Source organism: Mycoplasmopsis gallinarum DSM 19816 (assembly GCF_000621085.1).
Taxonomy (GTDB): domain Bacteria; phylum Bacillota_I; class Bacilli_A; order Mycoplasmatales; family Metamycoplasmataceae; genus Mycoplasmopsis; species Mycoplasmopsis gallinarum.
Window position 1 is genome coordinate 1 of record NZ_JHZE01000009.1, and the last position, 57,671, is coordinate 57,671.

A 57,671-nucleotide genomic window follows, 5' to 3' on the forward strand; every position below is an offset into this window, starting at 1 on the left:
CTTTAATAAGCATTTTGATTTTTTCAATTGAATTTTTTTGATATTTTTCAAAGTCATGTTCATAACCAATGCCAAATCTTACTTCGTAGCCTGTACCTTTAGGTTTTCTATAACCAACTTGTATATATTTACCTGATTTTTGATTTGAAACACATAATATTCATTTTCTTTTATCTTCTTTTTTAGTTTTCATAACTTTATTATACCACACTTTACCTAGTAAATTACTAGTTTTTTTACATATTTATTTATAAATATGTATGTGTAAAAAAAAGCATAAAAAAACCCGCAAGTGGGAAATGCAGGTTCAGCACCATATGAAAACTTGATTAAAAAATCAAGTTTTCTTTTTTTTAACGATTTCGCAGAACAAAATTATTTTTTTATCTTCAATATTTTAATAAAATAGCAAAAATATTTAATCTCTTAAAAGGAAAAAATGAAAGAAAAAATATTAAATTTTGTAAAAAAAGTTACTTTTACAGAACTTTTTTATGATCTTGTTTTCGTTTTAGCAATTAGTAAATTCGCTAATGTTTTTCACGGGCCAGAAGATCATGACTTATCTTTTATAGATTTTAGTAAATTTATTGTTGTCATAGTTATTCTGTTAAATTTATGAATGACTAAAACAATTTTTGTCAATAAATTCGGCAAAGATAAACTAATTGAAAAATTATTTACATTAATTGATATGGGACTTGTAATGTATTTAGCTTTTTCAATTAATAGTGATTGATCAGCAACATTTTTTAGATTTAATGTAATTTTTAGTATGTTGAACTTTAATATGGCTTTGCAATATTTTTATGTATATTTCTTGGATAAAGATGCAATAGAATGAAAAAAATCAATATTAATTAATGCAATTACTTTTGCAGTATTGGGTTCTTCAATTTTAGGTGCTGCTTTTATTGGATATGAAATAGGATTGTATTTTATTCTATCGCTTGCTGCCATTTTTATAGTCCTACCTACAGTTTATAGATACACAATTAAACAAAAAAATGTTAATTTACCACATTTAATTGAAAGATTAAATTTATTAGTAATTATCTTCTTTGGTGAGTTATTAATTACATTAGGCAAATTCTTCAAAGACTTTGATTGAAAAGGAATGTCTGGAATTTTTTATACAGGCAGCTTATTTCTTTATTACATTCTACATTTTGAAAAAATGGCCGATCACCACAAAGAAACGAAAAAATGAAATGTATTAATTTTTACTCATTATTTTATTTTTATTTCCCTAAGTTTAAAAACTTTATCATTAGAATTCATTTTAGAAAATGAAATTTCATATTTAATGAATTGAATTATTCAATATATTACACTTGTAATGATTATTGGAATGTTATTTATAAATATAATAGTGATTGGAAAAAATAAATATAAATATGAAATATGATTTTTCCTTTTAGAAATAGCAATTGCTTCACCAGGATTTGGATTAGGATTTTTGAATATTAATAGTATCAATCAAAACTTTTTAATTGCATCAATTCAAATTACAGCATTACTTTCATCATTATTGATCTACTTAAAAATTAAAGATAAAAAAGCGGAATAATCCGCTTTTATTTTTCATTTTTGATTTCTTCCAAAATCTTATCGATTTTCATAGCCGAATTAGTTAATTCGTCTAATTCAAAATGAACTTCAGGAATTTTTCTTCAATCCAAAGATTTAGCCAATTTAGTTCTAATAAACCCTTTAGCATTTTCTAACGCTTCTAAACCTTTAGTTGACTTTTCAGTAAAAGTTACAAACACTTTCACATGAGATAAATCACTTGATAATTTAGCATCTATTACAGTTGGATTAATCACATTTGTATTGTGAATTTCCATTGCTAAAATTTCAGCAATTAAATTTTTAATTTGTTCTTCTCTTCTGAGAGTGTTAATGTTTGAATTCATATTACCTCTATTCCTGAGAAGTATACCTATTGCAAACTTCTCATAATAATTTTAAAATATTTTTAAAATGTTTACTTAGCAACTAATCAGAAAGAATGGAAAAATAAGAAAAAAAGCGAAAATCGCTTTTATTCATATTTTTCAGGATGTTTTTGTTTCATCAATTCAATGAAATCATCTTTAGGCATTTGCCCGTATTCTTTCATCAATTCAATGCACTCATCAAGCTCATTAAGAGCTCAATCAAGATTTTCAAAACCAGTTACTTTAGTTAAACCTGGTTTTTTTCAATTTTTATAATTATTAAAGAAAGTTTCTAAATTTAATAAAAATGGTTCTGGTAAATCTTTTAATTCTTTAATTTGATCTAAACGGTAATCATCAGCGTGTACTGCAATCAATTTAGTATCAGTTTCGCCCGAATCAATCATTTTCATAGCACCAATAATTCTTGCTTGCAACATCACACCAGGTTGAAATACTTCTTGACTATAAAGTAAAACATCAAGTTCATCACCATCTCAATCTAATGAATTAGGGATAAAACCATAATTTGATGGATAAACAAAATCTCCTCTTAAAATTCTATCAACATGAATTTGTCCATCAACACGTGAATATTCATATTTAATTTTTGACCCATTTGGGATTTCAATTTTTACATCAATAATATTATTTTTTTGCATAAAAACATTATAAAGAAAATTATAAAATTGCACTATTTTATTAATTAAATGTTATGCTAAAATAAACATATTAAAGAAAGGAATAAGCATGTTATTTAAAGAAATATTAAAAGAAAAAAATGGTGATATGCTTCTTAAAGCTTTTTACAAAGGCGATGAAGCAAAACCACATTTAATTGAAAAAAACAATGCAATTACAGAATATGTAGATGAAAATGTTGCTTATATTTACTTAGGAGAAAAAAGTAAATTTACTTGAGATAGTTTAGTTTCAACATTTAAATCAGTAGTAGCTTCTCAAAAAAGATCATATCTTGTTGATTTAAAATCTTTTGCTGCTGGCCAAGATAACTTTTGTAATGGTGGAGCAATTAAAGCTTTAACAAGAGCAGTTTATTTTGCTAAAGCAGAATTATTCAATGAAAAAACTAATAAAAAAGAAGAAGAATTTACATTATTACCATACATGGAAAATGTAGAAGCTTGAATTCAAGATAGATTCGAAAAAGAATTAGTTTTATCAGAAGCTCAAAATTTTGTAAGAAATTTACAAATTATGCCACCAAACGTATGTAATTCTGAATTTTTAGCTGATTATGTAGCTAAAGATTTAGCACAATATAATAATTTAAAAGTTACAGTTTTAGACAAAAAAGCAATTGAAGAATTAAAAATGGGACTTTTACTTTCTGTTAACCGTGGAAGTATGTATGAACCAAGAGTGGTTGTAATTGAATACAATGGTAATCCAGAAAGCAAAGAAAAAACAGTTTTAGTTGGTAAAGGAATCACATTTGACTCAGGTGGATATTCATTAAAAGGCGCAAGACATATGCTTGGTATGAAATTTGATATGTCAGGTTCAGCAATTGTTGCTGGTGCATTAAAAGCAATTGCTCAATTAAAACCTAAATCAAATTTTGCGGCTGTAATGTGTATTACAGACAACCGTGTAAATGGTGACGCTTCATTACCTGATGCAGTTTGAAAATCAATGAACGGAAAAACTGTTGAAATCAACAACACTGATGCAGAAGGTCGTTTAGTAATGGCTGATGGATTAACATACGCAGTAAGAAAATTAAACGCAACCCGTTTAGTTGATGTTGCAACTTTAACTGGCGCAATGATTTCAGCATTAGGTACAACTTATACTGGAATTTGAGCAACTTCAGATAAAGCATGAGAAAATTTAAGTAATGCAGCCAAAGAAGCGCATGAATTAGTATGAAGAATGCCATTTGACGAAGCCTTTGCTAAAAACATTAGAAATTCAAAAGTAGCAGATTTAAAAAACACTGATTTATCAGGAAATGCTGGTTCTTCATCAGCCGCAATGTTCTTAAAAGAATTCACAGAAGATGTTGAATATATTCACTGTGATGTGGCCGGAACAGCAGAAATCAATGAAGAACCTCAAGGAATTCTTGTAAGAACTTTAACCGAATTAGCTTTACAAGGATAAAAGCAAAAAGTCTTAAATTATATATTTAAGACTTTTTATTTCAAATGTATTTAAATAGAGCAAAAAATGGTTTTTTAGAAGTTATTACTGGGCCAATGTTTTCCGGTAAAAGCGAAGAACTATTAAAAAGAATAAAAATATTAGAAATTGCAGGAATTAAAACTTTAGTAATTAAACCCAAATTTGACAATAGATTTTCTGCGACTGAAATTGTCAGTCGGACAGGAGCTAAACACAAAGCAATAAATGTTTCAGAAGCAAAAGAAATTTTAAGTCACTGAAAATCAAATTACAAAGCAGTTGCGATTGATGAAGTGAATTTTTTGGATGAAACATTATTTGAAGTAATTGATTTTTTAATTATGAATGGAGTAAGAGTAATTTGTTCTGGATTGGATATGGACTTTTTAAGAAGGCCATTTGGGATTATGCCGAACATAATTGCGATTGCTGATCATGTTGATAAATTAAAAGCAGTTTGTTGAATTTGTAAAAAAGATGCAGGCTTTTCATTTAGGCAAACTTCAAATCAAGAATTAAATTTCCTTGGAGACAGCGAATATCAAGCAAGATGCAGAATTTGTCACATTAAGGGAGAAAAAGAAAAATCACAAAACTAAGTTTTGTGATTTTTTCTTAAAAAGTCAACTTTTCGCCTTCTTTAGTAAAAGGGATAATGTGAATATGAGTGTGAAAAATAGTTTGTCCTGCTTTTTTGCCTGTATTGATAATTAATCTAAAACCTTTATCTTTGTCTTTACAAAATTGTTTTCCTAATTTACGAGCAACATTAAAAAGATAAGCACTTTCTTCATCATCCATTTCAGTTATATCAGTCTTTTTAATTTTTGGTACAACTAGAAAATGTCCTTCTTTGGCAGGAAATTTATCATAAAAAGCGATACATTTTTCATCTTCATAAATAATATCAGCGGGTAATTCACGATTAATAATTTTTACAAAAATATCATCCATTTTATTCAACCACTATAAAGTTTTTCTCTTTCATTTTATCAGCTAAAGATTGATTAACCGCTTTATTTATAGTTATTTTATATCCTAATTTTGCAAAAGCACTTTGCGCATTTGAATATAAAGATGAATCATTATTGAAGAAAATAAAAGATAATTTAGCAATATTGGTTTCAGTTCCATAAGGAGTATTTTTAAAAGTTAAAAGAGGTACTTTTTTAGTTTCAGAAGAATCTTCAGAAATAGGTAAATCAGTTCCCTCTCCTGCTTCAGAAATTGGCGCAATTTGATTTAAATAAACTACAATCGCCTTGTCTGAAGTAGAAGCATTATCAGTATATGGACTATAACTATTATTTTCATCTAAAGAAGCTAATAATTTATTGGTAGTTGGATCATAAAATCCTGTTAGTGAATATGAAGTAGTCTCTGGTTTAACTTTTGATAAACTATCATAATCTCAAAAAAGACCATAATCATTAACATTGCTTGTGAAACCAGCATAACCTTTTAATTCTAAATCATAATTATTATTAGTTAATTTTTGAATATTAGGTAAGGTTTTGGTAAATTCAGTTGTATTTTCTAAAAAGGCATTAAAATCAGCCACATTTTTAATAAAACCATAACCCTTGATAAAGAAATCATCTTTTGAAATTGCACTAGAAGTTTCTTTTTTTCAAATTTGTACCATTCTTTTTTCTAAAGCATATTTAATTAAATTGTAATTTTCAAGTGAATATTTTAAATTAGAATCATATTTAAAATTATCAATAGTAGTTTTTAATTGTTCTTTGTCTGAAATTGTGAAATATTTAAGCACTAATAGCATTTTATTAATTTCATTTCTTATTCCAGTTTCAGTTTTGCTTCAGTAAATTTTAAAAGCTTCTTCATTTGGAACAACAGAAGCCAAAATATTGGTGTTCAATTGACTATTTTCCTGAGCATTTAAAATACCATTTTTTAATCATGTATTATTTTGAGTAAAAAAGTAATAACCATCACTATTTAATTTAGTTTGTGCATACATTTCAAAAGCTAATTTAGCATTTTCATATAATGTAGCATTTAAATTTTGCAAATCATTTAAGTAGCTATTTTTAGTTTCAGCATTATTTAAATCAATATTATAAAGAGCAGCTACTGTATTTTCTAATCAATCTTTTTCGATATTTGTTATTAATTGATCTGAAGATAATAAATTATCTTGTTCAATTAATTCTGAACTTTTAACTTCTCTACCACAAGAAACAGCAACTAAAGGAAAAGCAATTAAAGGAGAAATAAAACTTAATTTTTTAAACATTTTAATTTTCATTATTGCCTCCTTTTCATAAATCTAATCTTGTTTTTAATACTTTAGACATAATGGTGTTAGCGTTTTCATCACTGTTATTTTTAAAGTAAACTATATTATTTTTCAATGTAAATAATTGATCAGCGCCATTATCGGCTCTGGTTTTCATTCAAGTTTCCACATTTTTTAATACATTTAAAGCATCTTGAGATTTATTTACAAAAATAATTTGATTGTTTTGAGATTTTAAGTCCTCAATTACTTGAGTTGTAAATTTAGCATCTTTAATTAAATTATTTTGTTCATCAGTGGCAAAAGGATTATTTTGTTCTAATAAATAAGAAGTAAAATCTTGATCATTCAACATAGTGGCTAAAACAAAACTTGAATCAGTTAATGATTTATTCAAGACATTTAAAGCATTGTATTTAACGCCTGTTAATTGTTTAAATTTGTTGCTTAAAATAAAATCATTTTTAATCATTTCAATCATTTTATTTACTTGATTTTTTAATTTAATTTCTGCTGTATTTCCGTCGACATTTGCTAAATTGTTAATATCAATTAATGAAATTCCAGTTGTATCAAGCAAAATATAAGTTGTTTCTGAACCTTTTAATTTGTAAATTCCTTGTAATTGTTTATTTCCATTAACTTCTTGTCCAATTTCAAATAATTCAGAAATTTTGTTAGTCACTAATTTTTGGAATTTACTATCATATAAACCTTTTTCTTTTGATTCATCCGCTTCATCAAAGGCCTTTTTAATTGCTTCATTAAAATCAGTGATTAGTTTTTGTTTTTTCTCTAAAGTATCGGCATTGCTAAAATCAGGTTTTGTAATTGATTGATCTGCAATAATTGAGTCTTGAATTTCTTTTAATTTTGCAAATAAGTCAATTTCTTGAATCTGTGTAGTACCAAATAAAACTTCTGGCATAGTAGCAAAAGCTTTAAGCATAGTTTGATTGTCTTTAAATAAGTCTTTTAAAGAAAGAATTCCTTGAGTACCGAAGTTTGCTTTTAAGGTGTCGCTATCTACAGATAATTTGTTAATAACATCATTATAAACTCTGGCTTGAGTTGGTAAATTTGAATTAGATTCTTCATTTAATAATTGAATATATGAACTAAAAGGTTTAAAGTTATTTTTAACCATATCATAACTATTTGAAGGTGTTTCATTAGAATTAATTGGTCATAAATACATTAAATATTTAAAGTTCTCTTTACTTAAATTTCATTTACCATCATTTTTTTCTTTGGCAACTCCTGGAAGAGTAAATTGAGTAAATAAATAAGGATTTTCATTAGTTAAATAATATTCGATAAATGATCTTGCAGATTTTTGACTTGTTACAAAACTTTCGGTCATTAGGCCCATATATTTACCATCATATTCAATATAATTACCATCTGGATTTTCACTAGTAATTGGTTTTAATCAAGTAAATACTTTTTCACCTTTAGCAACTAATAATTTTTCACTATTTGGTTTACCGTTTTCATCTAATTCAAAAATATCAACATTTGCAACTCTATCAAGTAAATCTTTAACATCAGAAGTGTTCAATTTAAAACGACGCAAAGCATCACTTTTAATTGAATCATAAACCTTATTTGAAACAGCTTCTTCAATAGTTTTAGCGCCTGAATAATTATCAATTAAAAGTTGATTGAATTGTGATTCTCAATTTTCATAACCAAATTTTTTAATTGTGTTCTCTTTTAAATCTTTTATTTCATTTCTGAATTCAGTTTCTAATTCACTGATTGTTTTAAGACGCAATGAAGTTGTTTCTTTTTCCCCAGATTTTCTTGATGCATTTCATAATCTTTGATATTCACTTGAAGCTTTAGCTTCTTGTTCGTAGAGATAATAAGTAGCCAATTTAGTTAAGTTATTTAATTGTGAATTATAGTTACTATCATTATTTTCTTTATTTCTTTCTTCAATTAAATTGATAGTATATGAAATTTTGGTATCTTCTGAAATTGGAGATTTAAAAGAATAAACAACAGTATTTCCATTTTGTGGCTGTAAATAATTAACTTTGGTTGAATTAATTACCAACGGAATGGTAATTCCGGCAACAGCAGCAACAGTCAATACAGATCCAAGTACTAAAATTTTTCAACTTTTTCTTTTTTTTGGAGCTTTACCCATTTCAGCTTGCTCAGCATTTTTTCTGGTAAGACGCTCAAAAAAAGTTTCTTTTCTTTTTGCCATATTCACCTTTCTTATTTTTATTTTAAATATATAAATATCAAAATTATAAACAATAATAACAAAGTTTTATTTTTATATAAAAATATATATAAGATTAAAAGACTAAATTATAATTAAAAAAATTAAATTTGGGGGTTTAGTATAATGGTATTACTGCAGTCTCCAAAACTGCTTATAAGGGTTCGATTCCTTTAACCCCTGCCAAATGTTTAATAAAAACAACCAATTAAATTAGCAAAAAAAGCCTATTTATAGGCTTTTTTTAGTTTCCTAAAATACTGTCAATAGTATCTTTATTTGGATTTTTAATTAAAAATGAACCAGCTACACAAGCATCAGCTCCAGCATTAAAACATTGAGGGCCAGTTTCATTGTTAATACCACCATCGACTTGAATTAGATAATGAAGTTGCTCTTTTTCTCTTATTTGTTTTAATTGAGAAATTTTATTCAAAGCTTCAGGAATGAATTTTTGTCCACCAAATCCTGGTTCAACTGACATAACTAATACTAAAGCAACAAAAGGTAAAAATTTTTCAATTTCATATACAGCAGTATTAGGTTTAATTGCCAAACCAATAGTAAATTCAGCAGTTTTCTTGTTATTTTTTAAAAAACTTAAAAATTCACTCTTATTTTTAATAGCCTCAAAATGAACAGTTAAAATATCACCCACATTTTGATAAATTTCTAAATATTCAAGGGGATTTTCAACCATTAAATGGATATCCTTAAAATGCTTTTTACCTTTTTCATTAATTTCTTTTATTTCTTCAAATTGAATTGCAATATTAGGGACAAATTCACCATCCATCACATCATAATGAATTCACTTAATTCCTTCATTAATTAACAAATCAGCCATTGCTAATCTTTTTCCTTCGTCAACATTTAATAAGGAAGGAGTTACAAATTTTTCAGTCATTATTTCACCTCTTTTAACAATTTCAAATAATTTTCATACCTAAATTCCGGAATTTCTTTACCAACATTTAATTTTATATTGCAATATTCTACTGGTTCATTATCGTGTAAACAAGTTTTAAACTTACACAATTTTGACAAATTTTTAAACTGTTGAAAAGATTTAGAAAGTTCTAATTTTGTCATTTTAATATCTAAAGAAGAAAAACCAGGAGTATCAATTAAATATCCGCCAAAAGTATCATAAATTTGAACTATTCTAGTAGTATGTTGGCCACGATCCGCATTTTTACTTATTCTTTTAGTTTCTAAATTTAAATTTAACATTTTATTAATAATGGTGGTTTTCCCTACTCCACTTTGACCCATAAAAGAGCAAGTGTTACCATCAAAAATGTGCTTAATTATTTCAATTCAATCATCTGAATTATGATTAAGTTCATAAACTTGATAACCTAATTGCTTATAATCCTCGGCGTATGAAATTGAACCTAAATCATTTTTTGTAATAAAAATGATTGGTTCAATGTTTTTGCTTTCAATTAAAGCTAAATACTTATCGACTAAAAAAGTTTGAAATTTAGGTTCTTTTACAGACATTACCACAATAATATGATCGATATTGGCTACTTTAGGTCTAATAAAAGAATTCAATCTTTCATAAATATCTGTAATATAACCATTTTCGTCAAATTCAACAAAATCACCTACTAAAGGAGTTATATTATTATGTCTAAATACTCCAGCAGCAGGCAAAAGATGAAATTTTTCATTTTCATCTTTGATTTGATATTTTCCACTATTAATTGAATAAATTCTTCCGCGCATATTTTCCTATATTGTAAGTCAAGTGATTAAAGCAATTCCAGCTAGTAAAATTAAAACACATAAAACAATTGAAGTATAAATAAATGTTTTTGTGTTAATAAAATCACCGAAAGTTTTTTTGGTTTCAATTTTTTTTAAATCAAGTGGTAATTCACAAGCTCTTTTAGAATCATAAGCTGTATCTAAATCTTTTTTAAATTCTCACATTGATTTGTATCTTTTGTTTGGATCTATAGCAGTAGCCCTAATAATACAATTAATTACAGGCTGAGGCAAAAGGAAATTTTTAGCTAAATCTTGCACAATTCCTTGTCTTTGTTTCATAATAGTTTGCTGAGCATTTTGCTCTTTAACTGGATATTCACCAGTAATCATTTCATAAAGCAAAATACCTAAAGCATAAATATCAGATTTAACTGATGGTTGAGACTTAAAGGTGGTTAATTCCGGTGCCATGTAAAAAGGCGAACCAATAATACTATTTTCTCTCGTATAACGTTGTGAACTATCATCTAAAGCTAATCCAAAATCAATAATTTTAATTTTTCGATCTTTTGTAATCATAATATTATGACTTTTAATATCACGATGAATGATTTTTGAACTATGCAATTCATGAATTCCCGAGGCAATTTCACTTGCATAATTAACAGCTAATTTAGCTGGAATTTTTTGATTTTGTCTTAAAAAATCTTTAATAGTCTTGCCATCTACATATTCCATCACTATATATTGCTCATTTTCATCAATATAACATTCGATAAATTTAGCCACTTTATTGCTCTGAATCTTTTTGTAAATTTGAGTCTCTTGTAAAAAACGTTTTTTAGCAGCAACAATATCAGCACTCTCTGCCACTTTTGCATATTTTAAAGCATAATAAATGTCTGAATTTTCATCATTTAAATATTGCACTTTATAAACTTCTGAAAATCCACCCTTGCCAATAAGACTGTTTATTTTATATTTTTTAGCAATATTAATACTATCTTTTGCGCTCATTTTAATCCCTTAATTTAATTATTCCTATTGACAAATTATCATTCGATTTATTTAATAAAGCTTCTTGCACAATATCTTGAGCTAAATTATCTAAATCATCATCTTTATTATTAATAAAAATTAATTCAAAAAATGATTGGCTTACAAAATTATGTACCCCATCAGAAGTTGCAAAAACAAATTCAATTTCATCATAAAATTTTGACAAATCAGAAATATTAATTTTTGTTTTTTTAGTTGGTCCAAGACTTGAAGTCAAGGCTCGATGACCTCTTTCAGCAACGGCTTGTTTGTGTGTATAGTTGAATTTTTCAATTAAACTATTGTATAAATTATGATCTTTGGTAATTTGATTTACTGAGTTATCTTTGTTAATAGTGTAAATGCGAGAATCTCCAATATTAAAAACCACAATTGTTTTAGCTACGCTATTAATTAAAACTCCAGTTACTGTAGTCCCCATATCAATCAAAGCAGCATCTTTTAAACTCAAAAATTCCATTTCTTTTCGTGCTTTTCGTACGCTTTGTTCAATTCATCGCGCAGTTTCATCAATTGTTAAATTTTGTGTTACATTTAATTGGTGAAGAGTTGTTTCAAAAGTGTTAATAGTTGTGCTTGCTGCTAATGCACCGCCAAAATGTCCGCCCATTCCGTCACATAAAATTAATAAGTAATATTGTTCATTACAAAAAATAGCAACTCTATCTTGATTTTCAAGTCGCTTTGTGCCAATGTCAGTAAATTTTCCAAACTTAAGATTATTATTTGATTTCATTTTTTAAAATATTGCGAATTTCTTCAGCGGCTCTTTCAGGAATATCATTGATAATTTCATATTTAAAATGATTTTTATCAGCAATTTCTTGTTCAGCTTTTTGCAGTCTTTTTAAAATTGCAGCTTCATCTTCAGTGTTACGGTTTTTGATTCGATTTTTCAAATCCTCAATTGTAGGAGGAGATACAAAGAAAGTTAAAATTTTGTATTTTTCATGGTTAATTGGATTTAATAAAATTTGTTTTGCACCTTCAGTTTCAATCTCTAAAAACGGAATATTATTACTTGCATGAATACGATCAATTTCTCTAAAAAGAGTCCCATAATAATTATCAAAGTGAAAACTATATTCTAATAATTCATGATTTTTAATTGACTCTTCAAATTGCGCTTTAGTAATAAAGAAATAATGTTGACCATCAATTTCACCTTCACGTGGTTTTCTGGTTGTTGCAGAACAAGACAATTGCAATCTTAAATCTTTTTGATTAAATAAAATTTTTTCGATTGTACCTTTACCCACTCCACTCGGCCCTGTAAAAATAATAATTAATTTTTTATCATTTATTTCTTTCATAATTACTCCTACCACTGATTTTTTATTTAATTATAAATATTATATTAATATTAGAATATATAAAATATAATAACAAACAAAATAATTTAAGAGGTTCATATGTTAATAGCAATCACTACATTGTTGATAATTGTTTCGATTTTTATTATTGTTATTTCACTTTTAATGTCACCAGATTCTAATGGATTTTCAGGTGCTTTAGTTGGATCGGCAGATTTAGAGTTATTTAAAACATCAAAAGAAAGGGGATTCAAAAAAGTTCTAAAATATTCAATGATTATAGCAGGATTTATTTTGTTGTTATTTTCAATTGTAATTAGAATTTGAATTAAATAATATGATAAATGAAGAGAAATTATTAGTTTTTTTAAAAAAGAATCCAAATGCAACTTTTAAAAATATTGCTAATTATTTAAAAGTCAAATTTAATCAAAATAAAGATTTAACCACTCTTTTGAATAAATTAATTGAATCAAAACAAATAACTAGATTAAGAAATGATACTTTTGCAAGTTTAGAATTTTTATCAAGCGAAAAAGGCATAATTAAATTTGTTCAAGATGGTAAATTTGCTTTTGTTGATAGTGATAAACTCGATTCAGAAGGAAATATAATTAGTTACTTTATTCCTCCAACTGAATTTAACGGCGCTTTAAATGGTGATGAAGTTTTAATAGATTCATATAAAATCGTAAATTCTGAACAACGAGAATTTGCAACAGTTTCTAAAATTTTAAAAAGAAATACAACTAAAATCATTGGTAAGGTTACTCAAGAAAAAAATCGTTTTTATTTCAAACCATTAAAAGCACAAAATTTTAAAAATCATTTTATTAAAATAAAGAATTTAGCCTCAACCATTAAAAATAATGATGTAGTTGCTGCTAAAGTAATAAGCTACGAAAACCAAAATGTAATTTGAATTTCAATTCAAGATGTTATTGGCCAAATGAATGACCCAATGCTTTATGTTAATGCTCTTATTGAAGAAAGAGACACAATTCAGAATTTCCCAAAAGAAGTAATTAATGAATCTAATAAAATTGCCGATTTTGTTTCTCAAAAAGAAATGGAAAATAGACTCGATTTAAGAAATGAATTAATAGTTACTATTGATGGATCAAGTACTAAAGATTTTGATGATGCTATAAATGTTAAAAAAATCGATGAAAATACCTATGAATTAGGCGTTCACATTGCCGATGTCTCATATTATGTTACTGAAAATAGTGAAATTGATAAAGAAGCTTTAAAAAGAGGAACGAGCATTTACTTAGTAGATCGAGTTATTCCGATGTTACCTGAGAAGTTATCAAATGGAATTTGCTCTTTAAATCCAAATGTCGATCGTCTAACAATGAGTATCATAATGACAATTGACAAAAAAGGAAAAATTTTAAACAGTGAAATTAAAGAAACAGTTATTAATTCTAAATATAGATTAACATATGAAAGAGTAAATGAATTTTTAAAAGGACAAAAATTCGAAGATGAATCTTTAAATGAAATGCTAACTAATGCCTCAGAATTGTCAAAAATTATTAGAGAATACAAAAATAATGAAGGTTATATTAATTTCGAAATTAAAGAACCAGTTATTAAGTTAGACGAAAAAGGCTATGTAAAAGATATTATAGTTAAAGAACAAGGTGAATCAGAGGCTATGATCGAAGATTTTATGGTTAGAGCAAACGAAGGGGTTGCATATTTCAGTCATAAAAATAAACTGCCTATTCCTTATCGAATTCATGAAATTCCTACTGAAGAATCAATCGAAAACTTTAATAACACATTAAATCAATTAGGAATTAATTTAAAAATAGATAAAAATAAAATTTCTCCAGTAGCTTTTAGACAAATAATTGAAGAAATCAAAGAAATTAGAAATGATGAATTCTTAAAAACAATGTTTTTAAGAGTAATGTCTAAAGCTATTTATTCATTAGGTAATATTGGACATTTTGGATTAGCAAGTGAATTTTATTGTCATTTTACCAGTCCTATTCGTAGATATCCAGATTTAATGGTTCATAGAATAATTAGGGAAATTATTTTCAAAAATCAAAAAGATAAACTAGAACACTTTGCAGAAATTGGAACACAAATTGCAAAAGAAAATTCTGAATCAGAACAAAAAGCTGTTGAGTTAGAAAGAGATACTAACGACTTAAAATACGCAGAATATTATAAACAAAAAATTAATCAAGAATTTAAGGCACAAATTGTAACTATTTTAAAATTTGGATTATTTATTGAATTTGAAAACAAAACAAGTGCATTAATTCACATTAGTGAAATAGGTGATGGCGAATTTGTTTTTGACGACAAGAATAATTTAATTACAAATGGCAAAAAGTCCTATAAATTAGGTGATAAAGTCAAAGTGGTAGTAATTGATGCCGATGAAACAACTGGAAAAGTAAGCTGTGTTTTAAAAGAAGATTTTGCTAATTATTTAATAAAAAAAGAATTAAAAGAACAACAAAATGAAGCAAGAAGAAATAATTTTAAAAAGAAATCTCATTAAGAACTCACTTGGTTTTGATTCTGAATTATTTGTTTATCAAGATAAAACCATGTTCAATTATTCAGTTGATACAATAATGCTTGGAAATTTTGTTTCATTAAATCGAAAAGTGAAAAAAATGTTAGAAATCGGCACCAACAATGGAGCCTTATCTATTTTTATTAGTGAAAGATTTAGTGAATTAAAAATTGATGCTATTGAAATTCAGCCAGAAGCAATTGAAGTGGCTAAAATAAACGTAGAAATTAATAATAAACAACAACAAATTAATTTAATTAATGATGATTTCAATTTATTTTGAATAAAAAAAGTAAAAGATGAACATTTCAAAAAATATGATTCGATTGTCTGCAACCCTCCATTTTACAGAGTTGATAAAACAAAAATTAGTAAAAAAATTTCAGAACAATTTTTAATTGCGACTCATGAAATAAAATTGACATTAGAACAATTAATTTATGGAGCCAGCAAAATTATTGAACAAAAGGGCTATTTTACAGTGGTTATTCCAGTTGAAAGAATGATAGATTGCACTTTTTTAATGAGGAAATATAATTTTGAACCAAAAAGAATTCAATTTATTTTGCCAAGAATGCAAGACCAACCCAAATTAGTTTTAATTGAAGCAAGATATCAGGCTGGCTGAGGAACAAAATTTTTACCAAATTTATATTTACATGACCCAAATAATTTAACAGAACACTCATATAGAAAAGAAATTAAAGAATTGTATAAACCAAAGAAAGTGATTACTAAATAAAATGAAAAACAAAAAAACATTTTATATTACTACTCCAATTTATTATGCTTCAGGTCCATTGCATATTGGACATCTTTATTGCACAATAATGGCTTGAGTAATTGCTAATTATAAAAAAAGTCAAGGGTACGATACCAAATTTTTAACTGGTAGCGATGAACACGGACAAAAAATTGAAAATAAAGCGGCAAAATTAAATAAAAATCCAAAGGAATTTGTTGATGAATTAGTAGCCTCTTATAAAGAAATGTGAAAAAAATGAGACATTGATTTTGATTACTTTAGCAGGACAACAAACTTAAACCATGAAGAAGCAGTTAAGAAAATTTTTAGTTGATTTTTAAAAAACGGCTTTATTTATAAAGATAAATACGAAGGTTTATATTCTGTTGAAGATGAAGAATTTTTAGCCAAAAATAATGCTATTTTAAAGGAAGATGGAAATTATTATCACCCATCATCTGGTCATAAATTAATCACAATGTCTGAAGAAAGTTACTTTTTTAAAATTAGTAAAATGCAACAATGATGAGAAAATTTTGTTGCTAAACATCCTGATTTTCTATTACCCAAAAACATTGTAACTGAGATGCAAAATAATTTTGTTTCGCAAGGTTTATCTGATTTATCAGTGACAAGAACAAATGTTAATTGAGCAATTCCTATTAATGAAGAATCAAATCACACCTTATATGTTTGATTAGACGCTTTATTTAATTATGTTACTGCTTTAGGCTTTGATTTAGACAATGAAGGAAATGATTATCTAAAATATTGAAAAAATGGTGATGAAATTGTGCATATTTTAGGTAAGGAAATTGCAAGATTCCATTTTATTTATTGACCAATGTTTTTAGAAGCTTTAAACTTAAAACAACCTACCCATATTATTAGTCATGGACTTTTAAGGGATAAAGATGGTAGAAAAATGTCTAAATCTTTAAATAATGTAATTGAACCACAATATTTATTAGATAAATATCACAATGAAATGGTTAAATATTATTTCGCATCACAAGTTGCATTTGGTGATGATTCTAATTTTGGCGAGGCAAAATTCATTGAAATTATTAACACAGAATTAGTAAATAATTTTGGAAATTTAGTTTCTAGAACATTAAAAATGTTACATAATTCTTTCCCTAATGGACTGGTTTATAGAGATTCTGCAAGTTCAATTCATCAAAATATTGTTAACGAAATTTTAAATTTTGATCAAGAATATTCTGCTTTGATGGACCAATTTAAAATTGATAAAGGTTTAAAACTTGCTATAGAATTAAGTAATAAACTTAATAAATATATAGACGAAACAACTCCATGAAAATTAACTGATAATTTAGTTGAATTAGAGTTAATTTTGAGTAGACTTCTTAATGGAATTTATACAATTGCATACGCCCTGCAAATAGCATTGCCTCAAAAAATGAATGAATTAGCCAAAGCATTAAATATTCAATCATTCACTAAAGAAGAATTAAATAATTTACACAAGTTTGACAATTTAAAACCAGAAGAAAAATTCATTTTATTCGCAAGAATAAAGTAGGAGTAAATATGATTTATGTAGTTTTAAGACAATTAAAAGTTAAAACAGAAACAAAAAAAGAATTTTCAATAGATATAGAAAGATGATTAAAAAATAACAAAAAAGAAGAGTTAAATCTTTCTCTTGATGCAGTGTGAAAAGATAAAGACACAATGATGATAGTAGAAAGATGATCAACTCCTGAAGCTTATCAAAAATTCATTAACAGTGATCAATATAAAGTTGATTGAGAAAACATTAATCAATATTTAAGTCAAAAACCTTCAATTTTAAAATTTGAAACAATTAACTAAAATTAACTAATTATTATAATAAGTTCATATTATAATAATTATATGCGTCGTTAGCTCAGTTGGCAGAGCAGCTGGCTCTTAACCAGCGGGTCACAGGTTCGAGCCCTGTACGACGCACCAAATGTAATTCACCAAGTTATGGTTATCCATAACTTTTTTTATTTTTCATAAAATAAAAATAGCACTAAATAATAGCGCTATTTTTATTTATCTTATTTATTTTCTTCTTTTGCTTCTTCAGCAGGGGCTTCAAGAGAAGTGTTAGCAATAATGTCAGCGTCAGCTGCATTCAATTTTTCCATTAATTTTGCATAACCTTTTTCATCGAATTTTTTCACAATTAATTCAATTACTTTTTCATTTTCAATGGTTGAAGCAATTTGTTTTTTCACAGCTTCATTTGAAGCAGCAATGGTTTTTACTTGATAAGCTGTCATAGGGATTTGTAATGATTGTAATCTGTATTGTAAATCGTAATCATTATCTGTAATTTCCATTGAAGGTTTAACTTCATTTAAGATTTTTTGTACCACTACAGCTTGTTCTAATCTAGCAATTTCTTCTTTTGCTAAAAGTTCTTTTAATTGTTTTTCATCTTGGCCAATTAATGAAAGATATTCTTCAAGTTTGATTTTTTGATTTTTTAACATTCCGTTAAGTTCATTAAATCTTTTTTCTACTTGTCAATTTACAATGCTTTCATTAAACACAAATTTGTTATTTTTAATTACTTCATCAATAACTTTATCAACAAAAATATTAGCATCTGATAATAAAATAGTTCTTGCTAAAATTAATTTTAAAACTCTTCTTGCTTCTTCAGGTGTTTTAACTTCTTCACCTAAACCAAGTAAAGAAACATTTTCTTCAGTTAATTTAATTTCTTCAGGTCTTTTAGCAGCAACAATTTTTACATCAAATTCAGCCTCTTTACCTGCTAAATGAGAAACTTGATATTCTTTAGGGAATGTTACTACAACTTTAACATCATCATTAACTTTTTTACCAACTAATTGGTCTTCAAAAGTATCAATAAAAGTTTTTGAACCAAGCACAAGATCAAATCCTTCTGCTTCTCCGCCTTCAAAAGCTTCATTATTTACATATCCTTTGTAATTTAAAGTAAGAGTATCACCTAATTTAGTAACTTCTTCTTCAGCAATAGGCAATAATAAAGCATTTCTTTTTAATTGACCTTCAATAGTTTCTTCAACTCTTTTGTCTAAATCAATATTAAATTCTAATTTAGCTTTTACATTTTCTAAATTGATAGTTGCAGGATCAATATCAGCCACAAAATTTAAATTAAATTCAGCTTCTGCATCACTTAATTTTACAATTTCAAGTGAAGGTTGGCCTAAAGTTCTATCATATTCAGCTTTTGCTAAAGCGAAAAATTCATTGTAGTTTGTACGAACATAATTATCCATTGCTCTTGAAGAAATTTCGCCTGCGCTAATTGCTGCATCAATTAAATTTTGAGGAGCTTTTCCAGGTCTAAAACCTTTAATTTTTACTTTTTTAGCAAGTTCTTTTTTAGCCTCTGCTCTTAATTTTTGTCATTCTTCTTTGTTAAGTTTTACATTTACAACAACTTGAGCTTTTTCAGGTTGATATGTAGCTTTTTTTGACATAATTCTCCTTATAAATACTATAAATATAGTTAATTAACTATTATTTTAATTTATATTAATAAATTTAAAAATTTAATTTTAAAAAGATTTATTTTAAATAAAAATAAATTCTAATTATTTGTGATATTTTTTATTATTTTTAATCATAAAAGCGCGATAAATTTGCTCGCTTAACATAATTTTGAATAATTGATGCGGGAAAGTCATTTTGCTAAAAGAGATTTTTAAATTAGGTTTAATCAATTCTTCAATCAAACCATCTGAACCTCCAATAATAAAAGTTCAATTATCACTTAAATCTAATTTAGTAGCAAATTCTGTTGAATCAATTTGTTTACCTCGCAAAGAGAGTAAACAAACATAACTATTTTTATCTATAGATTCAAGCACTTTTTTAGTTTCACGCAACTTTTTTTCTTCAATATTTTTAATTTCGCTAAATTCTTTTAATTCAATATTTTGAAATTCAGCGAAAATAGCAATATTTTTTGCATATTCATTGAAAAGTTGCTTAAAATAAGGGCTTAAATTACCAACAGAGATAATTTTAATTTTCTTCATTTTCTCTTTTTCTAACAGTTTCAAGATAGAATAATAACATTTGAATATCAGAAGGATTAATACCACTAATTCTTGATGCTTGACCGATGGTAGTAGGTTGAATCATTTTTAATTTTTGTTTTGCTTCAGTTGCAATATTAACAATTTTGTCATAGTCCAAATTAGTTGGAATTTTATAATTTTCTAATCTTAAAGCTTTATTAGCATCGCTCTTTTGTTTTTCAATATAACCATAAAGTCTTACCATAATAGTAAGTTCATCAGTGTAAGGGAAATCTGGCAAAATATCATATGGATCAACTTCTGGTCTTGATAAGACTTTGAGCAATGTGCTTCCATCAAAAATTTGATATTTAAGAGCAATTGGACTTTTTCCAGAAAGATAAGTTTCTGACAATTCCTTAATTTTATTTTCTATTAAATTATATTTGTCAATTATTTTGTTATATTCATCTGCAGTAATCATATTTGATTTAAGAGCATATTCACTTAATCTAATGTCAGGGTTGTCATTTCTTAAAAGTAATCTATATTCGGCTCTTGAAGTAAGCATACGATAAGGCTCTTTAGTTCCTTTAGTTACTAAATCGTCAATTAAAACACCAATGTAACCGTCATTTCTTAAAATAATGATTGGATCTTGATTTTCTAATTTCTGTCCTGCATTAATACCTGCAATTAAACCTTGAGCAGCAGCTTCTTCATAGCCACTTGTTCCATTGATTTGCCCCGCGGTGAATAAACCATGAACAACTTTGGTCTCAAGCGAAGATTTCAATTGAAGTGGATCAATTGCATCATATTCAATAGCATAAGCTCATTTTTGCACTCTTGCATTTTCAAGCCCAGGAATTGTTTTGATCATTTCTTTTTGCACCTCAATTGGCATTGAAGTTGAAAAACCATTAACATAAGTGATTGAACCATCTGCAGTTTCTGGCTCAAAGAAAATTTGATGTCTTTCTTTAGAAGCAAATTTAACAATTTTATCTTCAATTGAAGGACAATAACGAGGACCAATTCCAGTAATCAATCCTGAATACATTGCACTTTTGTCTAAATTTTCATTAATTATACGATGTGTTTCAGGAGTGGTATATGTTAAATAACATGCGATTTGTTTTGGTAACTTAACATTTGAACGACTTGAAAAACTCAAATTAATATCATCTAAAATTTCCTCAGTTACTTTTGAATAATCTATTGAATCAGAATAAATTCTTGGAGGAGTTCCAGTTTTTAATCTTTGCAAAATAAAACCATGTTCAATAAAAGACTGACTTAATTTAGAAGTAGTTTTTTCATTATCTGGACCGCTAACTATAGATTCATTTCCTCTTAAAATTCTTGAGTCCATATATGTTCCAGTTGTAATTACTCCAACTTTGGCATTTAAAATTCCGTTAGTTTGTAATTTAAAACCAACAAAATTATTATTTTGATCAGTTAAAATTTCCTCAACTATATCCTCTATTAAAGTTAAATTCGGTTGTTTTAAAACATCTTCATAAATAATTTGACTATATTTTTCTTTGTCAATTTGAGCTCTTAATGCTCTTACTGCCGGACCTTTTGATTGATTTAACAATTTAAGTTGAATCATAGCGCGATCAGCTCATAAACCTTGCATGCCACCCAAAGCATCGATTTCTCTTGTAATAATTCCTTTAGCAGGACCACCAATAGAAGGATTACATGGCATCATTCCCAATCTTTTAATATTTAAAGATACAAGTGCTGTATTATGGCCTTTTTTAGAAAGAGCAAAAGCTGCTTCCAACCCTGCATGGCCACCTCCAACAACAATTGCATCATAGTTATTTTTATTTATTGTTTTCATACACAAAATTTTAATTAATAAATTTTAAAATTTAAATTTTTTATTTATAATAATAGCGCTTTATGGCGAATGTGGTGAAGTGGTCTAACACAGCGGGTTGTGGTCCCGTCACTCGCGGGTTCGAATCCCGTCATTCGCCCCATTTTTTTTTATTCTTTTTTTATAATTATTAATAAGTAGGCAAAATGGAAACAGAAGTTTTTTTAGAAATTAAAAAATCGAAATTTTATGGTTATGCTTTTGAAATTTCTAGCAAAGAAGAAATAAAAACAATATTAGAACAAATTAAAAAAGAACATAAAAAAGCAAGGCATATTTGCTATGGTTATGTGATTAATACAAATGGTAGGTTTCAAAGTGGATATAATGATGATGGAGAACCTTCAGGAACAGCAGGCAAACCGATCAGAGATGTATTAATAAAATCTCGAAGTGAAAATTTATTGATTTTTGTTGTTAGATATTTTGGCGGCATTTTACTTGGTGCTGGCGGACTAGCTCGAGCTTATACAAAATGTGCTGCCTTAGCAAAGGAAAAATTTTATGATAGCAATAATAGGGAAAATGGGAGTAGGAAAAACTAAATTCATAAATTCATTGAACAAAAAATACAAAATATTTATTTCTGATGATTTTATAACTCAAATTTACAAAAAAAATGAAATTGGTTATTTTTTAATCAAACAAAATATCGGATCATTTGTGTTGAATGAATCTGGTGTCGATAAATCTAAGTTATTTTTATGATTAAAAAAAGACAAGAAACATTGAATTTTGCTCGAAAAATTAATTTATCCTATTTTAAAAAAAGAATTAGAAAATGGGGATTATGACTTTGTAGAAATTCCAAAATTAAAATCAGAAAATTTTGATTTTTCTTCTTTGTTTAGTTTAATTTTGTGCTTGTCAACAACAGCAGAAAAACATAAAAAAAATCTTAAAAAAAGAAATGTGGATAATTCTAAAATAAACGCAATAAATGAAAAAAATGCTCCAAAAAGCATAATAAATGCACTTTTTACCAAAATTCCAATTGTTAATATTTATGGTAATAAGTTGTGAAAATACGCAAAAAATAAAAAATTTTTACAATTTCTTTTTTCTATCTCTTAAAATTTTTAAACTAAATAAATGCGAGGAGAATTCTTATGGCAAAAAATATTATTTATCCATATTTCACAATTGAAATTCCCGAGGGAATTTCTGGAGAAGATTTGAGAACATTAAGAAAACTATATACTCCTCTTTTAAATCCTGATGCAATTATTCTTTATGAATATTTAAGAGATCTTGCAATCAATACAAATGAAGGTGTTGGTTTTTTTGACTATGATAGTTTAGCAAGATGATTGTGCATTTCAGTGGAACGTTTGAATCAAGCAAGAGAAAAACTAGAAAGTGTTTGTTTAATATCAACATTTATTGACAAACAAAATAGAAAAACAGTTTTCCATATTGCAAGACCTTTATCTAACTTGGCTTTCAAAAAAAATATTATGTTATCAAATCATTTATTGTCTCAAGTCGGATTAGCTGATTTTCAAAGATTTTTAAATTTACATGAACAAAAAAGAAATAGCAAAACTCAATATTTAGAAGAAACTTCAGCAAAATATCAAGATGTTTTTGAAGAATTCATGCCAGATTTTTCACAAAATGGTTTAAGTGAATTAAAACAGGCTCTTAAAAAACCAAGTAGAAACATTACAATTGAAAATGAGCAATCTAAAAAACAAGAGACTCTTTTTGAAACTTTTGATTACAAAAATCCGTATGAAGCAATTTTAAAAACTGAAGCCAAAAAATTTTACTCACAGATTTCTGCGCTTTTAATTACTAATGAAGTGGATGAAGCAATTGCAAACGCAAGATTTAATGCTTTTGATGATGCCTCAATTAATTTAATTAGTTTTTATGTTTCAGAAATATCAAAATCAAAAGGAAAATTTAGTTCAAAATATTTTGTTTCAATTTTGAACGATTTGGTGAATAAAGAAATTAACTCTTTTGATGCTTTAGAAGAATATTTAGATAGGGTTTGAAAAAACAAATATCAAGTTTCTATTTCGAAGAAAGAATTATATAAATCAGCTTATTTAGAAAGTTTGAATAATCCTGAAGAAACACAATATATTTAAAATTGGATAAAAATGAAAAATAACGAAAAATTAAGTGTAAATGATTTTTTATTTGGAAATCAGGATGAATATAATAAAAAGGTTCTTAAAACCTTACACTCACACCCTAAAATAGAAAATATAATTCAAGAATATCAAATTAGTGATGCAGAAATTTTACAATTTGCTTTTGAATTAATCGAATTAAAAGAAAAATTTGATTTTCCTGACATTGTTGATTTTTCTTATGAAATAAAAAGAGACAAAGAAAAAAATAAGTTGATTTTTAAAAAAGTTAAAGACAAAACAAACAAATTCAAGTTCAATGTTACAAGAGTAGTGAATTTAAAATTAACAGAAATTTCTGCCCCAGATCCAACATATACAGTTGATAATTTAATTATTAATTCTAAAGTAAGAAGAGAAATTCGAGATAGATTAAAACATATTAAAAAGTTTGTAAGTAATAATAATTTTTCAAATGTAAAAGGTTTATTTTTGGAAAATGGTACTCTTAAATCAGGAAAATCTTTTCTTCTTCAAGCAGCTTCTAATTATTTAGCTTCTGAAGGCATAACCGTTGCATATATTAAATTACCTAAATTATTTAATCATTTAATATCATTATTTAATATTCAAAATTCCTCAATGGCAATCAATGCAATTAAAAATGAAATGTCTAAAGTTGACGTTTTGTTAATAGATGATTTGGGGTTAGAAAAAATTAATTCTTGATTTTTCTTAGATTTTTTAGGCGATATTTTAGATAATCGTTTTGAAACATTTAAAATAAATATTTTTGCCTCTATTGCTTCATTTGAAGAATTGAGAAATATTTATGCTAAGTCATTCCCTAATCAAAAAATTAGAGTAAAAAATTTATTTGACAAAATTTATATGTCCACTTACTTAATTAATTTCAATGAAAAAAAGCAAAATAATTAAATTTTGCTTTTTATTTTTTAACCTATTGAGCTACGCGTATTAGAAGTATAAATATTTATAACACCCCTACCATCAATTTCTGCTTTATCCAAAACAAATAAAGAAATATTGTGAGTTTGATTAGTGTCATTCGAACTGAATTGAAATTTCTTTTGTTCATTAATTCACAACTCAAAAGTCAAATTACCATAAAAATTAGCTAAGAAAGGATATTTGCCTCTAAGTCCATATGGCTTCAATGATGATAAATCGCCTCTACTGTTATTAATTATTTCGGGAAGATCTCAAGAATTATGATTTGAATTTCAACTAGTCACTTCATTATTTAATCTGAAAACAATTTTAATATTGTCATTATTTCTTATTTGTATATTTTTTAAATTAGTAGATTCAAACATATATTCAAAAAATGAACCACCAAATCATTTAATTGATGAAAAATTTAAATCAGTCAAAGATTTAGCCTTAATTTGAAATTCAAATGAACCTTTATCATTGAATGGAGAAGTAAAAATAGTTTGATTATTATCTAATTCAAAATTACTATTTTTAAAGTTTATTTCAGTAAAAAATTTTAATAAAACTATTCAAAGGCTATCAACGTATTTAATAGGAGTATTATTTTTAACTGTATAGTTTCAAATGTTTTGACTATTATCTCTAATAATTTGATTTAGTTTAGAAATTGTTGCTGAATTAGCTCCTGAGGTTTCTAAAATTTCTCTAAAGTTAATTGAAAATTTGCGCGGAAAAATTCAATAATCATTTAATGAGTTAAGAACAACAGTTGAAGCTTCAGGCGTTTCATCAACATTATCTCCGCTTCTAATAAAAATATTAGTTAATTGATTATTTTTGTCAATTAAATCGATTACCAAAGGTTGATTTTGATTATTCACAATTCTAATTTGTAGTTTTAAATCTTCATTAGTTGTTGAATTATATGGAATATAAATTGCATTATCAAGAAAGTCGATATCAGAAAAATTAATTTTAGTATATGGTGGTCTTTGTCCTGGAGCAGCTAATCTATATTGAATATATAAGTCGCCATTTCTTAACAATTTATATAAATGAGGCAAACTTAAATCATTTTGAGCTGCAAAGTCACTGGTTTTTAAAAATAAATTAATTTTTGCCTTATTTGATTTACCAATCAAATATGATCCATTTTGAAGCGGATAATTTATAAGAGGATAAATCTTATAATAATCAGGCTGACTAAAATTCATATTTTGAATTGTGTTTTCAAAATTAGAAATTTGGTCTTTTAATAAGTCAATTTTGTTTTGGATTATATTTTTATTGTCAAAGTAAGAATTGATATTTTTAATATCACTAATTGAGTCGTTTAATAAATCTAATTCAGTTTTAAAATTTTCAACAAAAAGTCCATTTTCTTGTAAAGAAACAATTTGTTCTTTAATTTCATTCTTTTGATTTAACAGTTCATTTTTTTTATTTTCAAAATAACTTAATAAATCATTATGTAAATTCTCAATTATATTTTTGCAATTTTTTAATTCATTAATAGTTTTATCTTCTAAATTACTATTAATAAAATTGTATAAATTAGTTATTTGATTAGAAAGTTCACTGGTTAATTCATCTTTTATAGAATATGCTTCATTGATAAAATCGTTTTTATTATTTATATAAGAAATCAAATCACTTTTTAAATCTTTAATTTCGATTTCTATATTTGAAGCGAAGGGAATAATTAAATTCTGATTTTCCAAATATTCATAGTTCTCTGGGAGTTTAATTAAGTCTAAATTAATAGAGTCATCATAAAAAGGAATATCCAAATTCTTAGTAAATATTAAATTATTTTTATTTTTAAAATTTAAAGTTGCTAATTTGAATTTTGGAACAACTTTCACATAGATTGTATTTTCAACTTCTATATTTTGTGATTGTGAAGAACTGAATTGGTATCCATTTGGAATTGAAAGTTGATTAATATTTAAAAAATTTTGATCAACAGGTATGTCTATCAAGACGTTTTCAACTTCTCTATCCTCATATTGATAAATTAAGTTAATAGTTTTAGTTTTCTTTTTAAGCTGAATTTCAATTTCTTCTGCAAAAGGAAAAACACGAATTTCATTTGCAAATTCATAGTTGTTTTGTAAATCATTAGGTAAGTTTTCTATAAGAATTTCGCTTTGATCTTTAAGCACGCTTATTTGAACAGTTTTTAAAGTTTGACTTTGATATTTGTAAATAATTGAAGAATATTTATTTTTATTTTGCAAGCTTATTTCTAAATTGGATTCATATTTGTTTGGAGTTGATAATAAAAATAAATTATTTTTTTTAGTAACTTGAAATTCTGAATTATTTAATGAAAATTCATAATTTTCTAAATTTTCATAATAATCATTTAAAACAATTTCGCTATCAAAATCAGTCTGAATTATTTTAACCTCATTACTATCATTAGTTGAATTATTTATAAAAACAAGGTGAATAATTTTTTGATTGTAAACGAAAACATCTATTTCATAGGAATTTTGTTTGATTTCTTTAATTTGAAAAAGATTATTTTCTGCTAATTTATATCCATCAGGAAGTTTAATTAAATTTTGCACTAATTTTTTTTGCCTTGAAAAATCAAACGCAATTTTTTGATTAGCAAAAAAATTATTATTATCCCCATCTTTTTTATAAAAATTGATTGTCAAAAAATCGGAGTGATTTTTATTGTTTGTTCAAAAATAAACTCCCGTAGCAATTGATGTACCAATTAAAATACTTGAACCAATAGAGATTGGTAAAACAATTCTTTTTATTTTTTTATTCATTTTGCCTCATTTAATTGAAATTATGTTTTTATTTCTTTTTTTCTTAATTTCTTTTAATATATTTTAATAAATTAAATAAATATTAATTTTCATATAGGAGAATTATGAGTAAATATACAGAACAAGAACAAATTCGTAGAAATAAAGTAGAAGAAAATACAGAAAAAAATATTAATTCATTCAAAAAAGCTTATAACTTAGGCAATTTAGAATACAGTAATCAAATTATTAACGAATTTGCAGATAAATCAAAAGAAGAATTAGAAGTTGAAGAAAACATTAAATATATCGCAGGTCGTTTAATGATTAAAAGAGGTCCTTTCTTAGTAATTCAAGATTATAAAGGCAGAATTCAAGCATACTTCAATAAAAAAGAATTACCTCAATATACTGAATTAGTTGATAAATTAGATATTGGTGACATTGTTTGAATCAAAGGGATTGTAATGAAAACACAAACCAACGAAGTTTGTGTAAGAGTTAAAGAAATTGAATTATTAACTAAATCACTTAAACCATTACCTGAAAAATTCCATGGACTTGTTGATAAAGAAGAAAGATATAGACACCGTTATGTTGATTTAATCATGAACGAAGATTCTAGAAATAGATTTATTTTAAGAACTAAAATTGTTCAATGAATTCGTGATTATTTCAATAATTTAGGATATCTTGATGTAGAAACTCCATTTTTACACGATTATCTTTCTGGCGCAGCTGCAAGACCATTTAAAACTCATCATAATTCATTAAATCAAGAATTCGTTTTAAGAATTGCTACAGAAATACCACTTAAAAAATTAGTTGTAGGTGGATTTGATAGAGTTTATGAAATGGGTAGAATTTTTAGAAATGAAGGATATGATACAACTCACAATCCAGAATTTACCACTATCGAATTTTATGAAGCATATTCAAATGTTGAAGGAATGATGGACAGAACTGAAACATTATTTAAAGAATTATGCAAAAAAATTGGTCGTTCTAAATTTGTAAATAATGGTGTAGAAGTTGATTTATCACAACCATTTAAGAGAATTAATATGGTTGACGCAGTTTCTGAAGCAACAGGAAAAGACTTTAGAAATATTACAATAGAAGAAGCAATCGAAGTTGCAAAAAAACACAATGTAAAAGTTGAGAAATTCTTTACAATCGGCCACATTATTAATGGACTTTATGAAGAATTAATTGAACATACTTTAATTCAACCAACTTTTGTTTATGGACACCCAATTGAAATTTCTCCACTTGCCTCAAAAGCTGAAGATGGAAGGTTTACTGAAAGGGCAGAATTATTTATTAACACTAAAGAATATGCAAATATGTATACCGAACTTTCAGATCCTATTGATCAATTAGCACGTTTTGAATCTCAATTAGAAGAAAAAAATAATGGAAACGAAGAAGCTAGTGATATTGATTATGATTTTGTTGAGGCATTAGAATATGGTATGCCTCCAGCAGGTGGATGTGGAATCGGAATTGATCGTTTAATTATGTTATTAACAGAAACAGACTCAATTCGTGATGTGTTATTATTCCCAACTTTAAAAAGAATTAAAAAATAATTTATATTAAAAACTAATATGACTATTTATGAAATGTTTGTTTTTATTTTCAATTCTTAACAAATATTAAATAATTTGCATTTTATTAATATTTAGAATCTATGTTTATTTATAAGCATTCATATTAGTTAATTCAAAATAAAATATGGAATATATTGTTTTATATTCCATATTTTTCTTTAAATGCTATATTTAATTAAATTTTTTAAATTCAGTTTAATTATTTTCTATTCCTTCTAATATTTTCTTTAATATTGTTAATTTTTCTTTTAGATTGGTTAAATACACAGCTGATTCATTATTTTCTGAATTATTATTGGTTGCTGAATTATTTAATGAAATCATAAGATCTTCGATTTTATTAATCATTGTGGAAAGAACTAACAAATAATATTTTTTTAAATAAGAAAAATTGAAAATAATATCATAGTCATAGACTTTATTATTGTGAACAATATAATTATCGTATAATGAAATTCCATTTGCGACTATCAAGAAATTATCTTTTTCTAAAAATTCTTTAAAAGATGGTATTTCTAATTCAAAAAATTCATCTCCAAAAGAAACTCCTGTTTCAAAAAAACGTTCTCTTATTTTATCTCTATTATATCAACTAAAATCATCTAATTTTAAACCTTCATTTCGAAATTCATCTATTTTTCAATATTTTGGTTTGTATCTAATTTCATTTTTAAGATATCAATACGTTTCAATAAAATAATCAAATTGATCTTTTGTTTTTCAAAATTCTAATTCATTATTTTCATATCAATAATCTGTTTTTATCAGTTGGTAATTTCCAAAATAGTTATGATAAAGAGGTTTATTAATTTGATAATAAGAATATAAAATTTTAGTACTAAAAGTTAAAAAATCTTTAAGCTTTTTAAGAGAACCATTTAAATTGGAACTATTGACTCAATTTCTCAAATCTCCAGAATTAGTTAAATTTTCTCAATCATATTCAATAATTTGCATTGTGGTTTTTGGATCATAATAACCTTTTTGTACTAAAGAATGAGTAAATTTAAAAGAAGGAATCTCAAAAAAATTACGAATTTCAGAAGATAAATTATATTTACTTTCTAAAACATTAAAAAATTGATTAATTTTATTTTGATTCTCTGTTTCTATTGTTGAAACATTATTTAATTCAAAATTTTTACTAGAAATTTCCATTTTTTGTTTTTGAGACTCAATATTTATTTTTTCTGCTTTTTCTTTAGGTTTTTGTGATTCATTATTTTTATTACATGAAACTAAAATTGAAATAGGAAGAAAAGAAGATACACTTGAATATAAAAACATTTTAATTTTTTTCTTCATTATTTTATTACCTCAAAATTTAATCATTTTAAAAATATTAAAAACTTATTTCATTTTTATTTTTAAAATATATTGACATTTATTTTGAAATTATTATCTAATCATGAGCAAAATAAATTCCATTTCTCAATGTTTTTGAAATTAATTTGGCTTTTTCTCTTCTCAAATATTCATCATCGGTATTTTTTATTCTTATAAAAATATTTTTATTTTGACTTGGGAAAGATGAAAATCTAATCATTTCAGTTGTAGTATTAATTCCTTCAGAAGATAATCTATCTCTTGATGAAATATTATTATTTTTATTTATTGCATATAAATTAAAGATATTTACATAATCATTATAACGATCGCATAAATTTATTTTATCGCCTGGTGAAAAATAAGAAGGGCCAACAATAGAATAGAAGTCTCCTAAATCAGTTAAACTATTTCATGATATCAAAAATCTCGAATCCTTACCATCAGACTTTCTAGATCATTCATTAATAATAGGTATATCAATATCTTTATTACTTTCAAGATATTGCTCAATCAAAATATCTATAGTCTTTTCATCAAAAATAAATTTCCCTGATTTTATATAATTAGCAATTGATTTTCTATAGCCTAGATTAAAGTAAGGAACTTCATCAATATTTAAATTTAATTTAATATTTATATCTAATGGTTCTTCTGATTTTAATAAATTTAAAAATTGAGTCATTTTAGGAACTCCAGCGCCCAAAATTGCATAAAAATTATTTTTATGCAAAACATTAGCTTCAGCATCATTAATTAAATTAGTGAAATCAAAAGAATAAAAAGGAACAGTGCGTTTAGTAGAAAGAACTAACAATTCTTTTAATAAAGGTAAAGGGATTTTTTTAATTTTTGGATTAATTGATTCGGCAAGAGCAAGAAAACCAGAAAACATAGGCGCAGAAAAACTAGTGCCACTAAGATTCGTAAAAACTAAATTGAATAACATATTATGTTTCCATTTTTTAATTATTTCAATTTGTTTATTTGTTAAATCATCTTCAAGACCAGAATTGTCCAATGTCATATTTAATTCTCCGGGCATTGAGAAAAAAGGAAAATCATCTTTTGTTTCAGCTCCTTGAACAGAAAAAATGGAAGATTCGTCTTTTTGAGTTCTTCTCGTTGAGCCAATAAAAATAGCATTTCTTGATGAAGCCGAATTTACATTAGTTTCATCTAAACCATAATAATTCATTTCAAAATCAATTGGATTATTTATATATTTATAAAAACTTTTTAGTTTTTTATTATAGTTTTTTATATGTCTAAAAATAAATAATTCAAATTCTTCATTGCCAGCAGAAATATTTATTTTCATATTATAATTTCTTGCATATTCATCTATAACAGCAGCTATTTCATTATATGTACTTTTTTCTTCACCATAAATTTGATAATATTTATATTTTTCACCATACTGCATATGATATTTTTTTTCATTATCATAATTATTCATTATATGTTTTTGTATTCTGTATTCAAAATATAAAAACAAAGAATTAAAGAAATGTACATAATTTTCCAATTCAAAATCGAATCCATTAATTTTATTTATTATTTTACCTAAATATTCCATTCAAAATTCAGGGCCATCACCTTCAGAATCAAAAAAAGGATAAAAAAATTTTATAAAATTTGTAGGTTTATTATTGTATGAATCGTAAAGACAGCTTACTAGTCCAAAAAACATTTTAATTATTTGTTTTTTTGGAAAACTATCATCAAAATTAGAATTTACAAAGCTAAAAAATTCATTTATTCATTTATGATTTTCAAAAAGTGAAAGCAATTCGGAAAAAGATTGTTGATCCATTTCAAATGATTCAATTTTTTGATATGTTTTTTTTGCTTTTGTTGAGAAAGTTTCTTTAATAAAATTATCTAATGCCCTTACAACAATTGAATTATATCCATAACTCATATTTATTATATTTACATCATTTTTTCTAAAAATTTCTAATTTTTCTCTAAGATCTTTAGCTGAAAGTTCTCATATTCCTGAATAAATTGATGAATTTTTAGAAATGCCAGCATTGCCAGATAAAATGTTTGCAGCCATTGTTGCATGAAGAGCAGAGCTCAAATTTTTAGTTTCTCTTTCCAAATTTTTATCAAGCATAGATTTGTTATTTTTTAAAAAAATGTTTGAATCTTGAATTTTATATTCATCTTGATTTTTTTTGGGAGGAATAATAAAATGCAAAGTAGCTTTTGTATTTTTATTTAAAAATAAACGAGGATCAACATAAAAACTATCTAAAATTCCAATTTTAGGAGCATTTATTTGCTTATTTCTATATTCCTGAACTTCAATTTGCTTATAATATAATTCATATATATCTTCTAATTCTTTTGAATTATTTTTTATTTCATTAGCAAATTCATCAAAAAGATTATTAGTTGTATTGTTTGATGTATTAATGCTAAGACTAAAAGCTATAGTTGGAATAATTGAATTTAATAATAGTGATTTTAATTTCATTATTTATCTCCAATAAAGTAATTAAATTGAATATACTTTTCTTTGCTTTATATATTTATAAATTTTTCGAGACTAAACCTATTATAGAAATTTCAAAATCATTTTTTTTAGAATGAGAATTAAAAAAAGAAAAATAAAAAGAGAAATCGTTACCGTTTATACTTTTTAATGTGTTTTTTTTGTATTTAATCATTATTTTTGAATTTAACTCAATAAAAAAACGAGAGTTTATTTTTTTATTAAAAAAAATAGAATTATTTTTTTGTTTTAATATATCCATATAATTTAATTCTATTAACCAAAATAAATTATTTTATAAAAAATATTGAATTCATAAAAATAAATATGCAAAAATGTGGAAACTTTATTTAATATCAGAATAATATTTTTTAAAAGTTCTCTTTTGAAATTTAATCAAATTCGAAATTCCTAACTTACTTTTAATTGCTTTTTTAAATTAAAAGCAACAATAATTAACAAAGAGAAAATAAATTTTAAATTAATTCAATTTTAAAGAAGAAAACATATCAAGTTTTTAATTTATTTTTAAATTTTTATTATTTATAGTTAATATAATTTAAACAATTAAATATGATGTAGAAAGAGAACTATGAAGAAAAAAAATAAATTTTTACCTTTTTTAATATCAAATATTAACATTTTGCCTATTTTAATTGCGACAAGTTGCTTTAATAAAGACAGCAAAAAAGAAGAACCCAATCCTGATAAGCCAACTAATCCAACAGATCCTGTGAATCCTACTGATCCAAATCAACCATGAAACAGATTAAGTTTGAGTGCTAATGCTCTAATTTACAAAATTACTCCTCAAAATAAAAATATTATCAATGAATATACCAAATATGAAGCTCAATATTTTAATGAATTAATTGAACAATTAAGCGATAAGAGAACCACAGATGGTAAATTCTTTGTTGATGAAAAATACAAAGAATTAAAAAGTACTATCCCAAATGTAATTAATGCTTTCAACAAACAATCAGAAACAACTTATCAACCATATTATATTGATGCCTTTGCTAAAAACTTTTCATTACCTAATGAAAATCAGAAATTAGAATTAAATCCAATTAGAGGAAGTAAAAAAAGAGCTTGATACAATTCAACCCCTGGCGATAGAGGAAGAGCAAGATATTTATCAAATGATTTATACAAACAAGCAGCGGTAGAAACATATTCAATTGCTTTTTCAAATAGCAATAACTTAATCAATAATGACAGTCAATTAGTTGCAAATATTGGTGGGAATAAACAATTTTTAGGAACTTCTTGAATTCTAGATTATGCATTGGATTCTAATGGTTATCCAACTAAATGATATTTAGCAACTAACTTACACGTTGCTTTAAGTTTAGTTAAACCAGCTACTGCAACCGATGCATATACCAACGAACCATTATTAGAACAAGAATATAATGAATTAAAAGAAGCACATAATCTTGAACAACAATTAGCCAATGAGTGAAAAGAAATTGAAAAGCAATATGAACAATCTAAGAGAGAAAAGGGTGAAAATCATCCAGACACAATTGCTTTGGCAAAAAAAATTGAAATTTCTTTAGATAATCCAAGAGCAGTAGCTTATGATAGAGCAAAAACAAATTTAACTAAAATTAAAAATAAAATTATGGGTCAAACTCAAGCAATCACAATTTCTCATTTTACTGAAAATACTCCTTTAAATAGTAATTTAAAAATGACTAAATTTGATGCTAATGTAGAATCAGTGACTTTAAAACCTGAACAAGTTAATATTGTTTATGCTGGAGTTAATTTCTTAAATGAAAGTCCTAATGCGTATGTGGCAAATTCAAATTTAGCACCGTTAGAAGAAATGGCAGATTTTGCTGTTTTAGAAATTGATTTTAGTAAACAAGATCCAACTAAGATAGAGTATGCAACAGTTTTTGGCAATGAACAAAGAACTACTAAAGTTAATAGTGTAAATGAATTGGCACAAAGAATTACTTCTGGTTATGCAAATTTAGAAGCTTCTAAACAATCTAAACCAGCTAATTTCGATCTTTTGGAAAAATATAATGAATTAGCTAATGAAACTGTTGAAATTCAAGATGGGGATCGAACTATAACAACCAGCAGACTTAATTTAAACTTTGTTGCAGTCGGTTTTCCTCAATCAGATAGTGATAATCAATTAGATGATAACCAATTAAACGATGAAGAAAAATATTCAAAAATGTTTACATCAAGTTTATGAACCAATAAATCAATTGATTTAACTAAGGGAACTGTACAATATGGTAATAGTTTATCAAAATCATTAGTTTATAGAAACTTTGTTAATATGCCTGGTATTACTGACATTATGATTACTTCACCATTAATTAATCAAGAAACTAATTCAGGTTTTAGTGTAAACAATTTCAAAGAAAAAAATGCTTCATATCAAAACAATTTATATCTTAACTATGGATTAGGTTATATTTTAACTTCATGACAACCAATGGGTGGTGGTTCAGGAAGTTCAGTGCGTGATATTAAAAATAATATTTTAGGTTTATCTTATGCAATAGGAGATGCACAAGGAAATTCACTTGTTGCTATTACTCAATCATTAAGATCAAATGGACATAATTATCAAGGTCAATATGGTAAGTACAACTTAGCAAAATATGATTTAATTTATGGTTCAGCCGCAGGTCAACGTACATCATATCGTGAAAAAATGCTTGAAAAATATGGTTCTACTTTTAAAACTAAATTATTTAAAAATGGCTTAAATATAGTTCCAGAAGAATATCAATTTAAAGGTTAAAATATGAAACTTAAGAAAAAAATTGTTTTACTTTTACCAACTTTAGGTTTAACAACTTTAACAGTTGCATGTTTTAATGAAGTTAAAGATAGCAATATAAAAAAATCTTCTGATACAAATTCTAATTATGCAGTTATAAACGAATTAAATAATGAAAATTTAAATTTAAGACAACAAATTGATGATTTGTTGACTAATTACAAAAGTAATGAAGAATTGCTACCTCAATTAATTGAAGATCAGAGTTCAATTAAAAAAGAATGAAGCTTATTAAAAGATACAATTGAAAAAAAGATTTTTATTATTCAAACAAATGAAAATAAACGTCAAGAATTATTTGCCCAATTACCAAGACTTTATCCGAATGAACAAGAAAATAAGCTTATCGCTCAATTAAAAATTAAAATTAATTTAGAAGCTGAAAACTATACTTCAGAAAAAGCAAAAATTAATGAAATTTTTAAAAAAATTATTAAATTAAATGAAACTTTAATAGCCGATGAACAAGCACAAGAAAGAACTAAACAAGACTATAAAACAAGTAATGAAAATTTAAAAGAAAACGAAAGTAGAATTGCAAAATTAACTGCTGAACAAATTACAATAAGAAGCGAAGTTAAAAAAATTATTAAAAAAATTGAGAACAATTATGAAAAACTAGTTTTATTAAAAGCAAAATCTAAACTCAATATAACTGAAGTTAAAGACGAAATTGATAAAACTATTGAAAATCCAGAACATCCAGCGGAACCAAATCCGCCAGTAGATCCAAGCCCTAATCCAGAACCTTCAAATCCTGATACTGAAAATGGTGGTAATAATCAACCAACTCCTCCACCAGTATTCCCAACTTTCCCTACTTATGACGCTGCAGCTCATAGTTATCCATCGTATGTTTCGAATTTCACTAAGTTAAATCCAAGTGATATTTATAGTGAAATTTATGACTTAACTTTTAGTTTTAAATATAGTTGAAATGAACCAAGTGCCAATGGCAATAACGTCATAGGTGATATTAGCCAAGGAACTGCTTGATTAATTGATTATCATCAGTATGCAAATTCTAATCGCTATAAATTATTTATGGCAACCAATATGCACGTTTTAGACTATTTCGGTAATACATTAAGTGAAGAATTGTTAACAAAATTAAATTATAAAGAGCCGCTAAATGGTTCAGTGCATAGTTTTGCAATTGGTAAAACGCAAAACAGACCAAGTAATTTTGATGCAATTCCAAATAATTCTTATGATAGGTATAAACAAGCTAAAGGTGGTTCGACAGTTTATAAAAGTAGTACAAGTGGTGCAATGTCTAATCCACAAATCATTTTTGCTGGTATAGATTTCATGGATAAATCAATTTATGATTTAGCTAAAGTTAATGAATATAAAGAAAAATATAAGGAATTAATTAATAGTGATGAAGCAAGTGCAAAAACTAAAAAAATTAACTATCTAAATACACTTGATTACATTCCTTATTACACTGATTTTGGTATTTTTGCCTTTGATATTGATTTAGACAATACCAATGATCAAACTTTAAGAGAATGAATTACAAATGCAAAAAATGCTTTAGATCAATACATTTTAAGAAACAAACAGAGAAATTTACCAAATCACAAAACTAGTGATTTACCATTCTTTACAGTTGATTATATGTCTAAATCAAGCAATTTATTAGCTAATAATTCATATTATCAAGCTTATAATGAATTTGCTCTTTATAATGCCAAAGATGTTTATATTGGTGGATATCCAAGAAATACCAATAGAGAAACTTATTGAATGCAAAATAATCCAACTGAAAGAAATGATGAAAACTTAACTACATATTTAAGAAGTCCAAATAATAAAGATGCCTTTAGTTATGCAACCAATGACACAGAAGCCAAAGTTGTAAATAATAATGTTCAGGTTTATGCAAAAGTATGAAATAGACCATTATTAAGTTTTTACGGAAATAACTACAATATTAAGTTTTCTTCATTATATTTTGGAGCATCTGGCTCAGTAGTTTATAATGAATTTGGCCAAATTATAGGTATTTATAATGGTGTGCAAGCTTCAGCAGCTTTTGGCGATTTACTTAAAAACGCCACTTTCGCTCCATTAATTCAAGCTGGAGATTTTGCTGTAAGTGGCGAAAATACTAATCAAAAAATGTATGCTTATAATTTAATTGATGCAACAAATAAAAATCTATATCCTAAACAAACTAAATCATACAGAGAGAACTTGAGACAAATTTATAAAACAGGTTTTACAGACGGCACAAAAACAACAGCTTTATTTAGCGAAGGATTTTAAGAAAAAAACGTTGAAAATTAATTTCAACGTTTTTTATTATTCATATGAAAATTCATAAACTAAATCATTTTGCACAACTAAGAATTTATCACCTTTTTCTAATCCATAAGGTAATAAAGCTTTAACTGCTTCATGTTTGTCTAATCTAATTTTTTCAAAAAGTTCCAATGAGTCTAATGACATTCAAACAGAACTAATTACACCAAATTCACCTAATAATTTTGAATCATTTACTACACCAACAATAGTTGTATTTGGTCTAAATTTAGCAACCTCTTTAAGTAATTGTCCAGTTCTTGATAAAACAACTGCAAATTTATATTCGCCTAGTCTAGTTCAGTTTGCAACTTTATAAGCAATTTTAGCTCTTTTAGAATTAGGATCTGAATTTCTTCTTACTTCTTCTAATTGAATATTGTAATAATATTCATCATAAAATTCTTTTTCAGCACGTTTATTGATTGTAGCCATTGTTTCAACTGCTAATAATGGATATTTTCCGGTCGCAGATTCTCCAGAAAGCATAGTTGAATCAGCACCTAATTCAGTCGCATAATAAACATCAGTTACTTCAGCACGAGTAGGATGTGGATTATTTTCCATTGAGTCTAACATTTGAGTTGCTACAATAACTGGTTTACCTGCTTCACGACATTTACGAATAAGCATTTTTTCGTAATATGGTACATCATAATAATCTATTTCTAAACCTAAATCACCACGAGCCACCATAATTCCATCACTTGCTTCAATAATTTCATCAATATTGTCAATACCAAGACGGCTTTCAATTTTTGAAATAATTTGGATATGACTACCGCCATTGTCATTTAATAATTTTCTTAATGAATGTACATTTTCAGCTGAATTTACAAAAGAAGCAGCAACATAATTAATTTCGTTTTCGATTCCAAAAAGGACATCTCTAACATCTTTTTCACTTAAAAATGGCAAGGTAAAATCTACACCAGGTAAATTAATTCTTTTATTAGTTTTTAAGTTGTGACCATTTACTGTTCTTACTATCACAATTCCAGGTTTTACATCAATAACTTTTGAAGTTAATTTACCATCATCAAATAGTACTGTGTCTCCTACTTTTACATCTTGAGACATATCATATGAGACACTTAATTTATTTGGCTCACCTTCTAAATTAGCAAAAGATTCGCTATCAGTTAAAATGGTAATTTCACTATTTGGCTGAATTTCTTGAATTCCATTTTTCATTTTGCCAATTCTAATTTCTGGCCCTTTAGTATCAAGCATTAAAGAAATAGGAACGTGTAAATCTTTAGATAATTGTTTACCTAAATCAAATTTTTTCTTTTGCTCTTCATAAGTACCATGACTAAAATTAGCTCTAATACATGTTGCTCCAGCTAAAATTAAAGTTTTTAAAACTTCGTAGTTGTCAGTTGAAGGTCCAATAGTAACAACTAATTTACTTCTTTTTTCGGTTAATTTCATAAAATCTCTTTCTCCGTTATTTCGCATTAAAAATAATGCCTAGGCATTATTTTCTATTTTAAATTGGGCATCAGCTGTGACTACACCAATAAACTCACCAATTCCATTAATTGGGCTACTGTTTTTTAGTTTTAAAATGTAAGCAAACTTAGCTTGGCCAGTTTGAGCATCATAAGAAACTAAAGGTGTATTTGGATATTTATCATCAGCTTTAGTACCACCTGTTTCAGGATTATATTTATAAAATTTTAATTCATAATTATTAATATTGGTTAAAGTATTATCAAAAATTAGATCTAATTTTTCATAATATCCACCATATGTGTTGTGCCGAGGGTTTGAACTTGTAGTGCTATTAACAAAAATAAAATTATCTCCATAAGGAATATCGTTAGTTAAATTAGCATTATTAAATGGAATAACTTTAATTTTAGAAGCAATTTCTTTTAATTGTGCATAATTAATGTTGATATTTTGGCTATAAATTTGATTTAATTCAATTTCGCTAATTGCATTTAAATTATCAATAGAAGCAATTGGGACAAATTTTTTCACATAATAATGAATTTTTATCATTGTTGAATTTTCCACTGCACTAAATCAAACTGGTCTATTTTTATCTAACATATAGTATGATTGATTGCCAGATTCTTTAGTTGCAAACGATAAATATTTATTAGTTTTATCTCAAGCTTCTTTAACTTGATTTTTATATGAAGCTCAAGTTTCAACAGTTGCTGTACTATCAGGTTGCGCAATTTGATTTTGATTTAAATTGTTTAATAAATCATTAACTGAAGTTAATCTATCATTGCTAAAATCAATATTTAAAGTGGTAGTAGCACTGAAATTTCAATTGGGAACAGCAGGATTATCTAGTTCTTCATTTGGTATTTGGCTTAAAGTTTTAAAACCATCAATTTTATAAACAAATGATTTTCAAGTTTTCATTCTTTCTGAAATAGTATCAGAAGGGGTATTTTTATCTTCAAGAGAAACTTTTAAAAATAAAGTTCCATTTATGTTATTTGCATAAGAATGATAGTAAATATTGTATTTGTCTTTTAACAAATCAATTGGAGCATTATTTTTAGTTTTTAAATTAAAAAGAGGATCAAAATTATTAGTTTTATAAGCAGAAGTATTGGGATTAAGTTCAAGTTGATATGCTCAAAAACCTTTATCAGTGTTTGAATTATATTTTAAATCCGGATCCCTTTGTTCTGAAGAATAAGGAATATCGTATGAAGCATATGAATAAGTGCTTGGTAAAACATCTTTATTTAAATTGTTAGTCGCAACAAATTCATATAATTTTAACTCTTCTTCTGCAGAAGTATTTTGGTTTCTTTTTAAATAAGCAATGGTACTTACTGTTGCAATAGCTGATAAACCAGCAATTGCAACAATTGAGCCCAGCATTACATTGAGTTTATATTTTTTCATATTATTCCTTTATTTAATTATTGTTATCCTCATACAAAATATTTTCAATTTCTATAACTAAATCTTCCATTCCTCTTCCGGTTTTAGAAGATACAAAAAATACACTTTCAAACTTATTTAAAATTGATTGATCTATATATTGATTATGCTGTTTAATCAAAGCAGCTCTTTCCTTTTGATTTAATTTATCGCTTTTAGTATAAACCAATGAAGCAGTTAAATTCAATAAATGAGAATTGATTAAATTAATCATTTCAAAATCAATTTTAGTTATACCAGTTCGTGAATCAATTAATAAAAATAAATGCTTCGGACATTGATTGGAATTTAAGTAACTTAATGTCAAATTCATCATATGATTCAATTCATTTTTTGACATTTTTGCATAACCATAACCAGGCAAATCTACTAAATATTTATCATTATTGTCTTTAAAATAATTCACCATTTTAGTACGACCAGGATTCTTAGATACAAACGAGATATTTTGTCCAGTTATAGAGTTAATTAAGGATGATTTACCAACATTAGAACGGCCTCAAAAACACACTTGAGTGCTTGGTGCGTGAATAAAATCAGATTTAGAATTAACAGACTTATCAAATTTTCACATTATTTTTTCAGACTTTTTAAATGCCTTTCTAAAGTTGAACTAACGCCTAACATCTCATAATCTGGAATTATTAAAATGGTTTCTAAATCTGGATTTATAGTATGATGACCACTAGCTAAATCTAGTTCGTAATCATAATCTATTTGATTACGAGCAGATCTTACTAAAAATTGCACATTTAAATCTTTGCTTAATTCACCAATTAATTGATTTCGGTTTAATAATACTTCCACATTTTTAAATGAAGCTAATTGATTTTTTATAGTTTGATATCTTTCTTCAATGTTTATTAAATTATCTTTATCTGGATTGATTGATACAACTACAATCAATTTATCAAAAAGTTTTAAAGCTTTTTGAATTACAGAAATATGTCCTTTATGCAATGGATCAAATGAACCGGGATAAATAGCAACTTTTTCCATTAATTAAATAATTCTAGAGCATTTTGAGCAATTAGAAGTTCTTCATTAGTTCTGATTACATAAACTTTAATTTCACTATCAGGAGCTGAAATTAAAGCGAATTGCCCAACTCTTTCTTTGTTTTTATCTTCGTCTAATTTGATGTTAGCAAATTTTAATTTATTTACTACTGCGCTTCTTAATTCAGGAGAATTTTCACCAACTCCAGCGGTGAAAACAAGCGCATCTAAATTAGGAACTTTATTTGCATAATTAGCAACATAATCAACAATTTTTTGTACATAAAGATCAAAAGCAAATTGAGCTTGTTGATTGCCTTCATGAATTGCTTTATCGATATCTCTTGTATCATTTGAAAGTTGTGATACACCTAATAAACCTGATTTTTTATTTAAAATATTAGTTATTTCAAAAACATCCATTCCAGTTTGACGCGACACAAATTCAATAATAGAAGGATCAATGTCTCCTGAACGTGTACCCATCATAATACCAGCAAGTGGAGTAAGTCCCATTGAAGTATCAATTGATTGACTATTTTCTACAGCTGCAATTGAAGCTCCAGAACCAATATGCATTGAAATTAAATTTACTTTTTCTTTATTTAAAATTTCAGCTAATTTCAAAGTAATGTAATTATGACTAATTCCATGTGCCCCATATCTTCTAATACCATATTCTTTAGTTCATTCATAAGGAATTGGATAGATAGCGTTTAAATCTGGAATTGTAGTATGGAAAGTAGTATCAAAAGTCGCAGACAATTTAGCATGTGGCATAACTTCTTTAAAAGCATTAATAGCTTGTAATGCACCTGGATTGTGTAATGGTGCATAAATGCTACATTTGTCAATTAAATTAATAGCCTCATTATCTAAAATGGTGCTGTGTTTAAAATAAGTTCCTCCATGCACGACTCTAAAACCAATAATTTCAATTTCTTGTGGATTATTAACCAAATTAATTTCTTCCATAAAATCTAATAATTCTTCAACTGCCACCTTATGATTAGGCATCACATTAATTCTAGTAAATTTTTCACCATTGAATTTAATTTCAATTTGACCATCTGGTGAAGTAATTCTTTCAGCTAGTCCAGAAGCGATAACTGAAAGATCTTGTTTATTAAAAAGTTGAATTTTAATAGAACTGCTTCCTGAATTTACAACTAATAATTTTTGATTATTCATAATTTCTCCTTAATTTATTGTGCTTGAATTGCTGTGATTAAGACAGTTTCCACAATATCATTTACTTTTGCGCCCCTTGATAAATCATTAACTGGACGAGCTATTCCAGTAATAATTGGCCCGATAGCACCATAATTTGCAAATCTTTGCACTAATTTATATCCAATATTACCTGCTTCAAGATTTGGAAAAATTAGCACATTAGCAGGTGCATCAAAACTTTCGCCCTTATATTTGCTTTTTCTTACGCCTAAATCAATTGCAGCATCTAATTGAACTTCACCAATTGCTTTAGTTTTGCCTTGATATTCTTTATTAAAATCTTGAGTTGCTAAATTAACCATTTGAGTATTTGGGGTTATTGCACTTTGTGAAGTTGAAAAACTTAAAAATGCAACTTTGGGATCAATATCAAATCCTTCAACAAATTTCGCAGTATTTAAAGCAATGTCTTTCAAACCATTTTGATCTGGACTTGGATTTACTGAAATATCGCTGAAGAAATAGGTATTTTCTTCTTTATGCATAATCATCACAGAAGAAATAGTTTTAATACCTTTTTGAGGACCAATTACTTTAAAAGCAGCTCTTAAAATATCAGCAGTCGGATAATTTAAACCTCCGACAACACCATCAACTTCATTTAAATAAAGCATCATCATTGCATAGAAAGGTTTTTGTTTCATTAATTCAAGAGCCATTTCCATAGTTTCCACGATAGGTTTATTTTTTTGTAAATCTTTAGCCGCTCTTAATTCATAATATGCTTTTGCATATTTTTCTAATTCTTGTGAATTTTCTAAAATATTAATTACTTTAGCTTTTGAATTATTTTTTATTGGTTTTTCAGTCAATAAAGTAATTTCTAAGTTTGGATAATTTTCTAATAATTTAGTTGCTTCTCAACTTCTTTCATCTTCACCATCAATTAAAACTATTCTTTTTGGACTAAGACTTTTTACTTTTTGATTAAGTAAATCTAAAAATTGTGACATATTCACTCCTAAAATAATAAATGCCTATTCTATAGGCATTTCATACTTAATATGATTTTTATGTTCAATTGTTTTTGCTAAATTTTTGAATAAATAAACAACTGTTAAAGGACCAACTCCGCCTGGAACTGGAGCAATAGCTTGAATGTGATTATCTAAATCTGTTGTATCAACATCACCCTTAATGCTTAAAGTACCTTCTTCATTAGGAACTCAAGTGGCCCCTACATCAATTACAATTGAATCAGGTTTTAAATTCTCTTTTTTAATTAAACCAGGACTACCAGCTGCTACAATTACTAAATCAGCTGATTCAACACCTTTAATTCCTGAATTACGATTGTATGTTTGAACAAAAGCTTTTGAACTTTTTAACATATGTGCAATAGGTTTCCCTACTAAATTAGAGCGACCTACCACTCCAATTTTGTGATTATCAAGACCAATTTGGTAATGTTTTAATAATCTATCAATTGCCAAAGCAGTAGCAGGAACTAAATGAAATTCTTTTTTGTCATTGTAAAAAAGAAAAGAATTTCTATTACATAAGCCATCGATATCTTTAATTGGTGGTATGCTATCTAAAATAACTTGAGTTTTGACTTTTAAATCACCTTCGGGTAAAGGTAATTGAACAATTACACCATCAGATTCATCATTAATTTTCTCTATTTTTCTTAATAAGGCTTCGTATTTAATGTTGGCATCAAATTTTTTTAATCTAACATCAACAACTAATTCTTGTCCCTTTTTAATTTTGTAAGAAACATAACGCGAAGATGATTCATTATCTCCAACTTGAACAATTGTTAAAACAGGAGAACGTTTAAGTTGTGAAGAAATGAAATCAAATTCTTTTTTTAATTCCATTGTTTCCATTAAAGCAATTTTTTTACCATCTAAAATTTTCATATTTCCCCTATTTTTTATTTTCTAATTCATTTTCATAAGCAACCAAATTTTCTCTATGCATTGCTAATTTTTGCTTTTCAAGCATAATTTTTGATTCAGGAGCTTTAGCAACAAAATTAGGATTATTTAACATATTTTCAGCTCTAGCGATCTCTTTTTTAGTGAAATCAATTTTTTCCTTTAATATATCCAAATATTTCTGTTTTAATTCGTTGCTTGTTTGAATATAAATTTGCAGTGCATTTTCAGTTACTAAAAAGTCGTTATTTTGTTTAAGTTCAGCATTTGCTAATTTCATAATAACATCTAATTCATATTCATTCAATTCATGTTCAACTCAAAAGTTAATAACTTCTTTTTTATTAATGTTATTAACTTCACGGTATTTTCTTAATGCATAAATTAATTCAATTAATAAATCAATATTAGTAACATTTTCAACTTTTTTGGTTAAGCCAATTTTTTGACTATTTAAACTTAAAATTTCTTTACCAAAAATATTTTGATGAATGTAGTCGCTAATAAAAGGTAAAAATGGATGAATAATAAATAATAATTTTTGTAAATTAGCTAAAGCTGCTTTTTTATTAGCCTTGACTTTTAATAATTCGACATATGAAGAAGAGAATAAGTTATAAATAAATTTTTCAATTTCTGCACCAATAATTGTAGTCTCATAATTTTGCATTGCTTTTTTGATTTTTTGATGCAATTTGACTAAATTATTGTGAATTCATAAATCAGCTTGATTTTCATTGTTTTGATCATCAGGTAACATTTGAATATAGCGAGCAATATTTCAAATTTTATTATTTAAATTTCAGGCTTTTTTAACTCCTTCAATATTGAAGTTAATATCTTGACCTGGAGTTGAATTTGTAATTAAATATCATCTTAAGGCATCTGAACCATATTCATTAATTAAAGTAATTGGATCAACTCCATTATTTAAAGATTTAGACATCTTTCTACCTTGACTATCTCTTACTAAACCATGATATAAGACTTTTTTGAAAGGGATTTCTTTCATAAATTCTAAACCAAAGAAATACATTCTTGCAACTCAGAAGAAGACTAAATCAGAACCAGTTACTAACAATGAAGTTGGATAATATTTTTTTAATAATTTGGTTTTACTTGGTCAACCTAAAAATGAAAAAGGTGCAATCCCACTGCTAAATCATGTATCTAAAACATCCGAATCTTGAATTCATCCGTCGCCAGGAGATTCAACCTGTACTTTAATTTCGTCATCTTTGTATCAAGCGGGGATTTGATGCCCTCATCATAATTGACGACTAATGTTTCAATCGCGAATATTATTCATTCAAGTTTTTAACACTTCTTTAAAACGAGGAGGATAAAATTTAACACCGTTTCGATTGTCCATGTCATTAAGAATTTTTTGAGCTAAAGAATCCATTTTAACAAATCATTGTTTCATAACTAAAGTTTCGACAGGAGCATTTGAACGTTCTGAATAACCAACATTAGAAACAGTAGTTTCAATTTTTTCAATTAGATTGTTGTTTAATAAAAATTCTTTAATAGCTTTTCGTGCTTCTTCTCTAGACAAACCATGGAATTGAGAAGAAGGTTCATTAATTAAGCCATCAACATCAATAGTTTCATGAATTTCTAAATTATATTTTTTAATTAAATCAATATCAATTTCAGCATGAGCAGATAATTTCATTAACCCAGTACCAAAATTCAAATCAACGTACTCGTCCGGAATTAATTTAATAATTTTTTTGGTTAATGGATGTTCAACTTTTACATCTGCATATTGTTGATATCTTAAATCATTTGGATTATAAATTAAGGCAACATCAGAAAGCATTGTCTCAGGTCTAACGGTAGCAACAATTAAGTATTCATCAGAATTTTGAATTGGATACTTTATATACAACATTTCTTGTTCAGTTGGTTTATTAATAACTTCGATATTTGAAACAGCAGTTTTTAAAACCGGATCTCAATTAATCGCTTTAGTATCACGATAAATTAATCCCCTATTGTATAGTTCAATAAAGACTTTATTTACTGCTTCATTTGATTCATTATCCAAAGTAAAACGTTCTCTATCGTAATCTAAACCTAAACCTAAAGCTTGTCATTGTTCTCTAAACTTATTAGCATATTCTTCTTTTCAATCTCAAACTCTCTGAATAAATTTATCACGACCTAAATCGTGTCTGGTTAAACCTTCTTGTTTATATATAACACTTTCAACTTTACTTTGAGTTGCTATTCCCGCATGGTCCATTCCAGCAATATAAAAAACATCATAATCAGCTAATTTTTTATAACGAATAATACTATCTTGTAAATAAGTATCTAAAGCATGCCCAATATGTAACATTCCGGTAACATTTGGAGGCGGAAGTAAAATTGTGAAAGGTTTTTTGTAATTTTTATGAGTACTAAAAACCTTTGAATTTTTTCATTTTTGACTAATTTCTTTTTCAAAATTTTGTGGAATGTAATTTTTTTCAATGATTTTCATATGCCTCCAAAAGAAAATAAAAAAATTAAAATATACAATTATTTATATTATATATTTTAATTAGTTATAAATTAGCATTTAAGGCTTTTAATGTTTATTTTTAAATTATTTGTGGTATTATTTGTGCCATTTATTAATTATTTTGCACTTTTTTAGCCTTAAGAATTCTATTCATTTGTTTTTTATTGAGTTTGGTAATCAAAACTTCTTTATTTTCATTAAATGGAATTAAATCATTAATTCTATTTTCAATAGTTCCCTCTTGAGAATTTTCTAAATTAAAAATAGAAGTTTTTTCTTCAATTTCAACAGCATTATTAACTCACTTTTTAATTTGGTTAGGTTCGGCAAACACTTTATGAGTTTCAGAAATATCATAAATTTCATTAAACAAATAATTATTTTTATCATCGTTATTATTTTCAACCAGAAAACTTGAATTTGAATTATCCAAATTTTTAAAAAGATGTTTTAAATACGGATTAATAGGATCATTAATCAAATCATTTAAGGTTCCTGTTTCAATTACCTTATGATTACTCATTACGTAAAGATAATCAAAACCAGTTTGATTTATCAAATTAAAATTATCGGTTATAAAAACAAAAGCAATTTTTTGGGCTACACAATAATTTTTAATATTTTTAAGAAATTCACTTTTTCCTACATCATTATTATTATAAATATTATCAATTAAGAAAATTACTTTGGGATTTTCAACAATGCTTGATAAAAAATTAATTTTTTGTGCATTTACATATGAAAGTTCAGATATTTCTGAAAGTAGAGATTTTACAGGTAGAGAAATATCGTTAATAATCTTTACTAATTGAACAATTTGTAAGATTTTAGAAATTTGTTTTCTTGAAGGCAATGAATTTTGCAAACAAATATCAATCAAGAGTTTGTCAAAAATTAAAAATTTGCTTAAAGTTTCAATTAAATTGCGAATTTTTTCTAAAAATTCAATTACTTGATTATCTTCTAACTCTCTATAGGTCAATTTGTTTTTTCTTTTTAAATTTTGAACTGTTTTACTTACAAAATATTTAATGTTTTTTACGACATTTAAAGAATTCTGCAATTTTTTAATTGAAAATTTACTATCTTTTAATAAGACAAAAAAGTCATTTTTAATTCTTTTTTGTCTTCAAAAATGTTCCATTTCAATGAAATTAATTTGATTTTGCACTTCTTTGATTTCTTTTTCATATTTTTTCTGAAAAAATTTAATTTTTTCATCTTTTTTTAATTCATTAATTCTCTGTTTATTTTCTTTAATCAAATTAAAGTATCTATCATAATTATTATCTGAATTTTTAATATAGGATTGAATATTAAATTCAAATTCATTTTCAACAATTATGTTAAGTTTTCTTTCATTAATCTTGTCTTTTTCATTGATAAAAGTTAAATTATTCACTAAAAATAAACGGATCTGAATATCTAAGTCTTTTTTAATTGCAATTAAGCTACTTTCATTCAGTAATTCGATCACTCTTTTATTTCTTTTTAAAATTTTTAAAACATATTTTGTAATTACTTTCAATTTTAATAAATATTGAAACTGAAAGCTTTTTTTAGAATAAAGACTCATCAATTTATGATAATTTCATAAAGCTTTTTCATATCAACTACTAATGTAGTTAAGGCGGTTATGAGTAAGATTTAATTTACTTTTAAATTCTTTTTTTAATTCCTCATTTAAATTATTTAAATCTCTGATTTGATATTTATTTAAAACTGTATTCTTATCGTTTTTATTTAGCAATTTAAAATAATTTAAACGTTGTTTGTGAAAATTTTTAACTAATTTATCACTTAAAACTTGTCCATTAGTTTCTTTTTTAAAATAAATTAAAAATCTTGATAAAAGGTTATTAAATAAATCGAAATTTTCATTTAAAAAGTCAGTTGAATCATTTTGTAAATCATAAAATAAATTTTCAACCAAATTTTTTATTTCGGAGATATTTTGTTTTTTGTTATTAGCTTGTTTTTGAAAAATCTCTACTAATTTATAAATGTCATTAAATTTATTAATTATGAACTTTAATTTATTATTTAAATTACTTAAAATCATTACTTTTATTTCATTGTTTGAATTATTTAAAACTTTATTAATGGACTTTTGTAATGAGATATTGTTTACAAAATTATTATTTATTGATTCAAACAAGAAAGGAAGAACTAATTCGTGATTTTCTTCATTTTTTGATAAATTTAAAAATAACATTTTTTTATTTACTTCAGAATTTTTAAATTTCATTTTAGAAATATTATTACTGTATTCAAAAACTGATTTTGAATTTTGTTTGCTACGAATAGCCTTTTCAAAATTATTATTTATCAAATCATTAGATTTATTGGTTAAATAAAGAGCAACGCTTTCATCATCATAAATTTTAAATTTAGGAATAGCAATATAATCTTTTTTTTGTTCTAAAACATAGTAGCAATTCTCTAATAAAAAAATTAAATCTTTTGTCATAGTCTTATTTTATATATTTTTAAAATTTAATTATAATAATGTTATTAATTGGGGGTGTAATGGTTTCGACGTGCCTTGGATTATATTATCATCAGTGGTTTGGCAGACCTTAATGCTTCTAGGCTTTAGAATCGCAAACGAAGAAAAAGCAAACGAAGTTAATGAACTTCCTGCATTTGCAATGGCAAATGCTTACCAATCAAATCTTGCTTTTGCTTAAGAATTAGCAGCAAGTGTTTTAATAATTTTGCCTCAAATTATTAAAATGGCTTAGAGGTAAAAGTAAATATGTTTTAAAGCTTGTCGATTTACTTTTTATTAAAAGCTTTATATAAATTAATTTTTTGAATTTTTTAGTTAATTTGTATTAATAGAAAAAATCTAAACTGTAAAAAAGTGATAGTATAAGTTCATTGTGCGGACACGGGTTCGACTCCCGTCACTTCCACCATATCATAGATAAGCAATACATAAATGTGTTGCTTTTTTGTTTAAATAGATGCCAAAAGAATTGCGCTATTTTAGTTATCATTTTATATTTTTTTAATTTTGTTTAATTTTAAACTTAAAATTACTAAAATTAAGTTATGGAACAAGAACAAAAAAATGAAAATAGTAAATTGTCATCAGACACAATGTATATACCAATAGAAGAAAGTAACGATTTAAGAATTTATCATAAAGAAGAAATTAATTATTTAGATGAAGATTTAAGAAACAAAATGTTGGAAGACGCATTATCAAATGTTAGTTATTCAAAAAAAGAATATAAAGACAAGAGAAAAAAATCTATTTTATATTCTCTTGGTGTTTGAACTTTAATTATTTCTCTATTTTCTATTTCAATTTATTTTTTAGTTTTAATTTTACAAAAATAGCAAGAACGAATCTTGCTATTTTAATTTAAGAAACTTTCTAATTTTTCACATATATTGAGCACCTGAAATAATGCTAGTCAATAAAACTATGCTAAAAATTACTTGATTTATAATAAATAAATTTTTTTGGATTTTTAAAGGATTAACAGAATGATCAGCAGATATTACATTTAAATAAATGTAGAAAGATAAAAAAATTACAATAATTCCAATAGTTTGAGAAAATGTTTTGATTTTTCCTCAAATAGAAGCCTTAATATCAAGGTTATTTTTGGCCATTATGACTCTTGAACCATCAACTAGTAAATCTCTTATCACAAATAATACAACAAGTTCATATCTCAAAATTCCAAGAATTGCAAAAAAGATTAAAGAAGAAGTAATAATGATTTTATCGGCGAGAGGATCGAATAATTTGCCAAAAGAAGTTGTGCTTTTATATTTTCTTGCAATATAACCATCCAAAAAATCAGTTATCATTGCAATTACAAAAATTAATAACATTCCTAATCATAGATGAATATATGAAGTTTTTTTCATGAAAAAATAATTAAAATTTTGACCCGTACTATATCAAACATTACTAATTGCAATTCCAAAAATAATAATTAAAGGCAGAATTAAAACCATTCTTAAAATTGTCAATCAATTTGGAATACTAATTTTATTGAAAAAATTTTTCATTATTTGCCTCCAAATTCTTGACTATAAAAATTTTCTACTTTATCTTTAATTGACACTTTTTCATCGTCAGTTAATTCATCTTGAATTTCTTGATAATCGCTATTTATCATCTTCAAAATTTGTGGAAATTTTTTCTCTCACATATTGCTATTATTTTGGGACAAATTAATAAAAACATTTAAATATTTACTAGCCTCATCAGAAGCGACAATAAATTCTTTAAAATTTTTCTCATTTTCTTTAGATTTTAAATATTTATGTGCAGTAGAAGTTATTTGTGACATTTTATATTCGCCAACAGAAGGTTCAAAATGTTTTAATAATTCAGCATTTTTTTCAATCAATTGATTTAATTCAAAAATCAATTTTCTTTTTTCAATGGTGGCTTTATTATGAAAAATGATTTTTTCTTTTGCTTTCTTATTTCTCTCCACTCTATTTTTTACCATTGAATAGATTAAAAATAATCCAAAAATTGAAATTATTACACCAAAAATTATTCACATATATAGTATCCTTTATTAAAATAAAATTATAGTTTTAATTATAATAGATATTATGCGTATTAGATTTAAAGAGATACAAAAAAATTTGCCTAACAATGATAAATTTTATGGGTTTTTAAGATTTTTAAATGTTATTGTCACAAGCGATTATGAAATTCCTTTCACAAATAAAAATCTTAGATATACAGCCAGAATATTAAGAAATTTATATGCAATCATTATTGCAACTTTCATTATTTTATCTTTCACAACCTTTGTGTTTTTAAAGAAAAACACTCAATTTAACAAGTCAATTGTTTCAGTTTTAGAAATTGTTACTTTTGTAATTTTATTAAGTGACATTTTGTTAAGACAAATCACTTATGTTATACGAGATCCAAAAAAATCAACTTTTAAAATTTCTTTATTAAGATTTTATTTAACAGGCACTTTTTGAATTATGTTTATTTGTTTGCTTCCTTCTTTTTCATTAATTAACGTTTGAAGCGGGAAAGAAATCAAAATTTTTGAAATTTTTGGGACTTTAAAAATTTTAAGAATTTTAAGATTAATAATGCTTTTAAGCATTTTCAGTTCATTTAAAATGATGTCACAATCATTAAAAAAACAAAAAAGCATTATTATTTCAGCCTTCATATTTATTCTGGTTATTTTAATTTTATTTTCTTTAACCATTTGATATAGTGAGTATCAATTTGTGCTAAAAGAATTGAATTTAAGTGAAGAAATAAACAGTGTAGAAAATCAAACCAAAATCAATGAATTTTATTTACAAAATTCAAATTTAGTTTCTAATTTTTGAGATTCTTTATACTTTACTGCTATTACTTTAACTACCATAGGATATGGTGATTTTGTTCCCCATGCCGAAATGACTAAGATGATAATTCCAATTATTTCATTAATTGGAATTGCAATTATATCTTTACCTGGCGGTTTATTTGCCACAGCATTGCTTGATAGTTTACAAAATAGAAAAAAAGTAAACAAAAATACCAATGCAAATGATGTTTCTAAAGAACAAGAAACAGTTAAAAATATCGGTTTAAATGATGAAGCATTAAAAAAACTTATTGATCAAGAAGTTGTAAAAAAATTGAATGAAATTTTAGGCAAATTGAACGATAATGACCAAAGCTCTATTAAATAGGACTTTTTTTGTTACATTTATTTAATCTATAAAGACAATATAATTTAATATAATAAAAGCATTATGGAAAAAGAAAAAATCAAAGAACTAATTTTAATTGAATTAAAAGCAATTGCTAAAGAACTTGAACTTGAAAGAGAACCAATTTTAATCGAACCAAAAACATATGCAGATTTAACTACAAATATGGCAATGGGAAATAAAGGAAAAAATCCTCAAGAAATTGCAAAACAAATTATTGAAAAATTAGAACCTAAAAAAGAAAAATTACACTTAAAAAACATTGAAGTTGCTGGACCTGGATTCATTAATTTCTTTTTAAACGATGAAATGTTTGTAAAGGCAATTAATGAAATTTTAGCTAAGAATAAGAACTATGGAAAAGGTAATAAACAAGGAAAAATTAATGTTGAATTTGTTTCTGCTAATCCAACAGGATTTTTACATGTTGGTCATGCAAGAAATGCGGCCATTGGTTCAACTATTTGTAATATTTTAGAATTTGCAGGTTATGATGTAGTTAGAGAATATTACATAAATGACGCCGGAAATCAAATAAATGCTTTAGCTGAAAGTGTTTTTGCAAGATATCAACAAATTTTTAATTCTGATTATCCAATGCCTGAAGAATCTTATAAAGGTGAGGATATTATTTATGCCGCAGGCGAAATTTATAAAAAATATGCGGATAAATATAAAGGTGTTGAACTTGTTGGTGAGACATTAGATTTATTTAAAGAAGATTCAGTTGCAATTTTTCTAGCTAAAATTAAAGAACATTTATCAGAATTTGGCGTTTGATTCGACATTTTCTTTAGTGAAAAATCTTTATATGCAAATAATGAAATAGTATTAAAAGATACCATTAAAAAATTGAAAAATTCATACCAAAAAGATGGAGCAACTTGATTAAAAACCACTATTCATGGAGATGACAAAGATCGTGTGTTGGTTAAAAGTGATGGTGCCTATACATACTTTATGCCAGATATTGCATACCATAATATCAAATTTGAAAGAACTGGTGAAAACGGTAAATTAATTGATGTTTGAGGTGCAGACCATTCAGGTTACATTAAAAGAATGGAATGTGCCATGGAAGATTTAGGACATAAAAAAGAAAACTTTTCAGTATTGTGTATGCAACTTGTAAGATTAATCAAAAATGGTTCTGAATTCAAAATGTCAAAAAGACGTGGAACAAGTTTTTTCTTAAAAGAATTCATTGATTTAGTTGGCAAAGATAGTGCAAGATTTATTTTGCTTGACAGAACACATAATTCAAAATTAGATTTTGATATTGATATAGCAACAAGTAAAAGCAATGACAACCCAGCAATATTAGTACAATATGCTAATGCACGGGCAAATTCATTATTAAACAAAGCAAATATTAATTTAGATGAATTAAAAGCTGAAAAATATGAAAATGAAAAAGACCAAAAATTAATTGCTACACTATTAGAATTTCCAGAAATAGTAATTAAATCAGCTGATAAATATATGACTAATTTAATTACTCAATATTTAATTAGATTAGCAAAAGAATTTAATTCATGATATTCAAATGGAGAAAAAATTCTTGAAAGCAATAATAAACAAAGTTTATTGGCTTTAGTTAAAGCGGTAAGCATTGTTTTACAAAACGGTATGAAATTAATTGAAATTTCAATTCCAGAAAAAATGTAAAAATAAAAGCACTTAATTATAAAAGTGCTTTTTTTATATAAAAAAAGAGCATTAAAATGCACTTTTTGATTATTTTCTTAAATTTAATTCTTTAAGAGCAAAATGATATCTTTCATTGTTAGTTTTCTTTAAATGGTCTAATAATGAACGACGTTTTGCAATTTTTGCAAGAAAACCACGACGTGAATGTAAGTCTTTTTTGTTAACTTCAAAATGTGGTTTTAAGTCTTCAATTTCTGCTGTTAAAATAGCAATTTGAACTAAAGTATTTCCTGTGTCTTTAGCGTTTTCACCATATTTTTTAACAAGTTCAGCTTTTTGTTCTTTAGTAATCATAAATTCTCCTTATTTATGTTTTACCCTAGTTATAATTTTAAAATTAAAACCAAGTATAAAAATTTGTACATCGGTATTTTATCACAAGAAAGAAAAAAACAAGTTAATAAAGAAATTTAAAATAATTATGAAAAAAATATGAAAAAAATGCCGATTTATCTTGAATAAATTTTTTTCATATGGAAAATATGAAAAAAAGAAACATTTTTACTTATTTTTGAATTTTGCTACCTTTACTTTTCTTATAATTACATAAATTAATATTAATAAATGAAATTAAATAAAATAATATAAATAGGAGACAATATGAAAAGAATCGCGATTAACGGATTCGGTAGAATTGGTCGTTTGACATTAAGGCATCTTTTAAATACTAATAATAAAGATGTTGAAGTTGTAGCAATTAATGACTTAACAGATGCAAAAATGTTAGCTCATTTATTAAAATATGATACAGCTTTTAGACCATTAAATGCTTCAATCGAAGTCAAAGAAAATGCTTTAGTTATTAATGATAAAGAAATTAAAGTATTTTCAGAAAAAGATCCAGAACAATTACCATGAAAAGACTTAAATATTGATGTTGTGCTTGAATGTACTGGTTTCTTTGTGAAAAAAGATTTAGCTAACAAACACATTATTGCTGGAGCTAAAAAAGTATTAATTTCTGCACCTGCTGGTTCAGATGTTAAAACTATTGTTTATAACGTAAACCACGAAACTTTAACTAGTGAAGATGTAATAGTTTCAGGTGCTTCATGTACTACTAACTGTTTAGCACCAGTTGTTAAAGTGCTTGTTGATAATTTTGGATTGCTTAATGGTTATATGACTACAGTTCATGCTTATACAGCAGATCAAATGTTACAAGATGGGCCACATAGAAAAGGTGATTTAAGAAGAGCTAGATCAGCTGCAAATAACATTGTTCCATCATCAACTGGAGCAGCAAAAGCTATTGGACTTGTTGTGCCAGAAGCTAAAGGTGTACTTGACGGATTTGCTTTACGTGTGCCAACTATTACTGGTTCATTTGTTGACTTAACTGTTGAATTAGCTAAAGAAACTACAGCGGAAGAAATTAATGCAGCATTTGCTAAAGCAGCAAACCAAAGCTTAAAATATGAAACAGATGAAATTGTTTCATCAGACGTAATTGGAACACATTATGGATCAATTTTTGATGCTACTTTAACTAAAGTGCAAGAAGCAAATGGCAAAAAACTTTACAAAGTATTTGCATGATATGACAACGAAATGTCATATGTATCTCAATTAGTCAGAACTTTAATTTACTTAGTAAACTTGAAATAATTAAAAAAAGATTAAGGATAAACTTAATCTTTTTTTTCGCCAATTTGTGGCATTTTAACATAGTATGGTTCAATTTGCATTAAGTCAGAATATGACTTAAACAAAGGTAAATAAGTTGCAAAATTATTTAAAAATTCTTCATAATCAATTTTATTAATTGAATAATTTGCTTCATTTAATTCAATTAAAATGTCTTTTTCATTGAAGAAATTAGTATTTGGTTTGTAAACATAAATTTTATTGCCAGAAGCGTTGATGAATAATTTTGACTGATCTGGATTTTGTTTGGCAAGTATTTGAAATGAACTAATTGTTTTTAAATTTGCTTTTAGAAAAAGCGCAATTGTTCGTAAAAATACTAATGAAATTCTTACGCCAGTAAAAAATCCCGGCCCTAAGTTTGTAAAAAACTCATCAAAATTATTAACACTTAATTTATGTTCTCTTAAAATTTTTAAAAAATATTCAGGAATTAATTTAACTTTTTTTTGATAATTAGTTAAAACATAATCAGCTATTTTACAGTACTTTTCATCAAATAAAGCAATTACAAAATCATCATTAGCAGTGTCTAAATAAAGTTTATATTTTTTTGTCAATGATTTCAATTTCATAATACCTTTCGTTATTTTTTCCTACTTTCACATTAATTTTAATGTAATTATTTTCATATATTTGGATTTTTTCAGCTCATTCAATAGCAATTAGATTATCTTCAAAATAATCTTCAAATTCAGATAAGTCACCATTTAAGTTATAGGCATCCATGTGGACTAAACCATCATAAATTTTGATGTAATTGAATGTTGGTGAGGTAATAGGCTCATTTATATTTA

Annotated in this window: 49 protein-coding genes, 3 tRNA genes, 1 other RNA gene and 1 pseudogene (1 of these 54 running past the window's edge); 23 read left to right on the forward strand and 31 right to left on the reverse strand. The window is 25.8% G+C overall.

Annotation, left to right across the window (positions count from 1 at the left end; all coding sequences use genetic code 4):
• A pseudogene (locus Q346_RS03820) lies at window positions 1-193 on the reverse strand (IS1634 family transposase); the annotation flags it as partial.
• Between the two features lie 246 nt (window positions 194-439).
• Between Q346_RS03820 and Q346_RS0102085 the strand changes: the two are divergent.
• Window positions 440-1,570, forward strand: a complete 1,131-nt coding sequence (locus tag Q346_RS0102085; protein WP_027332859.1) for a low temperature requirement protein A — start codon at window positions 440-442, stop codon at window positions 1,568-1,570.
• A gap of 7 nt (window positions 1,571-1,577) precedes the next feature.
• On the opposite strand, the gene rbfA is transcribed toward Q346_RS0102085, so the two are convergent.
• Both rbfA and Q346_RS0102095 read right to left on the reverse strand, forming a co-directional pair.
• Complete coding sequence (gene rbfA, locus Q346_RS0102090) at window positions 1,578-1,919, reverse strand: 30S ribosome-binding factor RbfA (protein WP_027332860.1); 342 nt, start codon at window positions 1,917-1,919, stop codon at window positions 1,578-1,580.
• 128 nt (window positions 1,920-2,047) lie between these two features.
• The gene (locus Q346_RS0102095) at window positions 2,048-2,605 is read right to left on the reverse strand and encodes an inorganic diphosphatase (RefSeq protein WP_027332861.1); all 558 of its coding nucleotides are present in this window, start codon (window positions 2,603-2,605) and stop codon (window positions 2,048-2,050) included.
• Between the two features lie 88 nt (window positions 2,606-2,693).
• On the opposite strand from Q346_RS0102095, the gene Q346_RS0102100 reads away from it, so the two are divergent.
• Window positions 2,694-4,070, forward strand: coding sequence for a M17 family metallopeptidase (locus Q346_RS0102100; RefSeq protein ID WP_027332862.1), 1,377 nt, complete (start codon window positions 2,694-2,696; stop codon window positions 4,068-4,070).
• A 44-nt stretch (window positions 4,071-4,114) separates the two neighbouring features.
• Window positions 4,115-4,690: a thymidine kinase gene (locus Q346_RS0102105; protein ID WP_027332863.1), complete on the forward strand. Its 576-nt coding sequence runs from the start codon at window positions 4,115-4,117 to the stop codon at window positions 4,688-4,690.
• A 16-nt stretch (window positions 4,691-4,706) separates the two neighbouring features.
• Here the strand turns inward: Q346_RS0102105 and hinT are convergent, their stop codons facing one another.
• From hinT to Q346_RS0102120, 3 genes are read right to left on the reverse strand one after another with little or no spacing between them, the layout of a single operon-like run.
• A complete protein-coding gene (hinT, locus tag Q346_RS0102110; RefSeq protein ID WP_027332864.1) occupies window positions 4,707-5,045 on the reverse strand; it encodes a histidine triad protein HinT in 339 nt (112 codons plus the stop codon).
• 1 nt (window position 5,046) lies between these two features.
• On the reverse strand, window positions 5,047-6,363 hold the full coding sequence (locus tag Q346_RS03825; RefSeq protein ID WP_051521792.1) for a HinT-interacting membrane complex lipoprotein P60: 1,317 nt from the start codon (window positions 6,361-6,363) through the stop codon (window positions 5,047-5,049).
• The gene (locus tag Q346_RS0102120) at window positions 6,353-8,572 is read right to left on the reverse strand and encodes a HinT-interacting membrane complex protein P80 (protein ID WP_027332865.1); all 2,220 of its coding nucleotides are present in this window, start codon (window positions 8,570-8,572) and stop codon (window positions 6,353-6,355) included. Before Q346_RS0102120 ends, Q346_RS03825 begins: the two co-directional genes overlap by 11 nt.
• A gap of 130 nt (window positions 8,573-8,702) precedes the next feature.
• Here Q346_RS0102120 and Q346_RS0102125 point away from each other — a divergent pair.
• Window positions 8,703-8,776: transfer RNA gene (locus Q346_RS0102125), tRNA-Trp, on the forward strand.
• 58 nt (window positions 8,777-8,834) lie between these two features.
• Here the strand turns inward: Q346_RS0102125 and Q346_RS0102130 are convergent.
• The 5 genes from Q346_RS0102130 to gmk are packed head-to-tail and all read right to left on the reverse strand — an operon-like array spanning window position 8,835 to window position 12,681.
• Complete coding sequence (locus tag Q346_RS0102130) at window positions 8,835-9,497, reverse strand: ribulose-phosphate 3-epimerase (protein WP_027332866.1); 663 nt, start codon at window positions 9,495-9,497, stop codon at window positions 8,835-8,837.
• Window positions 9,497-10,324 (reverse strand): ribosome small subunit-dependent GTPase A, encoded by an 828-nt coding sequence (gene rsgA, locus Q346_RS0102135; protein WP_027332867.1) that lies wholly within the window; start codon window positions 10,322-10,324, stop codon window positions 9,497-9,499. Before rsgA ends, Q346_RS0102130 begins: the two co-directional genes overlap by 1 nt.
• A gap of 6 nt (window positions 10,325-10,330) precedes the next feature.
• Window positions 10,331-11,326 (reverse strand): serine/threonine-protein kinase, encoded by a 996-nt coding sequence (locus Q346_RS0102140; RefSeq protein WP_027332868.1) that lies wholly within the window; start codon window positions 11,324-11,326, stop codon window positions 10,331-10,333.
• Window position 11,327: 1 nt separating this feature from the next.
• Entirely contained in the window at window positions 11,328-12,104 is a 777-nt protein-coding gene (locus Q346_RS0102145) for a PP2C family protein-serine/threonine phosphatase (RefSeq protein WP_027332869.1), read from the reverse strand.
• Entirely contained in the window at window positions 12,091-12,681 is a 591-nt protein-coding gene (gmk, locus tag Q346_RS0102150; RefSeq protein WP_027332870.1) for a guanylate kinase, read from the reverse strand. Before gmk ends, Q346_RS0102145 begins: the two co-directional genes overlap by 14 nt.
• Window positions 12,682-12,780: 99 nt before the next feature.
• Here gmk and secG point away from each other — a divergent pair, with 99 nt between their 5' ends.
• The 6 genes from secG to Q346_RS0102180 all read left to right on the forward strand — a co-directional run bounded on the left by secG (window position 12,781) and on the right by Q346_RS0102180 (window position 17,930).
• Window positions 12,781-13,017 (forward strand): preprotein translocase subunit SecG, encoded by a 237-nt coding sequence (secG, locus tag Q346_RS03830; protein ID WP_036437973.1) that lies wholly within the window; start codon window positions 12,781-12,783, stop codon window positions 13,015-13,017.
• A 1-nt stretch (window position 13,018) separates the two neighbouring features.
• Window positions 13,019-15,208, forward strand: coding sequence for a ribonuclease R (gene rnr, locus Q346_RS0102160; RefSeq protein WP_027332871.1), 2,190 nt, complete (start codon window positions 13,019-13,021; stop codon window positions 15,206-15,208).
• Window positions 15,168-15,968, forward strand: a complete 801-nt coding sequence (locus Q346_RS0102165; RefSeq protein ID WP_027332872.1) for a tRNA1(Val) (adenine(37)-N6)-methyltransferase — start codon at window positions 15,168-15,170, stop codon at window positions 15,966-15,968. Before rnr ends, Q346_RS0102165 begins: the two co-directional genes overlap by 41 nt.
• A 1-nt stretch (window position 15,969) precedes the next feature.
• A complete protein-coding gene (gene metG / locus Q346_RS0102170) occupies window positions 15,970-17,517 on the forward strand; it encodes a methionine--tRNA ligase (protein ID WP_027332873.1) in 1,548 nt (515 codons plus the stop codon).
• Between the two features lie 8 nt (window positions 17,518-17,525).
• Entirely contained in the window at window positions 17,526-17,810 is a 285-nt protein-coding gene (locus tag Q346_RS0102175) for a putative quinol monooxygenase (protein WP_027332874.1), read from the forward strand.
• A gap of 44 nt (window positions 17,811-17,854) precedes the next feature.
• Window positions 17,855-17,930 (forward strand) — tRNA-Lys (locus Q346_RS0102180).
• Window positions 17,931-18,022: 92 nt separating this feature from the next.
• Here Q346_RS0102180 and tig read toward each other — a convergent pair.
• From tig to mnmG, 3 genes are all read right to left on the reverse strand, one after another.
• Window positions 18,023-19,444 carry a trigger factor gene (gene tig, locus Q346_RS0102185; protein WP_027332875.1) on the reverse strand — a complete coding sequence of 474 codons (1,422 nt, stop codon included), beginning with the start codon at window positions 19,442-19,444 and terminating at the stop codon, window positions 18,023-18,025.
• 114 nt (window positions 19,445-19,558) lie between these two features.
• Entirely contained in the window at window positions 19,559-20,005 is a 447-nt protein-coding gene (locus Q346_RS0102190; protein WP_027332876.1) for a 23S rRNA (pseudouridine(1915)-N(3))-methyltransferase RlmH, read from the reverse strand.
• A complete protein-coding gene (gene mnmG / locus Q346_RS0102195; RefSeq protein WP_198763696.1) occupies window positions 19,992-21,845 on the reverse strand; it encodes a tRNA uridine-5-carboxymethylaminomethyl(34) synthesis enzyme MnmG in 1,854 nt (617 codons plus the stop codon). The genes Q346_RS0102190 and mnmG overlap by 14 nt, the downstream gene beginning before the upstream one ends.
• 65 nt (window positions 21,846-21,910) lie before the next feature.
• On the opposite strand from mnmG, the gene Q346_RS0102200 reads away from it, so the two are divergent.
• The 5 genes from Q346_RS0102200 (at window position 21,911) to Q346_RS0102220 (ending at window position 24,907) form a co-directional block, all read left to right on the forward strand.
• A tRNA-His gene (locus Q346_RS0102200) sits at window positions 21,911-21,987 on the forward strand.
• Window positions 21,988-22,030: 43 nt separating this feature from the next.
• Window positions 22,031-22,429 (forward strand): YigZ family protein, encoded by a 399-nt coding sequence (locus tag Q346_RS0102205; protein WP_027332878.1) that lies wholly within the window; start codon window positions 22,031-22,033, stop codon window positions 22,427-22,429.
• A complete protein-coding gene (locus Q346_RS0102210) occupies window positions 22,389-22,958 on the forward strand; it encodes a nucleoside/nucleotide kinase family protein (RefSeq protein ID WP_027332879.1) in 570 nt (189 codons plus the stop codon). Before Q346_RS0102205 ends, Q346_RS0102210 begins: the two co-directional genes overlap by 41 nt.
• 35 nt (window positions 22,959-22,993) lie before the next feature.
• Window positions 22,994-23,983 carry a replication initiation and membrane attachment family protein gene (locus Q346_RS0102215; RefSeq protein WP_027332880.1) on the forward strand — a complete coding sequence of 330 codons (990 nt, stop codon included), beginning with the start codon at window positions 22,994-22,996 and terminating at the stop codon, window positions 23,981-23,983.
• Window positions 23,984-23,995: 12 nt separating this feature from the next.
• Window positions 23,996-24,907: a DnaA ATPase domain-containing protein gene (locus tag Q346_RS0102220; protein WP_027332881.1), complete on the forward strand. Its 912-nt coding sequence runs from the start codon at window positions 23,996-23,998 to the stop codon at window positions 24,905-24,907.
• Window positions 24,908-24,924: 17 nt separating this feature from the next.
• Here the strand turns inward: Q346_RS0102220 and Q346_RS0102225 are convergent, their stop codons facing one another.
• Complete coding sequence (locus tag Q346_RS0102225) at window positions 24,925-27,714, reverse strand: hypothetical protein (protein WP_027332882.1); 2,790 nt, start codon at window positions 27,712-27,714, stop codon at window positions 24,925-24,927.
• Between the two features lie 104 nt (window positions 27,715-27,818).
• Here Q346_RS0102225 and lysS point away from each other — a divergent pair, with 104 nt between their 5' ends.
• On the forward strand, window positions 27,819-29,285 hold the full coding sequence (gene lysS / locus Q346_RS0102230) for a lysine--tRNA ligase (protein ID WP_027332883.1): 1,467 nt from the start codon (window positions 27,819-27,821) through the stop codon (window positions 29,283-29,285).
• 216 nt (window positions 29,286-29,501) lie between these two features.
• Here the strand turns inward: lysS and Q346_RS0102235 are convergent, their stop codons facing one another.
• Both Q346_RS0102235 and Q346_RS0102240 read right to left on the reverse strand, forming a co-directional pair.
• A complete protein-coding gene (locus tag Q346_RS0102235) occupies window positions 29,502-30,611 on the reverse strand; it encodes a hypothetical protein (protein ID WP_027332884.1) in 1,110 nt (369 codons plus the stop codon).
• Window positions 30,612-30,708: 97 nt separating this feature from the next.
• Complete coding sequence (locus Q346_RS0102240) at window positions 30,709-33,117, reverse strand: S8 family serine peptidase (RefSeq protein WP_027332885.1); 2,409 nt, start codon at window positions 33,115-33,117, stop codon at window positions 30,709-30,711.
• 610 nt (window positions 33,118-33,727) lie between these two features.
• Here Q346_RS0102240 and mip point away from each other — a divergent pair.
• Together mip and Q346_RS04025 are read left to right on the forward strand one after the other, a co-directional pair.
• The gene (mip, locus tag Q346_RS0102250) at window positions 33,728-35,914 is read left to right on the forward strand and encodes an Ig-specific serine endopeptidase MIP (RefSeq protein ID WP_027332887.1); all 2,187 of its coding nucleotides are present in this window, start codon (window positions 33,728-33,730) and stop codon (window positions 35,912-35,914) included.
• 3 nt (window positions 35,915-35,917) lie between these two features.
• Complete coding sequence (locus Q346_RS04025; RefSeq protein ID WP_051521794.1) at window positions 35,918-38,227, forward strand: MIP family Ig-specific serine endopeptidase; 2,310 nt, start codon at window positions 35,918-35,920, stop codon at window positions 38,225-38,227.
• 36 nt (window positions 38,228-38,263) lie between these two features.
• Here Q346_RS04025 and pyk read toward each other — a convergent pair whose 3' ends face one another.
• The 9 genes from pyk to Q346_RS0102300 form a co-directional block, all read right to left on the reverse strand.
• On the reverse strand, window positions 38,264-39,697 hold the full coding sequence (pyk, locus tag Q346_RS0102260) for a pyruvate kinase (RefSeq protein WP_027332888.1): 1,434 nt from the start codon (window positions 39,695-39,697) through the stop codon (window positions 38,264-38,266).
• Window positions 39,698-39,736: 39 nt separating this feature from the next.
• Window positions 39,737-41,143 carry an MAG1430 family protein gene (locus Q346_RS0102265; protein ID WP_027332889.1) on the reverse strand — a complete coding sequence of 469 codons (1,407 nt, stop codon included), beginning with the start codon at window positions 41,141-41,143 and terminating at the stop codon, window positions 39,737-39,739.
• A gap of 13 nt (window positions 41,144-41,156) precedes the next feature.
• On the reverse strand, window positions 41,157-41,756 hold the full coding sequence (gene yihA / locus Q346_RS0102270) for a ribosome biogenesis GTP-binding protein YihA/YsxC (protein ID WP_027332890.1): 600 nt from the start codon (window positions 41,754-41,756) through the stop codon (window positions 41,157-41,159).
• Window positions 41,756-42,181: a pantetheine-phosphate adenylyltransferase gene (gene coaD / locus Q346_RS0102275; protein ID WP_027332891.1), complete on the reverse strand. Its 426-nt coding sequence runs from the start codon at window positions 42,179-42,181 to the stop codon at window positions 41,756-41,758. The genes yihA and coaD overlap by 1 nt, the downstream gene beginning before the upstream one ends.
• Entirely contained in the window at window positions 42,181-43,371 is a 1,191-nt protein-coding gene (locus tag Q346_RS0102280; protein WP_027332892.1) for an acetate/propionate family kinase, read from the reverse strand. The genes coaD and Q346_RS0102280 overlap by 1 nt, the downstream gene beginning before the upstream one ends.
• A 14-nt stretch (window positions 43,372-43,385) precedes the next feature.
• Window positions 43,386-44,366, reverse strand: a complete 981-nt coding sequence (locus Q346_RS0102285; RefSeq protein ID WP_027332893.1) for a phosphotransacetylase — start codon at window positions 44,364-44,366, stop codon at window positions 43,386-43,388.
• Between the two features lie 24 nt (window positions 44,367-44,390).
• Complete coding sequence (locus Q346_RS0102290) at window positions 44,391-45,278, reverse strand: bifunctional 5,10-methylenetetrahydrofolate dehydrogenase/5,10-methenyltetrahydrofolate cyclohydrolase (RefSeq protein ID WP_027332894.1); 888 nt, start codon at window positions 45,276-45,278, stop codon at window positions 44,391-44,393.
• A gap of 7 nt (window positions 45,279-45,285) precedes the next feature.
• Window positions 45,286-47,787: a valine--tRNA ligase gene (locus Q346_RS0102295; protein WP_027332895.1), complete on the reverse strand. Its 2,502-nt coding sequence runs from the start codon at window positions 47,785-47,787 to the stop codon at window positions 45,286-45,288.
• Between the two features lie 133 nt (window positions 47,788-47,920).
• Window positions 47,921-50,278 (reverse strand): MAG1360 family OppF-related protein, encoded by a 2,358-nt coding sequence (locus Q346_RS0102300; protein ID WP_027332896.1) that lies wholly within the window; start codon window positions 50,276-50,278, stop codon window positions 47,921-47,923.
• A 50-nt stretch (window positions 50,279-50,328) separates the two neighbouring features.
• Here Q346_RS0102300 and ssrA point away from each other — a divergent pair.
• Window positions 50,329-50,729, forward strand: a transfer-messenger RNA (tmRNA) gene (gene ssrA / locus Q346_RS04100).
• A gap of 136 nt (window positions 50,730-50,865) precedes the next feature.
• A complete protein-coding gene (locus Q346_RS0102310; RefSeq protein ID WP_027332897.1) occupies window positions 50,866-51,156 on the forward strand; it encodes a hypothetical protein in 291 nt (96 codons plus the stop codon).
• A gap of 15 nt (window positions 51,157-51,171) precedes the next feature.
• On the opposite strand, the gene pgsA is transcribed toward Q346_RS0102310, so the two are convergent.
• Both pgsA and Q346_RS03840 read right to left on the reverse strand, forming a co-directional pair.
• On the reverse strand, window positions 51,172-51,840 hold the full coding sequence (pgsA, locus tag Q346_RS0102315; protein WP_036437978.1) for a CDP-diacylglycerol--glycerol-3-phosphate 3-phosphatidyltransferase: 669 nt from the start codon (window positions 51,838-51,840) through the stop codon (window positions 51,172-51,174).
• Window positions 51,840-52,346 carry an MHJ_0274 family protein gene (locus Q346_RS03840; protein ID WP_051521795.1) on the reverse strand — a complete coding sequence of 169 codons (507 nt, stop codon included), beginning with the start codon at window positions 52,344-52,346 and terminating at the stop codon, window positions 51,840-51,842. The genes pgsA and Q346_RS03840 overlap by 1 nt, the downstream gene beginning before the upstream one ends.
• A gap of 52 nt (window positions 52,347-52,398) precedes the next feature.
• Between Q346_RS03840 and Q346_RS0102325 the strand changes: the two genes are divergently transcribed.
• The gene (locus Q346_RS0102325; RefSeq protein ID WP_027332899.1) at window positions 52,399-53,496 is read left to right on the forward strand and encodes a potassium channel family protein; all 1,098 of its coding nucleotides are present in this window, start codon (window positions 52,399-52,401) and stop codon (window positions 53,494-53,496) included.
• Window positions 53,497-53,559: 63 nt separating this feature from the next.
• Complete coding sequence (argS, locus tag Q346_RS0102330; protein ID WP_027332900.1) at window positions 53,560-55,185, forward strand: arginine--tRNA ligase; 1,626 nt, start codon at window positions 53,560-53,562, stop codon at window positions 55,183-55,185.
• A gap of 69 nt (window positions 55,186-55,254) precedes the next feature.
• Here the strand turns inward: argS and rpsO are convergent, their stop codons facing one another.
• A complete protein-coding gene (rpsO, locus tag Q346_RS0102335) occupies window positions 55,255-55,521 on the reverse strand; it encodes a 30S ribosomal protein S15 (protein ID WP_027332901.1) in 267 nt (88 codons plus the stop codon).
• Between the two features lie 306 nt (window positions 55,522-55,827).
• Here rpsO and gap point away from each other — a divergent pair, with 306 nt between their 5' ends.
• A complete protein-coding gene (gene gap / locus Q346_RS0102340) occupies window positions 55,828-56,835 on the forward strand; it encodes a type I glyceraldehyde-3-phosphate dehydrogenase (protein ID WP_027332902.1) in 1,008 nt (335 codons plus the stop codon).
• Between the two features lie 23 nt (window positions 56,836-56,858).
• Here gap and tsaB read toward each other — a convergent pair whose 3' ends face one another.
• Together tsaB and tsaE are read right to left on the reverse strand one after the other, a co-directional pair.
• Window positions 56,859-57,449: a tRNA (adenosine(37)-N6)-threonylcarbamoyltransferase complex dimerization subunit type 1 TsaB gene (tsaB, locus tag Q346_RS0102345; RefSeq protein WP_027332903.1), complete on the reverse strand. Its 591-nt coding sequence runs from the start codon at window positions 57,447-57,449 to the stop codon at window positions 56,859-56,861.
• A protein-coding gene (gene tsaE, locus Q346_RS0102350) for a tRNA (adenosine(37)-N6)-threonylcarbamoyltransferase complex ATPase subunit type 1 TsaE (protein ID WP_027332904.1) crosses the window boundary here: on the reverse strand, window positions 57,418-57,671 show its 3' portion. The gene runs 157 nt beyond the window's last position; the window shows 254 of its 411 coding nt (coding positions 158-411); its start codon lies off the right edge, out of view; it ends in the stop codon at window positions 57,418-57,420. The genes tsaB and tsaE overlap by 32 nt, the downstream gene beginning before the upstream one ends.